Source organism: Gammaproteobacteria bacterium (genome assembly GCA_016716465.1).
Classification (GTDB): domain Bacteria; phylum Pseudomonadota; class Gammaproteobacteria; order SZUA-140; family SZUA-140; genus JADJWH01.
The window spans coordinates 1-57,263 of sequence record JADJWH010000007.1; the positions used below are offsets into that span (position 1 = coordinate 1).

The following is a 57,263-nucleotide window of genomic DNA, read 5'->3' on the forward strand; positions in this document are numbered from 1 at the left end:
TCGTACAAGACCTTTGGCTTCGTAAAAGAGCCCGGTACGGATCGCGCCGGCTACACCACCCTGATCACCACCCAGTTCAAAGAGTCGATCCAGCATCAGCTCGAGGTCCGTGGCTATGCTTACGTGGAAGAGAACCCCGACCTGCTGGTCAATTTCAATACGAATGTCAGCCAGCAGAGCGAGGTGCATGCCGTGTCTTCGCCCGTCGTCGTCCGCGGATACCACACCTATCGGGCGGGTCTTTACACCGCCTGGCCGATGTATGACACCGATGTGTTCGTGGACAATTACAAGGTCGGAACCGTGAATGTCGATGTCGTGGATGCGGCGCGTATGCAACTCGTATGGGAGGGCGTCGCCGAGGGCCGGCTCTCCGAGGAGACGCTGAATGATCCCGCGCCAGCCATCGACCGCGTCATTACGGAGCTGTTTGCCAGATATCCGGCGACCGCGGGCGCGGATGCCATGCCGGTTCCGGAGAAGTAGCCTCGTACACCCGGCCCGGACATCCATCCCGGAAGGACACGTCAGCATGATCGAGATAAAAAAGTATGCCGCGCTCACGCTGATGCTGGCCGCGCCGCTGGCGTGCGGCGCCGAGTTGGCCGAGGCCTGGGAATGCAAAAAGGAATACGGCAAGTGGGACGAGATCGTATTCGAGGCGGTTGTATACCAGGGATATTCCCGTGGCGGCGTCATCAGCGCGGGAGCCGAACATGAGTCGGCCTTCAGGACCCGGGGATTCGACCGGATCTGGGAGTATGGCGGGGCCGGAGATGATTCATTGCGCCATGTATTGCTCATCAAGCACGATGGCGCCGGTGAATACTACGAGTCAATGGCCGGCGAGAAGAGCGCCGGGCCCGCAATGTATCTGGAATGCCGCGGCCGTGATGTCCATTCACCGTCTGAAACCGATCAGACCGGCGATTAGATTTTTACCTGGGGCCTGGTTCAGACTCGGACATCATATTTCGATCAGGCGTCCGGTTGTCATTCCCGCGCCGGTCGGGAATCAATACTTCAGGTCTTTTGTCACGTAAGCCTGCGGCCACGGTCTCGGCGGGGGCGCCGTCGCCGTTTTCCTGGCCGGCCAATCTCGAGAGGAATTCCAGTTCCGCCGGATGGGGACATGCATGACGGATCCCGGATATTCGCTGGTAGCCTCGGGCCTGATCTCTCTCGGCCAGGATTTTCGGCCTCTCTGTCAGACTAACGCTCGGTGAATGAAAACCAGTTCGCGCCGCCGCGCGTCCCCACCGCGGCGAGCCGGCCCGTCTTGGGATTGACGCGGTAGGTCGAGATATTGTCCTTCGCGTTCAATGTCGCCACATAGGCAAACTTTCCATCAGGGGCCATTGAGAGCGAAATCGGAATTCCACCGGCGGTGACCGGCGCGCCGGTGGATCGGAGCGCACCGGTGGCGGGGTCGATGCGATAGACGGAAATGTTGTTGGAGCTGTAGTTGGTCACGTAGGCATAGCGGCCCGCGGGATCGATGCCGATGAATTGCGGATCGGCGCCCGCCTTCACGGGCGTGCCGGTGCTGATCAGTGCACCGGTGTCGGGATCCAGCCGATAGCTGGAGACGGTGTTCGCGCCGGAATTGGCGACATAGGCATGACGGCCCGCAGGGTCCAGCGTGATCGAGAACGGAAACGCGCCGGTTTGCGCCGGGGGCGCGGAGGAGGCGAGCATTCCGCTGGCAGCGTCAACGCGGTAACTGCTTACGGTGCTCGCGCCGTAATTTACGACGTACGCGAAGCGGCCGGCGGGGTCCAGGGTGATGAAGATCGGGAATGCCCCGGTCGCGACCGGGTTGCCCGCGGCGCTCAGGGCGCCGCTGGAAGGGTCGACGCGATAGACGCCGATGCTGCCGGAGCCGGAATTCGCCACATAGGCAAAACGTCCGGCGGGGTCGAGTGCGATGGAGATGGGGTAGTCGCCCATCGCGATGGGCGTCGCCGCCGCGGTCAGGGCGCCGGTGGCGCGGTCGATGCGATAGACCAGGATGTTGTTGGAGCCGTAGTTCGCCACATAGGCGAAGCGCCCGAGCGGGTCGATGGTGAGCGAGAGCGGATCCTTCCCGGCCGGGACCGGGTTTCCCGCGGCCGTCAGTTTCCCGCTGCCGGCATCGATGCGGAAGATCGCGATGTTCTTCGCGGCGGTGTTCAGGACATAAGCGAATCCCGAGGCGGTTGTTCGGCAGGTCACCGCCACATCGCTCACGTCACCAACACCGATACGACCAACGCCCCGGGAGACTTCACATACGGATTGGTCCGGTTGCGCCTCGATCGTAACCTCATAGGCGTGGTCCGCCGGCAGCACGCCCGGAAAGGTAAAGTCCCCGTCGGCGGCGATCGCGAGGCTCGCTCCGTCGTCGCGGCGCAGGCGCAGGCCCTGGCCGCTCAACCCAGTCACGTTGCCTCCCAGACGGTGTGCGGAGATGCAATCTACATTGATGAATATGGTATCTCCGGCTGTTGAACCATTACCCGTATTCGACGCTGTACAGTATGCCCCCTGCGGTTGTGTCAGGATGCTGACTGCGGCTAGGCCGCCTGTACGCGTGCCGAAGCGGCGGAACTCTCCGTTTGCGTCGATAGGCTGCGTTACCCCGCTCGCATACTGGATGACCAGCCCCGGACCATTGAGGCCGGAGACGGTTACAACGACGGCTTCCATCGGATTGTCAGGCTCGGTTGCGCCGAAGCCAGCATGCGAAAGGCCCAGGCCAGTCGCCGCGATCAGCGCGAATGTCATATTTCTCTGGCTCATGATTTTCCTGATCCGCTCGCGATGGTAATTCCCATCGCCGGTATGATACGACGTCCGCCGGCAGGTTTGGGTGCCATCCTGGTTCAGTACGCGGGTCGCCTGAAGTATATAGGACAGTGCTGAGTTATGGGAGCGCGCCCGGTGTGCGGAATCGGCCGCTCCCTCGCTCATCGCCTCCGGATCGTGATAACCAACACCCCGGTAAGGACAAGCGCGGCCCCCGCGGACTGCTGGCTCGAAAACGGCTCCCCCAGGAACAGGTAGGCGAGCACGAGGGTCGCGACCGGGCCGATCGACCCGATCAGCGCGGTGTGGCCGGCGCCGATCATCCGGATGCTTGCCGACAGCATGAACACCGGCAGCACTGTGGAAAAGAGCGCCATGGCGAGGGCGAGGAGATAGACGCGGCCGGGCAGCGCCAGCGCCGACCAGGGATGGGTCAGGGCGAACTGCAGCAGCACCGCCGCGCTCGCCACCAGCATCGCGTAGGCGGTGAGGCGCATCGCGCCCAGGCGCGCGACCACGGCCCCGATACCCACCAGATAGGCGGCGTAGGTGAGCGTGCTGGCGAATACCAGCGCCGCGCCCAGCACCAGGCCCTCGCCGCCCTGGCGGGCGAGATCATGCAGGAACACGAGGGCGATGCCGCCATAGCTGAGCAGCAGGGCGACGGCCTCGCGGAGTCCGACCGGACGGCGCAGGAACGCCGCCGACAGCAATACCACCAGCGTCGGATACAGAAACAGAATCAGGCGTTCGAGGCCGGCCGAGATGTATTGCAGTCCCATGAAGTCGAGCAGGCTCGAGAGATAGTAGCCGATCAGCCCGAGGAGGATGACGGCCCCGTAGTCTCGATGCCTCAGCGGCGGGGCGTCGGCGCCGTTGTGCTTCCATACGGCGGCCGCGAGGAAAAAGGGCAGTGAGAACAGCATGCGCAACGCCAGCAGGGTGACCGGGTCGACCGCGTCTGCATAGGCGAGCTTGACGAGGATCGCCTTGCCCGAGAAACCGATCGCCGCGAGCGCGGCGAGCAGGATCCCCAGCGGGACGCCGTGACGATCCGGATTGAACGTGGCATGTGTCATATAGGCCCCTTTGGTGCGTGGCGGCGGGCCCGGGTGAGGCGAGATGAGGCAATCGCGGTCACGGACCCGCGGTTGCTGCTGGATGTTCCTGCATCAGTTCAGAGATAAGGACAGTCCACCGCGGACGGCAATGTCTGACAGGGCCACAGTCGTTTGCGGAGGTCGGGCTTGGTGGGCATCGGTGCGTACATGTTCTGACTATAGCAAAGCCCGGTGGCGGACTGTCAAGTTCAGGGGCCGGGCGCGTCATGCGCCTGGATCCGCGCCAGCAGGGCGGCGAGGCGTTCGTCGTCCAGCGGGGGATCGATGCGCTCGAAGAAACGCCCCCGCCTGTCGAAGGCGAACAGCCCGGCGTCGTGATTCACCGCGTAGTCGCCCTCTGGCCGGCGTCCGACGTCATGGATCAGGCGGCCGCTGGCGGTGTCGGCATAGCTGTAGTTCGCGCCCAGCTGCAGGACGAGACGTTTCAGGTCCGCGGGGGCGCCGGTGGCGGCGAGGAAGCCGGGATTGAAATAGCTGATGTAGCCCGCCAGCACCTCCGGCGTGTCGCGGAAGGGATCGACCGATACGAGCACCACCTGGAGTCGCGCGGACAGGGCGGGATCCTCCCGTTCGAACGCCTGCAATGCCCGGTTCAGGGTCAGCAGGGTGGCCGGACAGTAGTCCGGACAGTGGGTGTAGCCGAAGATCAGCAGGGTCCAGCGGCCGAGCAGGCGGTCCGGGTCGAAGGGCCGGCCCCGCTGATCGACCAGATCCAGCGCCGGCACCGTCACCCCCGTTCGCGGCATGACCAGCGCGTCATGCGTTTCGCGATGCAGGGGCGCAGCGGCGCCCGGCTGGCCCGGCGGCGGGGCATCGATTCCGGCGCAGCCTGCGGCGAGGGCGAACAACACGGCAAGGCAGACCTGCCGAGCCGGGATCTGCCACCGGGATCCGTCCGGGCGATCCGCCGGGTCGTTGCCGGGGAGTGCTGACAGTTCCATGCCCAGACTGTAACACATGGGTATCTCCGCGTTGCCATTTACGCCCATGTGTCTTAAGGCATTGAGATTCAAAAGAACCGATTTTGTGTCCCGGTCGCCAGGAAACACTACCTGATTTTGAGGCCCTGCCAAAATGAGTTCTACAGCAAGTAAACGAGGTTTCTCTTGCGTTCGGGTCGCCTGGGTGCGACAACAGGTCGCGCAGGTGGTTCAGATTTGGCGACTTCAGGTAGAAGAACGTGGTCAGAGTGCGTCAATCAAGCAATCTGGCTTTTTGGAAGGATGAGGTAAAATCGCGTAAGCCCGTGGGTTGAAATCACGTCAATTTTCCCGAAATGTGCGTCAACAATGGATTTGGCAATGGCGAGACCCAGGCCGATTCCATCATTTTCCCGATGATGTAAAGGATCAATGCGGTAGAACCGGTCAAATATCCTGGGGATATGTTCTGGAGGAATCGCCGTGCCTGGATTCTCGACGGTGATATTTACCTCATGATCTCCCGAATCATCCAGAGATACTTGCACAGATAGCCCTGGGGGCGTATGCCGAATAGCGTTGGATAATAGATTGCTCAGTACGCGTCGCAGCATCAATCGATCTCCCCGTGCCGAGGCCACACCTTCCAGGTTTAGCGTTACGCCACGTTCCTCTGCCCAGGCCTCGTAGTAATCGAACAGTCCGCGCACTTCATCTGCAAGATTCACATTGTCCGCGGCCGGGGCGCATAAACCATTTTCAGCCTGCGCCAGAAAAAGCATATCGCCGACCATCTGTGTCATGCGTTCGTATTCTTCCATGTTGGAGTAAAGCACCTCTCGGTACTCATCGATGGAGCGTGCGCGCGTAAGCGCAACTTGCGTCTGCGTCATCAGATTGGTTATGGGGGTGCGGAGTTCATGCGCAATATCGGCAGAATAATTTTTGAGTCTGCCAAAAGCGCTTTCCATGCGCTCCATCATGTCATTAAACGACGACGCCAGCTCGATCAGCTCGCTCGGCATCGCTTCTGGAGACAGGCGCGTATTCAGTTCGTTGGCACTGATGCGTCGAATCTGGGTGATGATATCGCGCAGAGGGATGTGACCGTAATGGACCGCACGCCAGCCCATCAGTCCAGTCAGTAGAATGCTGCTTGCTATCATGAGCCAGAGCGTATAATGGAATTCCTCGAGAAATTTCAGGTGATAATCGATCAGGACGGCAGTGGCTGCCGTGTACGATGGCATGGCTTCAATGGAAGCATTTGTGATGCGGCGAGTCAGTACTCTGTAGTTGTGCTCGGCATCGTTCAGAATTTGTATTGTGTCGCCCGAGTTGCCGGGGCGAAACCTCGATACAATGCCGGAGAGATCCGGCCCGCCGCTGGTATAGATCCTTTGTCCGTTCGAATCGGCTATATAGAGCGAGGCAGAGTGATGCCCTGTCAGGACGTCGTTAAACCGGTCTTCAGCCAGGACAAGTTCCTGGGGTGAGCGGGCTTCAGATAGATAGTTCTGGATGGCCGCCATTATGATGTTGAGTTCGCTCATATCTTCCTCGATGAAATGCCTTTCTATCGAGTGCAGGATGAGCCATCCAAAGATAAAAAAGACGACAGCGGACACGCTACCGAAGAGCAATGTCAGACGTAATGCCAGGGAAAGGGGTAGGCGGCGCATCAGGGAGCAGGCGTCGAATCCATCATGTATCCCATTCCGCGTATTGTATGTATGAGCTTGTGATCGTAGTTATCGTCGATTTTTGCCCGCAACCGCCGAATGGCGACGTCAATGACGTTGGTGTCGCTGTCGAAGTTCATATCCCACACAAGCGAGGCTATCAGGGATCGCGGCAATACCTCGCCACGACGACGTAACAGGAGCTCCAGCAAGGAAAATTCTTTGGTAGTCAGGTGGATGCGCTGCCCCCCACGTGAAACCCGATGTTTTTGCAGGTCAAGTTCAAGATCGGAGATTCTGAGCGTCGTTTCAACCACGGGGGATGCGCCTCGGCGCAACAGCGTGCGTACTCGAGCCAACAGCTCGGAAAATGCGAATGGTTTGACCAGGTAATCGTCGGCTCCGAGCTCAAGCCCGGTGACGCGGTCTTCTACACTGCCGTGCGCGGTCAGAATAAGTACGGGCACTTTATTGCCGGCCTCGCGCAGGGATTTCAGGATGTGCAAGCCATCGAGATCCGGCAACATGATATCGAGGATGATCAGGTCAAATTTCTCCGTCATGGCGAGGTGATTACCGTCCATGCCGTTACGGGAGAGATTGACGATGAAACCGGCTTCGGTCATCCCTTGGCGAAGGTATTCGCCAATTTTTTTCTCGTCCTCTACGATAAGCAGTTTCATCTATGAATATTGGAGGTCTAGCGCTAGAAAGAACCAACGGTAAGTCACCACGTATTCTCGGCGCATTATCCAGGTCAAAGAACAGGGCCTATCTGGCTGCATCGAGGATTATGTCCATAATGTGAGAAATCGGCGAGACATGCCGGCTCGTACAATTATCCGATCCCGCGCCTGGATTGTATAGAAAGAAAGGAGGGACCGGGCCCATACCGGTTCCTCCTTCTCTCAATAATTCTCGGATTCAAAAGAATCGCTGGCGCCTATTTTGTGGCGCGCTCTTCCAGTACGCTTATCCGGGTTTTCAAGCTCGCGCCATGTACAGCGCCAGCACAGCCAGTATTAACCATCTGATCATGCAGTCGAATCATGGCGCGCTGCATGGACTCCAAGTGACTCTTGGCATTTCGCGCGGTAGGCCAATACCCGCGCGTCGCGTGTCTGTTCAGGCGAGCCTGCGTTTCATCGATGTGTCGCTGAAGCGCCGCTTCATTGACATTGCCCATGCCTGGCACTTCGACGGTTTGGGTGCCGCCGCAGTTGTCATGACCGATTTCCTTGGCGATTGCGTTGGGGGCTCCAAACGCCAACGCCGCAGGGATGATTGAATAGATGAGATATTTTTTCATGACATACACCTCCTTCCTTTGTGAAAATAACTGCTTTGCAGCGCCGTACATAAAAAATTCTATTTTGTGCACACTGTCCTGAGCGTGACGGCGCCATTACATTTTTGTCATGATTTGGTGCCCTGCTTTCGAGGGGTCGAGTACGAAAGTCAGAGTGATGATAGGGAAAGCGAAAATTATCCCCCAGTGAGGGCAGGCAATATTGCTTCAAGCCCCATAGGTATTCGATGGATATTGTGCGTTACAACTTTGTAATGCCCTTGTCAGGTTGGTGTCAGATTCTCTGAATCAGAATGCTATTCATGCCGGAGCTCTGTGAATGACAAGGCTCATGGCGTGGATGGTGAAGGATGGCTGATATAACACAAGAGGAGGACGAGAAATGGAAAGAAAGTACCGGTTTCCTATATTGATGTTATGTGTTTCAGCGGCATTGTCGATGGCGGCAATGGGGGATGACAAACATCATGAGGCGGAGTCGGGAAATGATGTCCCTCCCGGTATGATGATGCAGGGCGGCAATGGAATGATGGATATGGATCGGATGCAGGATCAGATGCAGGCCATGCGGGAAACGATGGACCGTGCCCGTAATGAGAATAACCCGGAAGAGCGCGCCCACTTGATGCAAGCGCATATGCGGCAGATGCACGAAATGATGGGGCGTATGCGCGGCATGATGGGGCCTGGTTCAATGGCCCGGAATGATGATGGAAGCAAGATGAAGCCAGGGCCAGAGGCTAAAATGCCTATGGAAGGACGCCAGCAGATGATGGAGAGGCGCATGGATTTAATGCAGCAGATGATGGAACAGATGATGGATCAGATGATGCTGCAGGAAGGTAGTGGTCGAGCTGGAAAAAAGAAATAGTCACGACTGTGGTCTGACAAGCACGAAATCGTTGCGTGGGATGAGAAGGTTTCTGCGCTGCCATATCCAGGACAAGCTGGGAAATGATGGAAAAAGACCCCGTTTGTGGCATGAGCGTTTCTGCGGACTCAGCATACGCTGTTGAGTTCGAAGGCAATCGCTATCGCTTCTGCAGCGCGAGCTGCATGCATAAATTCAAGGCAGATCCATTGAAGTATGCCCGGCGAGGGATGCCTGAGCTCCATCCGGCTCACGGTAACGCTGGCCATCAGCATGGCCATTCCGATCAGGCGGCGACTGAACGCAAACGGGCGGATGCATCCGTTATTTATACCTGCCCCATGCATCCCGAAATCAAGCAACAGGGTCCGGGGAGTTGCCCCAAGTGCGGCATGGCACTGGAACCGCTGGGAACGCCTGCGCCTTCCACGAGAACTGAATATACCTGCCCCATGCACCCGGAGGTGGTCCAGGACCATCCTGGCTACTGCCCGAAGTGCGGCATGGCGCTGGAGCCGCGTACCGTGGCAGCGGTGGAAGAGGAGAGCGCCGAACTGCGCGACATGAATCGCCGTTTCTGGTTCAGCGCCGCGCTGGCCCTGCCGGTATTCCTGAGTGCCATGGGCGCGGAGTTCTGGCCTGAACAGATGGCTGAACTCATCAGCCCCGGGCGGCGCCAGTGGATTGAGATGGCCTTGGCCACCCCGGTCGTGTTGTGGGGCGGCTGGATCTTCTACGTCCGCGCCGTGCAGTCGTTGGTCAACCTCAGCCTTAACATGTTCACACTCATCGGCCTCGGCGTGGCGGTGGCATGGATCTACAGTGTAGTAGCCACCGTTGCGCCGGGCATCTTCCCTCGCTCCGTGGTCAATGACATGGGCGTGGTGCCAGTCTACTTCGAGGCTGCCGCGGTGATCACTACCCTGGTGCTGCTGGGCCAGGTGCTGGAACTGCGCGCCCGCAGCCGCACCAACGCCGCCATCAAACTGCTGTTGGGTTTATCGCCCAAGACGGCGCGCATCGTGCGCGAGAGCGGACTGGAAGAGGATATCCCCCTGGAGCAGGTGCATCCCGGCGATCGGTTGCGTATCCGTCCCGGCGAAAAAGTGCCGGTGGACGGCACGGTAGCCGAGGGAACGAGCCATGTGGACGAATCCATGGTAACCGGCGAACCAATACCGGTGGAAAAGCGGGCTGGCGCCAGGGTGATCGGCGCCACCATCAATGGAACCGGCAGCTTGCTGATGACGGCCGAAAAGGTCGGCGCCGATACCCTGCTGGCCCGGATCGTCCAAATGGTCTCCGAGGCGCAGCGTTCCCGCGCGCCCATCCAGAAACTGGTGGATATCGTCTCGGGTTACTTCGTGCCGGCGGTCGTGATCGCCGCCGTGCTGACCTTTATTGTCTGGAATCTGTGGGGACCCGAGCCACGCCTGGCGCACGCGGTGATTAACGCGGTGGCTGTGCTCATCATTGCCTGTCCCTGCGCGCTGGGGCTGGCCACGCCCATGTCCATCATGGTGGGTACCGGGCGCGGCGCCATGTTGGGCGTGCTGTTCAAGAATGCCGAAGCGCTTGAGGTGCTGCGCAAGGTGGACACCCTGGTAGTGGACAAGACCGGTACTCTCACCGAGGGCCATCCCGAGTTGGTGAGCGTGACACCGGCCGTGGGCTTCGGTGAGCAGGATATCCTGCGTTTGGCTGCCAGCATCGAGCGTGCCAGCGAGCATCCTCTTGGCGCCGCCATCGTGCGCGGTGCGGAAAAACGCGGTCTTGAATTGTTCTCGGCGGAGGATTTTCACTCCATTACTGGCAAGGGCGTCGCCGGCCGAGTGGCTGGGCGCAAGGTAGCCTTGGGCAATATCAAATTGTTGCAGGACCTCGGCATCGATGCGGGAGATCTTCCCGGGCGGGCGGATACGCTGCGGGCCGAGGGTCAATCGGTGATGTTTCTTGCCATTGATCACCGGGCCGCCGGGCTGATCGGCGTGGCCGATCCCGTTAAAGCGACAACGCCAGAGGCAATCCGCTGTCTGCATGAGGAGGGTATCCAGATCGTCATGCTGACCGGCGACAGCCGCAAGACCGCCGAGGCGGTCGCGGCCAAGCTGGGCATCGACCGGATCCAGGCCGAGGTGCTGCCTGACCAAAAGGCCAAGGTCGTCAAGCAGCTTCAGGTCGAGGGCGGTATCGTTGCCATGGCCGGGGACGGCATCAACGATGCGCCTGCCCTTGCCCAGGCCCAGGTGGGCATTGCGATGGGTACCGGTACCGATGTCGCCATGGAAAGTGCCGGGGTCACCTTGATCAAGGGCGATCTGCGGGGCATAGTGCGTGCCCGCCGTCTCTCGCGCGCCACCATGCGCAATATCCGTCAGAATTTGTTCTTCGCATTCATATACAATGCGGCAGGTATGCCGGTGGCTGCCGGGGTGTTGTATCCCTCTTTTGGGCTGCTGCTGTCACCCATGATCGCCGCAGCGGCGATGAGCTTCAGCTCGGTATCCGTCATTTCTAACGCGCTCCGTTTGCGACGCATCAGCTTGTGAATAAAGTGGATGCGGGATTGAGCAGGAACCCGGCGCGAATAGGGCGAGGATTAGAACAAGGATACATTCTTCATCATTCAACGATTCCATGGTCCATTCTTCGATAACTGATTGTTTCGCATGGAATGGACGTGAGAGATTTTCTATACAGCCCCAAGACCTGCAATGGCGCACGCGACGCTGAACGCTGGTGGCTATGGATTCCTTCCTGGGCTGGTTAAGATCGGTGTGCGGTGGTGCTGAATCTGTTCAGCGGTGCATCGATTTCACCCTGAAGGTTAACCCAGATATCTACAGTTACCGGGATGCAGATCCCCTCCTCTCATGAGCATAAATGGGACCAGCCAACCCCTAAATCAGAGTTTGCTCCGTTTTAGTGATGATCTTGCCGCCGAAGAAATGACGGGGAATCTAATGCACTAAATCCAACGGAATTTTTGATCGCTGACCCGGTGTTGTCCCCATGCCTGCCAGTATTCCGTCGTTGCATTTATGAGACACAGTTTGCAAATGCGCGAGATTTTTGAATAAAACATGTTGCATTGATGCAAATCCTGCGTTATAAAAATGCCTCGTTGCCCGGCATGGGCCAACGGAATACTTAAAAACGTTCGAACGTTTGATCAGACTAGGGAGAGAAACCAATGAAGAAAACTACGATTGCTATGGCCGTGGCCGGTGCGATGTTCGCCGCGGGTTCGGCCTTCGCTGAAGGTGTGACCGTTGGTGGTTATACCGCGGTCGACTGGCTGCTGACCAACGACGCCGACGATACCCAGGAAGGCCAGTTCTCGGTTCCCGAGACCGAGGTCAATTTCGACACGGAGAACCTGTTCGTTGCCGCCCACAACTCGGGTTCCAGTGGCTTCGATGTCGGCCAGGCCTTCGTGAAGTATGCGTTCGCCAATGGCTGGGCGATGCACGCCGGTAAGTTCGACACCCACCTCACGGACGATGAGGGGAATGCCCCGGACCGCGAGTTCATTCAGCACAGCCTGCTGTTCGATGTGCTGGCCGATGTTGGTGGACACAGCATGGTCGGCGCCAGGGTCTCCGGCGACCTGGGCATGGCGAATGTGACCGTGGGCTATGGCAACGACGCCTCCGTGACGCCCGGCGGCGCCACCGACGGCGAGAACTCGGTCATGCTGCTGGTCAACGCCTCACCGATGGAAGGCCTGGACCTTGAACTCGGCGTGCTGACCCAGGACAAGGACGGCAGCGGCGTGGGTACCCTGACGGACATCAACGGCACCTACATGATCAGCGGTTTCACCGTGGGCGCGGACTTCCTGTCCGGCGCTGACGGCGACACCGGCGAGTTCGACAACGGTTACGGCCTGTGGGCCGGCTACGACTTCGGCAACGGCTTCGGTGTGAAGGCGCGCATCGAGAGCGCCAGCATCGTCGATGGTGACGATGTCGACGCGACCGAGATCCAGGCCAGCTACGCCATGAACGACAACGTCGCGGTCCGGGTTTCGCTGCACAACATCGACAACGGTACGGACGATTTCGACACCGGCGTCGTGCAGCTGATCGGCACGTTCTAAGAATCACCACGCTGTACTGCAGTAACTCGAAGCCGGGCCTTGCGCCCGGCTTTTTTTTCTTGGGCGGAGGAGTGCTGTTCCCTTGAAACGTGATGGTATCCGGTGAGCCTGCCCCGAGGTTTGCGCGGGGTCTGAGGCCGTTCCGGCGAAGGGCGATGCTGAGGTTGGGGTGGCGCGGGGCCGCGTGCTGATGACGAATGCAAAGGTCCGGACAGATTGTGCAAATAAATTGAATTAATTAGTATGAATATATTGAATTATTGATGTAAGCGATGTATAAATGCCTCTGCATAACAACCAAAGTTGTGTTTTCGAATGTGAACTCTCTGATCAGAATGGAGAAATTATTATGAATAAAAAGTTACTTGTACTGGCCCTTGCAGGACCTTTGACCGCCGCAGGTTCTGCCTTTGCCGCCGATCCGACCGTCAGCGGTTTCACCGATGTGCAGTGGCTGCTCACCAACGAGGCCGACGAGGACCAGGAAGGCCAGTTCTCCGTGCCCCAGGTCGAGGTCGATGTCGAGACCGACAACATGTATGTCGCCATCGCCGGTGGCGCGGGCACTTCTTTCGAAGTGGGTCAGGCCTACTTCATGCACAATCTGAACGATGCCTGGCAGTTCCGTGGCGGTCTGTTCGACAGCAACATCACGGCCGATGCCGGCGCTGCCGTCGACATGGAGTTCACCCAGAACAGCCTGCTATTCGGTGTCCTCGATTCTGTGGGTGGGGTGGCCCTGACGGGTGTGGCGGTGTCCGGTGCGGTTGGCCCGGCCAATGTCATGGTGGGCTATGCGAACGACAGCTCCGTGACGACCGGGGAACGCAAGAATTCGGTCGCCCTGCTGGTCAATGCGACGCCGATGGAAGGTCTGGACGTCGAGTTCGGCATGCTGACCCAGGACAAGGACGGCGACGGCGTGGGCAACCTGATGGACATCAACGGTACCTACATGATCAGCGGCTTCACCGTGGGTCTGGATTACCTGTCCGGCTCCGATGGCGATACGGGCGAGTTCGACAACGGCTACAGCTTCTGGGGCGGCTACGACTTCGGCAATGGCTTCAATGTCAAGGCCCGCATCGAGAGCGTCAGCCTCGTCGATGGTGATGATGTCGATGCGACCGAGCTGTATGCCAGCTATGCCCTGTCGGAGAACCTGGCGGTCGCGCTGTCGCTGCACAACACCGACAACGGCACCACGGATTTCGACACCAACACGGTCGAGTTCGTCGCCACGTTCTAAATCTCTGACGATCTAACCGCAGTAACTTGAAGCCGGGTCACGCGCCCGGCTTTTTTTGCCCTTTTGCAGCGATATGCAGATTGCGGTAGAGTGCGCGAAGTTTGGCGCGTGAAGTGTCAGGTGTGAGGAGTGAGGCGGAAAACCACAAGACTAAATCTGTCCGCCTCACTCCTCACCCCTCACGCCTCACTTCGTAGCAAGAGAGCCCGTTGCGCATGTACAAATCATACTGGCCGGCATTTGCGGCCATGCTGTTGCTGCTGTCCCCCGCCGCGCATGCCGCCAGCGAGATCTACGGCGTCGGCCATGTCTCGCTGGATGTCGTCGGCAACGACGATCCGGATCCGGCCAACGAGGATCGGAGTTTCTCGCTGACCAGCGGGCATTCCTACCTCGGCCTGCGCGGGCGCGAGGTGCTACAGAATCAGATGGCGGTCCTGTGGCAGGCCGAGAATACCGTCGATTTCGACGCCGGTGGCTGGGGGGCGGGCCGCGATACCTTCGCCGGCCTGGAGACGAGCTTCGGCAGCCTGCTGATCGGCAAGCACGCGACCCCCTATCGCATGACGACCGAGGACCTGGATGTCTTCGCCGACACGCGCGCCGACTACAGCGCCGTTATCGGCAGCATCGACGGCCTGAGCCTGTTCAACAATCGCGCCGACAACGCCCTGCTGTACATGACGCCGCGGGACAAACGCCTGCGCTTCATGCTCGCGTACTCGACGCGCGTCACGGGCGAGGACGATCTGCCGCTGAGCACCGATGAATCGCGTCAGGACGCGTGGAGCACCGCGCTGGAGTTCGTCAGCGGACCCTTGTATATGGGTTTCGCCTATGAATCCCTGGGGGAACTGATGGGGCCGGGCCTGGACGACGGCAAGGCGAAAAAATTCGGCCTGGGCTGGGAGACCGGGAGCGGCACGCGAATGAGTTTCATCTGGGAGGATGCGCGCACCGGCGAGACCAGCGGCGGCGAGCAAGTCGGCCGCGCGGCCTATTACCTGAGCCTGGCGCACATCCAGGGGAATCTGACCTACAAGATCGCCTATGGCCTGGCCGATGCGCTGGACAGCGCGGATGACAGCGGCGCGCATTTCGTGGCGCTCGGCGGGAACTACGCCCTGTCGGCGCACACCGAGCTGTACCTGCTCTACACCGCGGTGATGAATGAAGACGCCGGAAATTACGGGCTCCAGCCCGATCACGACGGCACCGGCGCCGTGGCGGCCGCGGGCGACACGACCGATGCATTCTCCGTCGGGATCGTGCATCGCTTCTCCTTCGAGTTCTGAGCACCGCGGGGCGGCGCGACTCGACGCTTCCGGCGCGCCAGGGGTGTCCATGTGTCTCTTGCCCGCGCCGGGCCGTGCCCATCGAAAAGTATTAATTGATATGGTAAAGTTTCGACTCGTTCACTGACCGGCATGATCGGGCGGCGGGTCCGGTCATCAGGTATAACAAGGATAAAAGAATGCGACGACATCACCCTATCCGCGTGCAGGGATGGTCGAAGTTGCTCTTGGGAGGGGCTCTGCTGTCGCTGGTGTCGCTGGCGAGCGCGGGCATATTCAACACCAAACACAATCTCGGCAGCACCGGCATCAATGCCGCGAGCAACTTCAGCGGCACCTCCGAGATCTGTGTCTTCTGCCACACGCCACACGGCGCGGACGCTTCCGCGGCGGTGCCGATCTGGAACCGCAACCTCGCCCCCGTGGCGGGCGGTTTCTCCACCTACGACCAGATGGGCACCACGACGCTGGACGCGCAGATCGAGCCGATCGGCTCGGTATCCATCGCGTGCCTGTCCTGCCACGACGGCAGCCAGGCGATGGACGCGCTGATCAACGAGCCCGGTTCGGGCGCCGACGTGTGGGCCTACAGCGCTGGCCGCTGGAGCGGCCAGGCCGCGAGCGTCAACGGTCGCATCGGCCCGCCGGCGGTGATCACCAACCTCGGCAAGGACCTGACCAACGATCACCCGATCTCGGTACAGTTCGCCGGCGGCGGCTACTCGGTATCCAATCCCTTCGGCCCCGGACGCGACAAGGACTTCAACCAGGCCAACAGCAAGATCGTCGGTTCGACGCGGGTCTGGTGGGTGAATACCGGCACCGAAGGCGCCACCTCGGACTTCGAGAAGACCGACATGAAGCTCTACACCCGCACGGCGACCAAGGGAGCCTTTGTCGGGGAACAGCAGCCGTATGTGGAATGCGCCTCCTGCCACGATCCCCATGTGGACTATAACCCGACGTTCCTGCGCATCGATCCCGCCGGCAGCGCGGTGTGCCTGACCTGTCATAACAAGTAGCGTCACCCGCGGAGCGGACGCGGTGGCCGGAATGGGTTATACGATGACATGGCGTAGTGTTGCGGGCGCGGTCCTGATCGCGGCGGCGTCCGCCGCGGGCGCGGACCCGGCGTCCGAGGTGGAGACGGCGCCTCCCGCCGTGCTCGCGACCGTCGGCGGGACGGTGATAACGGAGGAGGAATATCTGGCCCACCTGCAGGCCGGGATACGCCAGCGTTATTTTCACGGCCAGGTGCCCGACGAGGCACTCGCCGCGTTGCGGCGCGAGGTCGCGCAGTCGCTGATCGACCGTGTCCTGCTGGCGCAGGAGGGCCGCCGCCGCGGCATCAAGCCCGATGGGGAATGGGTCGACGCGCAGCTCAAGGAGCTGGACGAGCGCTTCGGGACCGATACGCGCTGGCAGTCCGTGCGCGCGGAGACACTGCGAGAGGGACGCAGGCAACTGGAGGAGGACAGCGTGATCCGGCAGTTCCGGCGGCAGGTGGAGGCGGTGCCGGCGGGGGATTCCACGGCACTGCGGGAGTACTACCGCTCCCACCCCGACAAGTTCACCACGCCGGAGCGGGTGCGCGTCTCGATGATCCTGCTCAAGGTCGAACCCTGGGCGCCGGGCGCGAGCTGGGAGGCGGCGCGGGAGGAGGCGGCCCGTCTGGTGGAGCGGTTGCGGGACGGGGCGGATTTCTCCGATCTCGCCCGCCTGCATTCGGCCGATCCTTCGGCGGGGCGCGGCGGCGATCTGGGTTATGTGCATCGTGGCATGTTCTCGGAAGAGACGCAGGGCGTGATCGACGCGCTGACGCCCGGCGGCCTGTCCGCTCCGGTACGCTTGTTGCAAGGTTTCGCCATATTTCGTCTCGATGAGCGGGTACCGCCGCAGTTGAACGATTTCGCCCAGGCGGAGGCGCGCGTGCGGGATCTGTTGCAGCGGGAACGGCAGGAAGCCGCATGGGAAGGTATGCTGGCGGACCTGCGCGGACACGCCGGCGTCGAGATCAATGAGGCGGTATTGAATGCGGGGGATTGACCGGCGATGAAACTGCAGCGTCAACGCGCAACCGCCGGACGCCCCGGCTCGCCGCGCACCGCGGCGGTCGGCACACAAGAAGACTCGATGCATGCTGGTGGCGACGCCTGAATTGAAACGCATGGTGACGGGTGTGGCGGCGGCGCTGTGGGCCTTGCCGTCCCTGGCCGCCGTGGAACTGGTCGATGTCTCCGGCAGCGTGGGTTATGCCCTGCGCAGCCTGAGCGGCAGTTCCAATCTCGATACCACCAGCAATCAGTTGCGCGGCGTCGTGAACGCGCGCAGCTATATCTGGCAGCCGTGGTTCGCCACCGCCGACGCCAGCCTGCGCTTCACCCAGGACAGCAGCGATTACGAAGGGAGCGGCGCCTCGACCGATACGTCCATCGTGAGCGGCGATCTCGATCTCAATGTCCTGGCGCAGAGCCGTACCCCGTTTTCCCTCAGCTACAGCGCCAGCGACAGCCGCGTCGATACGATCTCCCCGCCCAGCCCGCTCACGACACTGGGCAGCCAGGAGTTCCAGACGCGGCGCCTCGCGCTGAAACAGAGTTATTTCACCGAGCAGGGCGACCGATTCCAGGCCCGCTACGACCGCAACAAATGGTCGGCGCGCGACGGCGACTCCTATCAGGACGATCTCTTCGGCCTCGAGATGGACATGCGCCGCCAGCAACACACGCTGACCGCCAAGACCAGCTATCAGGAGACCGACCGCAACGTGCTCGATCAGCACACCGAGACCACGGTGCTCAACGTCGACCACTTCTATCACCCGGGACGGGCGCTGCGCGTCGATTCGATGGCGAGTTACTACAATGCCGACACCACCTCGGAACAGCCGCTCAACAGCACCAACCAGGGCGACAGTTCGACCGACCTGGGGCAGATTTCCAGCTTCGTGTTCTGGCGGCCGGTCGACAGCCCGCTGTCCATGAGCGGCGGCGTGCGCATATTCGATCTGGATGCGTCCACCACGGGCAATGCGACCGAACTGTCCAGCATCAGCGCGACCGGCGGACTGTATTACCAGATGACCAAGAATCTCCGCCTCGACGCCAATGTCGAGGTCGGGACGAATGACAACGGCGAGGATTCGGTGACGGCCTCCAAACAGCGCGCGGGGGCGTTGTTCCAGTCGGATATCCACGAGATATTCTCCCACTACACCTATCAGTGGAATACCTCGGGTTCGTTGCAGAATCAGGACACCGGCGCGGAGACCGTGCAGTCCGCGCAGGTCCGCCTCGGCCATGACGCCCAGCGGCTGTGGCTGACGGAAGGGCGCGGCACGTTTCGGCTCAGCCTGACCCAGGCCGTGAGCGCCAACCAGCTGGCGGGGGACGCGGACGCGACGACCGAGCGCCTGGACCATTCCGGCAGCCTGTCCTGGGACAAGTACGACGCCTTCAGCACGACCATGGTCCAGTTCACCCTGGCCGACTCGCGCGCCTTCGGGGATCAGGAGGACAGCCAGCAGTTCGCAAACATGCAGCTCCTGCGCAGCCAGACCCTGACCGAACGCAGCACGCTGTCCGGGAATCTTACGGTCCAGGCGGTGCGCCGGGACTTCAACGATCTGGGCGTTGATGATACAGTAACGGCCACCGGACAATTGAACTATCAACAGACGGGGCTGTTCAGCCTGCCCCGTCTGCGGTTCCTATCCGATCTGCGGCTCTCTCAGGCGGCCACCGATGAAGGGGTCGACCGCACAGAGTGGGAAAACCGCCTGGACTACGCAATAGGATTGCTGGATACGAGCCTCAGCTGGCGCTGGATTGACCTGAACGGCGATGAGGACTTCAATATTATCTATTTTCAGGTGAACCGGCGTTTCTGAGGTTGCGTCGCGCGGACCGGCCTACAACAACAAGACTGGGTACGAAACACACGTGAGGAGAGGGTTATGTCACCAAAGATCGAGCGGAAACACACCGTGAACGCGCTCATCCTCGGGCTGCTGGTCAGCCTGGGGTTGTGGGTCGCGCCGCAGGAGTCCCAGGCCGAGTACGCCGACGTCGTCATCAACAACTACGCCGACGCGGCCGGCATGCGGCCGGCGGTCTTCCCGCACTGGTTCCACCGCATCCGCTTCCGCTGCAAGGTCTGCCACGCCGATCTCGGGTTCCAGTTCAAGGCCGGCGGCAACCAGATCACCATGGCGAAGATCATCAACGGCCAGTTCTGCGGCGCCTGCCACAACGGCGAGATCGCCTGGTCGGTGGAAAACTGCGCCATGTGCCACTCCGGCATCCCCGGCACCCCGACGCACTTCCATGGCAGCACGCTCCAGCGCCTGATCGCACCTGCGTACAAGCCGCTGGATCCGAAAGAAACCGCCGGCGTGAAGTACGACGAGAATAACCAGAAAAAATAGAGTGAGTGGGGGGAAGCCATGAATATCACCGCAAGATTCACCGCACTGGCGCTGCCGGCTCTCCTGATCGGCACCGCGCTGCTGGCGAGCGCGCCGGCGCTGGCGGGGGGCGCTGCCGCCGCGGCGCCGGCCGTCTCCGACGCCAATATCTTCAACCGTAATCTGAAGAAGACGGCCGATCCGAATCCTCCCCCGTGGGAAGACGGCATCCACGATCCGGAGAACGAGGCGACCCACGCCCTGCAGCCGCCCAAGGAGGCCTATGCGGGCCTGCCCACGACGACCTTCGGCAACCACGTCGACTGGGTCAAGGCGCTGGATGACGGCCTGCTGCGGCCGCGCTGGGACCGCGTAAACTCCAATGAGGAACCCTTCGTGATGGATCTCGACATCGTGCGGCCGGTCAAGGCCTCGATGCCGGACGTGGTGTTCCCGCACCGCCAGCACACTGAATGGCTGTTCTGCTCCAACTGCCACCCGGCCATCTTCGTGCCGCAGAAGGGCGCCAACCAGATCAGCATGTCGGCGATCCTGCTCGGGCAGAAGTGCGGCGTATGCCACGGCAAGGTCTCGTTCCCGATCACCACGGCCTCGTGCAAGAAGTGTCATTCCAAGCCGAAGCCGGATGGATGGACGCCGCCGCTCAGCGACGCCACCCTGAAGAATCCCTGGAAGTGATGCAAGGTAGGGTCTGATTGCCGGCACATCGGATGCGTATAGGAACTGTGCGTTCCCGTCTGGCGGGGTGGAGCGCAGCGGCCGTGGTCTTGATGTTGTCCGGCTGCGCCGGCGCGCCGCTGCAGCCGGCGGCCACCGGTAGCCAGGACGTCGCGCCCGAGGCAACGGCCGTGACCCAACCGGCGGCCGCCGCGCCGGCCGGGATTCCGGAGCGCGCAGCCCCGGTACAGGATGAAGGCGTGGCCGCGCGAGCGCCGGCCGCGACCGAGAGTGGGGAGGGAGGGACCGGTGCGCCTGCACGGGCACCGGTATCTTCCGCGCCGGCGCCCTCCGCGCATGCCGGTCACGTCGCCCCGGCGTCCGCCCCCGCGCCGGAGATTCCGTCCTCGCCCTTTGTCTTCCTGGTCACGGCGGGGGAGAAGGATACGACGCACCCCTTTTACGGTGTCGGCAGCAAACACGGCTTCCTCGTCAACGGCGTGCAGGGCAAGCCGCTGGTCGTGGTGCGGGGCAAGACCTATACCTTCAAGGTGGACACCGGGGTCCAGCACGATTTTTATTTCTCGCTGTCCGGCGCGGGCTGGGGCAGCGCGGCCTATACCGACGGCGTGGAAGGGCAGTTCATCTACAAGGGCGTGGCGACCCTGACCCCGGGCGCGGATACGCCCGATGTGCTCTATTACGCCTGTCGCAACCACAAGAACATGGGCGGCGTGATCTACGTCGTCAATCCGGGCGAAGAGAATACCCCGCTTGCGCAACTGCAGGCGCGCGTGCAGGCGGCCGCGTCCGGCGGGTCGGCCGCGCCGGCGCGGACACAGGCCGCGGTCGGCAAGCAGCAGGTCGAGCAGAAGATCCAGTTCGCCGACATGTTCATCAATACCTCGGACTCCGCCAAGCGCATCAAGGACAGCGGCAATGCCGAGGCGATCGCGTTGTATGAGTCCGCGCGCGGGCAGTTCACCGCGGCCAAGCAGGCTTACGGTCGTGCCTCCTACGGCGAGGCGCTCGGGCTGGTGGATGACGCCCTGCGCATGATGAGCGATGCCGCGCGCACGATACCGAACGAGGCCCAGATGGAAGGCCAGCGTGCGCGGTTCGAGGAATTGGTGCGCGGCACCCGGGATTACGAGGCCTCCTACCGGCGCAACTATGACCACATCGTCGCGAAGAAGGGCAAGGGTGATATCCCCGCCGTGGATCTGAACCAGATCAAGCAGACGATGGAGCAGGCGCAGACCCTGGCGGACGATGGCCAGTACCCGCAGGCGATCAGCATCCTGTCCGAGGCCCAGAACACGCTCACCACGGCCTTGACGCACCTGCTTGACGAGGAATCGATCACCTATGAACTCGCCTTCGAGTCCCCCAAGGAAGAATACGAACACGAACTTTCGCGCTATCTCAGTTACGAGGAGCTGGTGCCGCTCGCCATCGAGCAGAAGCAGCCGCCCAAGGAGACCGTGGCGATGATGGACCAGTTTGTGAACCGCGCGAAGGAAATCAAGAAACTGGCCGAGCCCGAGGCGGCCAAGGGGAACTACCAGGAGGCGGTCCTGATGCTGCAGGGCGCGACGGATCATATCCAGCGCGCGCTGCGGGTGGTCGGGGTCAGGTAGCGGGTTCCTTCTGGAGCAGCGCAGATGAAGATGACCGCATGCACACGTCTGTGGATCCCGTTCGCGCTCTGCGCGGCGTTCCTGCTCGCCCCGCAGGCCGCGCCGGCGCAGGACACCGCGTCCGCCGCGTTCCCTGCCGGCCAGGATGCGCCGTACTGGATCCGCGGCAATCATTTCCAGCTCACCGGCGAGGTAGTGCCGATCGCGGAGGACGGCATCCATGACCCGTCCGTGGCGACGGCGCAGGTCCTGCAGCCGCCCTATGAGGCGATGGCCAATTTCCCGCGTGACAGCCAGGGGATCATCGATTGGGTCAAGACGCTGGAGACCGGGCTGATCGAACCGCGCAAGTCGCTCGACGGCACGGGCGAGATGTTCCCGGTCGATTTCGACATCATCTTCAAGAACACGCAGTCGATGCCCTATGTGCGTTTCCCGCATCGCCAGCATACGGAATGGTTGACCTGCGCCAACTGTCATCCGCTGATCTTCATTCCCCAGAAGGGCGCCAACCCGGTTTCGATGTCGGCGATCATCCAGGGGGAATACTGCGGCGTCTGCCACGGCAAGGTGGCATTCCCTCCCACGATGAACTGCGGCCGATGCCATTCCGTAGCGAAAGAAGTCACCTTGCTGCGCTGATCCTCGCCGGCGCTGCGTTCGGGTTGACCGCCTGCTCGCTGCTGCCCGGACGCGGCGCGGCGCCGGAGCCCGCGCCCGAGTCCGCCGCGGCGCCCGCGCCGGAGGTGCCGACGCCCGCCGTCGGGGCGGCCTCCGGGCGCGTCCTCGTCTGGCGCGAGATCGATGGCGGCATCCTCAGCGAGAACATGCTGACCGGGCCCGACAGCGTGCGCTTCATGCGACCGGTGGCGGTGGCGGCGCGCGGACCCCTGGTCTACATCGCGGACGCCGGTCTCGGACGCCTGTTCAGCTATGACACCGCCATCGATCGCCTGCGCGTCGTGATGGAGCTGAAGGGCGTCGTGCGCGGCGAGGTGTCCGACATCTATGTCGCCCCCGATCTTTCGTTCTATCTCGCCGACACCGACGGCGGACGCGTGCTGCATTTCGACCGCGACGGCGGCCTGATCAAGACGCTGCAGGATCCGGTGAATATCGGCCGGCCGGTGACGGTCACGGTCAACGATCAGACCGGCTACATCTTCGTCGCCGACGGGTTCAACGACGACGTCCTGGTGTACAACCCCGCCGGAAACCTCACCGGCGCGATCGGCATCCGTGGCAATGGCGCCGGCCAGTTTCGCGGCATCACGGCGCTCGCGCAGGGACCGCAGGGGTATTACGTCGCCACCCGCTATGGCGTCACACGCGTCCAGGTCATGGGCTTCGACGGCAGTTATCTGTCCTCGTTTCAGCCCGACACCGTTGTGTTCCCGACCGCGATCGCCGTGCGCGCCGACAATCGCGCCTACGTCAGCGATTACCTCAGCGACGACATCAAGGTGTTCGCGGATGGCCGGCTGATCCAGACCCTGGGCGGTCACGGCAGCGCCCCCGGCCGTTTTCGCCGCATCACCGATTTGTGGCTGGACGGGGATTTCCTCTATGTGGCCGACAGCCTGAACGGCCGCGTGCAGATCTTGTCTCTGTCGTCGGAGGGACTGGCGCCGGCCGGGAACCCCTGATGGGACGCCGGCTCCTGCGCGTATTTCCGCTCATCGCCCTGCTCGCCGTGTGCGCCGGCTGCGCCTCGACGCCTGCGGTCATGCGTTTCGAGAACACCGCGTCTCCACAGGACGAGGTGTGGCCGCCCGCCCCGGATGTGCCGCGTTACCGCCTGGTCGGTCAGCTTACCGGCGAGGGCAATTTCACCCGCAAGACCGAGGCGCAGGGTGTCGGCAGGCGCGTGCTCGGCTGGTTGGTCGGGCTGGTCACCGGCCCCGAGGTTCCACGCGTACTGCAGCGTCCGCAGAGCGGGTTCACCGACGCCCAGGGCCGCGTCTATGTGACCGACGTGAGCCGCGCCGCGGTGTACGTCTTCGACGCGCCGGCGGGCCGCATGCGGGTGTGGGAACAGGCCGACCAGCGCGCCCGCTTCGATACCCCGGTCGGCATCGCCCCGGGGCGTGACGGCGAGATCCTGGTGGCGGACGCAGAACTCAAACGTATCGTCCGCCTCGATGCAAACGGGCATCCGCTCGGCGCCTTCGGCCAGGGCGAGCTCGCGCGGCCGGTGGGACTGGCGCGCGATGCCGCGGGCGGACGCGTCTTCGTGGCCGATGCGCAGGCAGACACGGTGGTGATCTTCAACGACGCCGGCGAGCGCATCGGCGCGATCGGGCGCCGCGGCGAGGGTCCGGGGGAATTCAACTCGCCGACGTACGTCAGCTACTCCGGAGGCCGGCTGCTGGTGGCCGACACGCTCAACGCGCGCATCCAGATCTTCGATTCCGCCGGCGAGTACCTGGGACAGTTCGGTCGCCGCGGACTTTATGTAGGGGATTTCACGCGTCCGAAAGGGGTTGCCGCGGACAGCGAAGGCAACATCTATGTGGTGGAATCGTATTACGATTATCTGCTAGTATTCAGCCAGCAAGGAGAGCTGCTTCTGCCCATCGGAGGGACGGGGAGCGGGAACGGGGAATTCTTTCTGCCTGCCGGCGTCTGGACCGATGACCGCAACCAGGTCTATGTCGCCGATGCATACAACGGCCGCGTCATGGTATTTCAATTCTTGGGTGGGACATGAGGCGTCAGTGGCCTAGGTTTTCAGCGGCGGTCATTGCGGGTTTGTGCCTGCTCTCGGGGCCGCTCGAGGCGGCCAAGATCTCCGACGTCAGCAACACCAAGCACAATTTCTCGGCCACCGTGACGCCCGCAGGCGTCACGCGCACCGCGTCCGCCACCAGTGAATCGCAGATCTGCGCCTTCTGCCATACTCCGCACGGCGCCCTCGATGCTGACCAGGCGCCGAAGGCGCCGCTGTGGAACCGCCAGTTGTCGCAGGCGACCTACATCCCCTACGACTCCACCTCGCTGGACGCCGCCGACCTCGATCAACCGGGCGGCAAGTCGAAGCTGTGCCTGTCCTGTCACGACGGCACCATCGCGCTCGGCACCGTCAACGTGCTCAACCGCACCGATCACCTGAGCCAGCCGATCGCCTTCCAGGGCACCAGCAATTCACCGGCCGGCACCATACCGGAAGGCCTGGGATCCACCACCGGCTTCACGCGCCGGATTGGCGTCGACCTGACCAACGACCATCCGATCTCCTTCACCTACGACAGCGCGCAGGCCGCGCGCGACGGCGAACTCTACAATCCCACCATTCCGCACCAGCGCGTCTACGAGCGCACGCGCATCAGCGCGCCGGAACCGCCCCAGCCGGCGATGCCGCAGGGCAACTATCTGCCGCTGGAGCGCGACGCGCTCGGCGCCGGGCCCAAGGTCGAGTGCATCAGCTGCCACGATCCGCACATCCGCTCGGACGTGCCCGGCGAGAACATCAAGTTCCTGCGCGCCAACCGCTTCCAGAGCGCGACCCCGGTCGAGAGCCAGTTCGACGGCAACCGCGACATCATCTGCCTCGCCTGCCACGAGAAGGCGGGCTGGGTCGGTTCGGCGCATGCCAATCCCGCCGTCGCGGACGAGCGCTATTTCGATGCGGCCGCCGACCTGCGCGAGTTTCCGCGCGACACCCGCGTGTGGCAGGCCGCCTGCCTCAACTGCCATGATCCACACACCGTGCAGGGCGCCCGCCGCATCCTGCGCGAGGGCACCGACTCGGCGCTGCAGACCGACCCCGCGACCGGCGGTCAGTTCAAGCAGGGCGGCAATCCGGGTGTCGAATACGTGTGTTACGCCTGTCACGGTGATCCCGCCAACGGCCTGCCGTCGGCACAGACCCTGCAGGGCCAGATCAACCCGAGCAACAATACCGCCTTTGAAGTACCGGACATCGAGACCGATTTCACGACGATGCTGCGCCACATGCCGATCTCCAGCGCGGATCAGCTTGCAGGCCAGGAACTGCACAGCATAGGTACCGGCAACCCGGCCACGCAGGGGGGTGACCGACTCGGCCAGGACTTCATCGAATCGCGCGAGCTCCTCGGCTTTGGCACCACCCCCTTCAACCGCCACGCCGAGTGCACCGACTGTCACAACCCGCATCGCGTGGCCAAGACGCGGCTGTTCAACGACGACAACACGGTGCCCGCCGCGGCCGGCACGCACAGCCACGAGGGCGTTGCAGCCCACAGCAACCTTGCCTCCGGTGTACTGCGCGGGATCTGGGGCGTGGAGCCGACGGCCTGGAGCTCGACCGCCTTCGGTTCCGAACCGCTGGAATCCGCCTTCGAGGTCAAGCGCGGCGATCCCGGCACCGGCGGCAGCACGGACGTCAGCGCGTCGTATCTGACGCGCGAATACCAGTTGTGCCTGAAGTGCCACAGCAATTACGCCTACGGCAGCACCCCGCCGCCGCTGGGCTATACCTCGGGACTGACGCCGGCCGGCACCAACGCGCTGTTCACCTATACCAACCAGGCGATGGAATACCAGTCGCCGGTGGATCACATGGGCGAGGGCACGCCCGCGACGCCGACCGGCGCATACGCCGCCGGTGCGGCCTGCACGACCAGCACGGTGGACGGCAACGGGACCCCGCTCGTCATCAACGGCCGGCTTGACCCGCAGGGCAACTGCAGCGATTACGTCAACGACAATCACCGCTCCTGGCACCCGGTGATGCGCGAGACCGGTCGCACCCCGGTGGTGCGCAACGCCGACGCCAACGACTGGCGCGCGCCGTTCAACGCGGCGGTCGGCACCCAGACCATGTACTGCACCGACTGTCACGGCTCGCGCACCGAGGGCAATACCGTGGTGCCGGTCAACGGCGAGAACGGCTTCCCGTGGGGCCCGCACGGTTCCAACGAGAACTTCCTGCTCAAGGGACGCTGGGACGATCAGACCGGCGAGAACACCACGAACTTCGCCAATGAGGCCGATCCGAGCAACGGCCTGTGCTTCCGCTGCCACGACCCCAAGCAGTACGCGCGCACGGCGATATCGCCCGATCCGCAGGTGTTGCCGAGCGGTTTCCGCCGCCAGGTCGGTGGTGGCGGCTGCCTGCAGTTCATGGGCCTGAACCTGCATGTCGGCCACGCCTCGGTGGTGAGCAACTTCCGCTGCACCTACTGTCATGTCGCCATTCCGCACGGCTGGAAGAACAAGGTCTTCCTGGCCAACCTGAACGACGTCGGGCTCGAGGCCGCGCTGCCCGCCGGCACCCAGGTGCGCTATTCCGGATTCCCGCAGTCGGGCACCGGGCGTTATTACCAGGGGCCGTATTACAACGGCGCCGCGCTCAAGGTGCGCAAGTTCGCGCGCAGCGGCGAATGGCTGGACGTCAACTGCGGCTCGGCCGGCGCCCCCGGCAACGCCATCGCCGGGGTGAACTGGATGAACAACAGCGGCGAGGCCTGCGTGAACATGCCATGATGAAGCGCCTGCGCCAGCTCGCCTCGCTGCGCCTGACACTGGCAGGTATGGGACTGCTCGGTGTCGGGGCCGCGCTGTCCTACGACAACCCGGTCGGCACGCCGGTATGGGTCCTGGTCATCCCGCTCGCACTGCTCTCCGTCAATCTGTTCGCCGCCATCCTCAGCAACCCCCATATCAACCGCCGCGGCGGCCTGCTGCTGTTCCATGTCGGTCTGCTGCTCATCGTCGTGCTCGCCGCCGTCGGCCGCCTCACGCGCATGGAGGGCCGCATCGAGCTGACCGAAGGCACCGCCTTCGCGGCCGAGGACCTGACCGAGATCCGGCAGGGGCCGTGGCACGCCGGGGCGCTGGAGCGCGTGCAATTCGTGCAGGGTCCCTATACGGTGGACTACACCACCGGCATGGCGCGCGGGCCCACGCGCAGCCAGGTCCTGATCCCCGACGGCGGGGGCGGCTGGGAGCGGCGCATCGTCGGAGACGACACCCCGCTGGTGCTCGAGAGCTATCGTTTCTACACCACCTTCAACAAGGGATTCGCCCCGATCCTGAGCTGGATTCCCGATCAGGGCGCGCCGGTGACCGGATCGGTGCACATGCCGCCCTATCCATTGTTCGAACATCGCCAGGCCAATCGCTGGACGCCGCCGGGGACCGGGGAAATCCGTTTCTGGCTGCAGCTCGAGACCGGCATGGATCCGGCGGCCGACTGGAGACTCGATCCGGTGAACAGCTCCGGCGTGCTGGTCGTGCGCAGCGCCGACGAGCGCCGGGTGGAGCTCAAGCCCGGTGAATCGCTGCGCCTCGACGGCGGCGTGTTGCGTTACGAGCGGCTGTCGAGCTGGATGGGCTACAAGCTGTACTACGATCCGACCCTGCACTGGCTGTTCATCGCGGCCATGGTCACCGTATTCGGTCTCGCCGCCCACTTCTGGCGCAAGTTCGGCGCGGTACAGGCTTATGCCGCGGCCCAGGAGGCGGCGAAGAGCCAGTCGCCGGGTGACATGGGGGGCAAGGCCGCATGAACGACGGGACCTTCATCACGGAACTGCCCTGGCTCTATGCCGGCCTCGGCGCCTATGCGCTCGCGACCCTGCTCAGCTTCCGGGCGCTGGCGCGCAGCGGCCCCGCCGGCGCGGCCCTGACCCGCACCCACGAACCCTTCGTGCTCAGTCTGTCCACCGCCGGCGTGCTCCTGCTCGCCATTGCGCTGGCCGAGCGCTGGGTGCGCATCGGCCACGGACCCTTCGTGAATCTGTTCGAACTGCTGATCAGCCAGCTGTTCAGCCTGGGCCTGGTCTACACCATTGTGTACTGGCGTCTGCCGCTGCTGCGTCCCACCGCGGTCGTGGTGTTCCCGGCGATCTGGGTCCTCGGGGTATGGGTGCTGCTGCTGGATCCGGCGGGCGCGCCCTATCCGCCGACCTATCACAACAAGTGGCTGTGGGCCCACGTCGGTTTCGGCAAATTCTTCCTCGCCTTCTGCCTGGTCGGCAGTGGTCTCGCCGGCATCATCCTGCTGCGCGGGGTGCGCCGGCTCGCGCCGCTGTTCCGCCACATGCCGGCCGATAGCATCCTCGATACCGTGGCGTGGCGCTTTATGTTGCTGGCGCTGGTGTTCGACAGCCTGATGCTGATCGCGGGCGCCGTGTGGGCGCAGGACGCCTGGGGGCGTTACTGGGCCTGGGACGCGCTGGAGACCTCGGCCTTTCTCAACTGGCTGCTGCTCGGCGCCTCGATTCATGCACGGGCGACGTACCGTATCCCGATGCGCGTCACCTCGATGCTGATCCTTGTGATCTTCGTGTTCGCCTTCCTGACCTACTTCGGCACGCCCTTCTACAGCGAGGCGGCGCACAAGGGCGTGATATGAGCCGCCACAGCCACGAATCCGCGGTCTCGTCGCTGTCGCTGGTGCTGGTCGGCGTGCTGGCCTCCGCGCTCGTCATGATGGCGACGCAACCGGATCTGGCCCGTCTCAGCGCCTCGGCCTCCGCCGCGAGCGGCTGGATCGAATTCGGCGCGCGGGCCCGGCAGGCGGCGCTGCGCGATCCGCGCCTCGCCACGATCGACCTGCGCTTCCAGCAGGGTGTCGTGATGCTGCACGCCCGGCGCTACGACGAGGCGGTGACCGCCTTCCACGAGGTGCTCAAGCTCTCGCCCCGCTTGGTGGACGCGCAGGTCAACATGGGTTACGCGCTGCTTGGCCTGCAGCGTAACGAGGCGGCTCGCGACTTCTTTCTGACCGCGATCGACCTGCGGCCCTACCAGGGCAACGCCTACTGGGGCCTTGCAACCGCGCTGGAGAATCTCGGCGACATTCCGGGCGCGCTCGGCGCGATGCGCACCTATATTCATCTCGCCCCGGCGGACGATCCCTATGTGCGGCGCGCGCGTGCGGCCTTGTGGGAATGGGACGCACAGATCGCGCGCGGGCCCTTGCCCGAGGCGGAGGCCGAGTGGATGCGCCGGCGCGGGGAGGAATGGGACGCGCGCAATCGTCCCGATGTCGACGCCCCGGCCGCGCCCGCGCGTCAGGGCATCCCGGTCCGGGACCTCGAGTAAATCTCCCGCCGGCAGGCGCGCCCGGCGTCATGTTCGTATCGCGAGACTGATTCGGTGGTGAGGAGTGACGGAAGCGGCCCGTCGGCGTGCCGTGGGCCTTGGGCGAGTCGGCGGAGGAGAGGGAAAGTCATGGGTGTGATCGGACGATGGGGCGTCGGGATCCTGTTCCTGCTGGCGGCATGCGCCGCGGGTCATGCCGACGATGACAGCCATGGCATCCGTGCCGGGACCAACTACAAGGAAATCACCACGCCGCAGCCGACGGCGGCGCCGGCCGGCAAGGTCGAGGTGATCGAGTTCCTGTGGTACGACTGCCAGACCTGTTACGTGATGCAGCCTCTGCTCGAGCGCTGGCTGGCGGAGAACCGTGATCGCGTGGCATACAGCCGCGTGCCCGCGGTGACCGGGGACAACATGATCTATTTCGCGCGCGTGTTCTACGCCGCCAACACCCTAGGCGTGCTGGACCAGGCCACCCCGGCGCTGTTCGCCGCCATCCACCGCTATGCCCGCCCGCTCGATACTGACGAAAAGCTGGTCGAGTTCTTCGGCGACCTCGGCATCGAGCGCGCCCGCTTCCTCAGCGTGTTCCGCAACAGCGGCACGATGGCCAAGGTGCGCGAGGCGCAGGTGATGAACCGGCGCTACGATGTGCAGGGCGCGCCGACACTGGTCATCGGCGGCAGGTACCGCATCGATCCCACCATGGTGGCGAGTCCGGAGGCGATGATCGAGGAACTCGACTTCCTCGTTCAGCGGCAACTGAAGGGCGATAAATAAAGCCGGGGACTGGGGACGGACTTAACGTCCGTCCCCGGTCTTGACGTCGGCGAGGTACAGCTCCGGGAACTGCCGGCTCAGATTGCGGACCTTGGGCGCGTCGTTGATCACGATGTACGGTTCGTCGGGATGGCGCTCGGCGTAATCCTGGTGATGCGGTTCCGCGATGTAATAGGCCTGCAGCGGCACCACCTGCGTGACGATCGGGTCCGGAAAGGCGTCGGCCTGTTCCAGTTGGGCGATGTAGGCCTGGGCCACGCGTCTCTGCGCCTCGCTGGTGTAGAAGATGGCGGAGCGGTACTGCGTGCCACGGTCCGGGCCCTGCCGGTTGAGCTGCGTGGGATCGTGGGCGACCGAGAAGTAGATCTGCAGCAGCGTGCCGTAGCTCACCTGTGCCGGGTCGAAGGTGATCTCGACCGATTCCGCGTGCCCCGTCCGCCCCGAGCTGACCATGCGGTAGCGGGCGGTCTCCGCCGAGCCGCCCGCATAGCCCGCGCTGACGTCGATGACGCCCCTGACATGCCGGTACACCGACTGCATGCCCCAGAAACAGCCGCCGGCGAGGACGGCGGTCTCGTGCCCGGGGGCCGTCGCGGGGGAGTCGACGAGCGGTGCCGGCAGCGGTGTCGCGGCCTGCGCGCAGGCGAGCAGGGCGACCAGCGGAAGCGCGGTCAACAAGGGAAACAACCTGTTCTGAGCGGAATGTGTCATGGCGATGGCTCCTTTCTATCTTTCGGGGACGGACTTCAAGTCCGTCCCCTCAGGCCACAGGTACAAACTTCAACGCGACCGAATTGATGCAGTAACGCAGCCCGGTCGGTCGCGGGCCGTCGTCGAATACATGGCCCAGGTGGGCATCGCAGCGCCGGCACGACACCGCGGTGCGGATCATGCCGAAGCTGCGGTCCGCCGTTTCGACGATGTTCTGCGCGGCCAGCGGTTCCCAGAAGCTCGGCCAGCCGGTGCGCGAATCGAACTTGGTCGCCGTGGAGAACAGCGCGGTATCGCAGCAGATGCAGCGGTACAACCCGTCATCGTGCAGGTTCCAGTAGGCGCCGCTGTAGGCGCGTTCGGTGCCCTCGTGGCGCGTTACCTGGTAGGCCAGCGACGACAACTGCGCGCGCCATTCCTGATCGGACTTCACGATCTTTTCGACGCGTTGTGCTTCCAGCGGCTGGCCGGCGGCGGAGACCGGGACAATCCATACCCAGTGGTCACCGGGGACTACGTCCGGCGCGGGCGCATCCGCGGCGAGCAGGCCGCGCCCGCGGTAGGCGGCGAACGCGACGAGGGCGCCGGCGGCCGCGACAAGAACGCGGCGGCGTGTCAGTCGGGGGGAGGTCGGGTCCGATTCAATGGGTGCGTGCGGCATGATGATCCTCCTGCGGTTCAGCCGAAGGTGAAGGCGTAGGCGCGTACGCCCGGATCGAGAAACTCGATCTCGAAGGTGCGGTCGCCGATGCGGCTTTCCGCCTGGCGGACGAGCTGGTACAGGCGATGCTCACGGACGACGCCATCGCCGTCCGCGCCGACGTCGACCCCGTGATCGGCGCCGGGCGGCTGTCCGTCCAGCGTCACGCGGAAGCGCACCGGCTGCTGCGGATCGGTCGGACCCAGCACCAGATGCAGGTCGCGCGCATGGAAACGGTAGACGATGCGGCCGGGCGGCGCGATCAGCCGCGCGGCCTGGGCGCCCACCTTCCATTCGCCGGCGAGGCCCCAGTCGTTGCGCTCCAGCCCGGAGGGGATGGCGTAGGTCTTCGGTTCGTCCCTGGCGATGCCGTCCGCCGAGGCGAACTGCTTCGCGCGCGCGAACCCGATATAGGTCTCGGGCGAGCGCCCGGCGCGCTGGCCCGCGGCGGCCTCGGCGCCCGTGCCCTCGGGCTGTACGAACGGTGCCGGTGTCGCCTGGCCGTCGCGTTCCGCGAGCAGGGTCTGGATCACGGCCTCGGATTCCATGTATTCGCCTTCGCCGAAGTGCTGATGGCGGAGGTGGCCGGACGCGTCGAAGAAATAATGCGCCGGCCAGTAGCGGTTGCTGAACGAGCGCCAGATGGCGTAATCGTTGTCCAGCGCGACCGGGTAGGTAATGCCGAGGTCGCGCACCGCCTTCTTTACGTTGCCAAGGTCTTTTTCGAAGGCGAATTCCGGCGTGTGCACGCCGACCACGATGAAGCCGCGGTCCCGATACTTGTCCGCCCAGGCGCGCACATAGGGCAGCGTGCGCAGGCAGTTGATGCACGAGTAGGTCCAGAAATCGACCAGCACGACCTTGCCGCGGAGCGCAGCCGAGTCCAGCGGGGCGGAATTGAGCCAGGTCGTCGCGCCGGTGAAATTGAGCAGGGGGTTGAGTTCATTTTCAGACAGGGCGGCGGGCACGGCGCCGGCCGTTGCGGCCACCGGTGCGGCGCCCTGCCCGCGGGAGAATGGAACCGGTCGAGCAGCCACTGCTCCAGTCGCGTGGTGCTGCCGAGCGACACCTCGGTGAGAACGCCGCGGTCTGCACCCACCGCGATCGCGGCCACCCCGGCGAGGACGGCGACGCCGAGAGCGCGCCGCACCCACGTCTCGGCGCCGAGTCCGCGTTTCATGGCCTGGAACACGCGTCCGCCCGCGAGCAGGGCGAGCGCGAGCGAGGTGGCGGCGCCGGCGGCGTAGGCGAGCAGCAGCAGACTGGTCTGCACGCTGGCGCCCTGCAGGGCGGCGCCGGTCAGCACCAGGCCGAGGATCGGGCCGGCGCAGGGCGCCCACAGCAGGCCGGTCGCGATGCCGAGCCCAAAGGAACTCGCCGCGCCGGATCCGGCGCCCGCAGTCTCCGACAGGCGGTTGCCCAGACGGACCAGCGGGCGCGTCAGGCGCTCCGCGAAACCGCTCCACAACAGGCTTACGCCCAGCACGGCCAGCACCACGAGCGCGATGATGCGTCCGTACTGGTTCGCCTGCACGGCCCAATGGCCGCCGACCGTCGCGAGGGTGGCGACCCCGGCGAAGGTCAGGCCCATGCCCGCCAGCAGGGGCAGCCCGCTGCGGCGGAAGGATCCACCCGCGCGCGAAAACACGAAAGGCAGCACCGGCAGGATACAGGGGCTCGCGATGGTGATGACTCCGCCGAGATAGGAAAGGATCAGAAAGGTCATTCGGGTGTGCTCCTGTAACGCCGCGCCATTCGAGGGACTATTGATTGGTCGTCGCGGTGCGGCATTCCTTACACTTCGAGCGCGATCCGGAGTCCCGGGTTCCGCCTGCGGGAAGCGTGCGCGCGGGCCGTCAGGGGCCCTGGCGGACGGGACCGCCGGTTTTCGCCGGCTGAAACGCCGCCGGCGACCAGGGATCAGGCGTCGTCTCAGCGTTTTCTTTCGCCGCTGTACCGATGCGCGTGATGGCGCGTTCCACCATCGCGGCGACACGTGTTTCATCAGCGGCGTCGGATGGCTGGTAGCACAGGCGCTGCACCGCGAGCACCGCGGCGCGCAGCTCGGGTTCCACGCCCAGCCGGCGTTCCCGGTCGCGCAGGCCCTGTTGCAGGGTGCGCGCATCGCCGAGGGCGGCGAGGAGGCGTTGTTTCAGCGGGTGGCTTCGTGCGTCCCGGTGCTGACGGGTGCGGGCGCGCCTGTGCCGTGCGCTGGCCGATCGGGTCGCCCGGTGCCGCCACACGGCCAGGGTGACGAGCCAGGCGAGGAGGAACACGATGGCCGCGGCCCGCCAGCGCGCCGGGGCGGGGTCTTCGGCCACGGAGGCGGTGTCTGAAGTTGCGGCGGTCGGCAGCGGCGGTTCTTCCGCGGGCACTTCGCCCGGTGCGATCCGCAGCGACTCCGCCGGGAGTGCGGCGCGACCGATGGTGCCGCGCTCCGCATCGAAATATGGCAGCTCGAGCACCGGCGCAGCGAATGAACCGGCGGCGAGAGGCATCAGGTAACCGGCGTATTCGGCGATGCTGTCCACGCCGCCGTCCGCCCGGACCTCGAGCCGTCGTTGCGGCGGATCGAAGTAGATCTTGAAGGCGGGGGTGGCGGACGGAAGCGGCAGTCGCTCCGGCAGGGTGTTGAGGCCGACGGCGGCCCGCAGCGTGATCCGCCAGGGGAGGATGCGCCCGACGGCCGCGGGTTCGAACGGAGATTGCGCGAGCTGAGGCGTCGCGGCCAGCGTGCCGAGGGGGAGGTCGCCCGGCACGGGGCGTACCGCGAGGCGTTGTTCCTGCGCCGGCAGCCGCCAGCGCCGGCCGGCGCGGGTCTCGATCCACAACGAGGGCAGGAAGAACGTGACCGGCGCGGCGCTCTGCGGGCTCACGGCCCAGGCGGTGCGCGTCACACGGTATTCGATCCCGTCGATGCGTTCGCTGCGCTCCGCGCTCGGCAGGGCGTGTGCCTCGATCTGCAGGGGGTCGGTCTCCAGTGTTCCGCCGAGCTCCGCCGTTTTGATGTCGGTGCGGTAGTACAGGTCGAGATAGAGCAGGGTCTGCGCGCCGACAGGCAGCGTGGCGCGGGAGAGACCGCTGCGGGCGAACACCTCGGGTCGCGCGTCGGCGGGCAGGGGCAGCACCCGCAGCACGATGGGCCGGGTGCGCAGGCCGTCGACGGCGAAGGCCGGGATGGTCAGGCGTCCGCTCCGGCGCGGGAACAACTCGACGGTGATCTCCGAGGTCGCGCGCCGCTCGGCGCGGGCGAGATTGAAGCGGAAATCGGCGCGCGGCACGCCCAGCTCGAATTGATCCGCCAGCAACGTGAGGTCGACGTTGGGCGCGACGCCTTCCGCGCGCAGGCGGGTATCGCTGTCGGTGAGCGACAGTGTCAGCACGACATGCTCGTTCTGGTACAGCTCCTTGCGGTCGACCGTGGCCGTGAGGCTCGCGCCGGCCGCGTGGGCCTGTCCCGCGGCGACCAGGAGGGCGCACAGCAACGGCAGTAGCAGGTTCCTCACCATGACTGGCGCTCCGTGCTCAGCGGGTGTTCGGTATCCTGCACCAGGAAACGATGGCGCAGGATCTCGTCCGGTCGGTCGAGTCGGGCTGCCATCTCGCCGAGCTCCCGCGCGCCGCCGGCGTCCTGCGCCGGGGTTTCCCGCACTGGCGAGCCTGACGGTTGGGGGCCGCCCGCAGCGGTGTTCCAGTCGCTTGCTTGCGGGGCGCTGACCGCGCCCGGCGGGGTGTCATCGCGGTGTCCCGGCGCCGCTTCCGGTATCACCGGCGGCAGCGCGGCACGTCGGACCAGGTTGAGATTGAGCTGCGTGCGCGCATGGTTCGGCCGCAGCAACAGCGATTGTTGCAGCGCGCGTTCCGCCTCGGCGACGCGTCCCAGGCGCGCGAGCGTCGTCCCCTGGTTATAGAGCGCGCTCGCGCGCTCATCCGCGCTGCCGGCGTGCTCGGCCGCCGCGGTGAAGGCGGTCAGCGCCTGTTCCCAGCGCTGCTCCCGGTAATAGGCCGCGCCGCGTCCGAGCCAGCCGGCGAAGCTGTCGAGTTCCCCGTACTGTCTCGCGGCCGCGGCGTTGTCACCGGTCTTGAGGGCGTCGTAGGCGGACTGTTCCCGCCACGGCGCGGCCTGGCCGGTCTGGGGCAGCAGGCCGGCGCCGGCGACGATGCACAGAGCCAGCGGGACGGCCGCCTGGCGGCGCACGCCGCTCCACAGCAGCAGTGCGAATGCGGCGGCGAGCAGCCAGGGATAGACGGGATACCCCGCGCCACCGGCGCCGGTGGTCGTCATGCCGCGGCGCAGGCCGTCCAGTCCTCCGGCAAGGCGGTTCCAGTCGCCGTCATCGGGGCGGGCATCGGCATACTCGCCGCCGCTGCGCCGCGCGAGCTCGGCGAGCAGCGCGCGGTCCGGGCGCGAGATCGCGATGCCGTCCGCCGTGCGCAGAAAGCCGCCGGCGTCGGGGACGGGCGCACCGGCGGGACTGCCGATGCCGAGCGCGAAGACCGGGATGCCGCGCCGTGTCAGCCGCTCGGCCGCGGCAAGCGCGCCGGCGCGATCCTCCGTCTCCCCGTCGCTGACCACTACCACCGCGCGCCCGCGCGCGCGGTCGTCACCCAGCGCCTGGCCCGCGTATTCCAGCGCCTGCGCCAGATTGCTGCCGTGGCGCCGGGTCAGGTCGGGGCTCAGCGCATCGGCGTAGTACGCGAGCAGCTCGAGGTCGTGGGTCAACGGCAGGACGCGGTAGGCATAGGCCGAGTAGGCGACGAGCGCGACGCGGTCATTCTCCAGGCGGCGGACGAGATCACGCAGTTCGAGCACCGCGCGCTTGAGGCGCGTGGGCTCGACATCGTTCGCGCCCATCGAGGGCGAGATGTCGATGACGACGGCGATATCGGCGCCGGCGCGGCGCGCCGTGTCGTCCACCTGCGGCAGGTAGGGTCCGCTCGCGGCGATCACGACCAGCAACCACGCGAGGTGCGCCGCCCGCGCGCCGCGGGTGTCCGTCGCGCCGATCACCAGCCATTTCAGCAGGTGCCTGTCGGCGAATCCCGGCGGCTGTCCTGCGCCCGCCGATGCGGCGCCGCGGCGGCGGAACAGCAGCCACGGCAGCGGCAGGAGCAGCAGCCAGGCCGGGGCGTGCAATGCGACGGGCAGCCAGTCATTCATGCGGGTACCCCGGCGCGCCGCCGGCGCGCCTCGGCGAACAACAGCACGCCGAGCGCGGCCGCGACCGGCAGCCAGTACCATTCCTCCGCGTCGCCGCGGGGCGGCGCGGGGATGCGCGCCAGTTCCAGGCGCTCGATCTCGGCCAGCACCGCCGACAGGGACTCGCCGTCGGCCGCCTTGAAGTAGACGCCGCCGGTGGCGGCGGCGAGATGCCGTAACTGGTCTTCATCGGGCGGCAACTCGGTACTGATCGGCGCCTCGACCGGACTGCCCGGGAAGGCGACCTTGCCGGCGCGGCCGAAACCGACCGTGTACAGGCGCACGCCCGCAGCGCGTGCGATCACCGCCGCGGCCTCGGGCGTGATGAGGCCGCCGGTGGCGCTCCCGTCGGTGAGCAGAACCAGGACGCGCGCGGGATCATCCACGGCCTGCAGGCGCTTCACGCCCAGCGCGATGGCGTCGCCGAGCGCGGTCTTCTCGCCGGCGAGGCCGTTGTCGATCTCGGCGACCAGCTGACGCGCCAGTGTGAGATCCGAGGTAAGCGGGAGCAGGGTCAGGGCGTCGTCGGCGAACACGACGGCGCCGACGCGCACGCCGCGCGCCTGTTCAAGAAAACGCCGCAGTGCATCCTTGAGCGCGTCGAGACGACTGGCGGGCCGGCCGTCGATGCTGTAGTCCAGCGCGCGCATGGATCCCGAAACGTCGACGGCGAACATAATGTTGTGCCCCGGTTCGAGTTCTGGGGCGTGCGTGTCGATCGCCTGCGGGCGCGCCAGCGCGAGCAGCAGCAGCGTGCATGCCAGCAGCCATGGCCAGGGCGCCCGCCGCAGGCTCCCGTTATTGCCTTGCAGTTCGGCGAGCAGCTCCGCCTGCGGATGCAGCAGCGCACCGGCACGATCCCCGGCGCGGCGGCGGGCGAGCCACCACGCGAGCGGCGCCAGCGGCAGCAGCCACAGCCACAGCGGCGCGCCGAACTCAAACATCGCGCGCCCCTTCCGTGGCCGCGACACGCTGGCCGAGCCAGTGATCCGCACGGCTGAAGATTTCCGGCGTCAGGGCTGCCCTTGGGGCGGGGGTATAGCGGAGACTCTGCAGCACGGCCAGTGTTTCACGCCATTCCGCCGCGTCCATCCCACGGGGCGGCGTCGCAGGCCGGAGCTGCGGCAGGCCGAGGCCGAGCCGCAGCAGCACGGCCAGCCGGTAAGCGGCCGTGCGCGCATCGATCGCGCCCGCGTCCCATTCCTCCCGCAGATGCGCAAGCCGCGTCTGTGCCTCGTGCGTGAGCCGCGTCGGCGGGGCGGGCGGCGCGGCGTCCCGGCGGAGGCGGTGCCGGATCAGCAGGGCACGGATCGACACGGCGGCAATGAGCACCAGCGCCAGCACGGTGAATGCGATCACCGGCCGCCAGTCGGGCGGCGCGGGCAGTTCGATGTCGGCGAGCGCGGCGAGAGGGTCCGTCGGGCTCACAGCAGCGCCTCCAGTTGCGGCAACAGTTCGAACCGGTTGCTGACGGTGTACAGCGGGATGCGGTGGCGCGCGCAGGCGGCGCGCAGGGCCTCCTCGCGCGCCGCCATCCGTTCGCGATAGCGCTGGCGCAGCACGGCGTCGGAGGTGTCGATCAGCACCGACGGGCCGCCCGCCGGCGCGGCGAGACGCACCGGTCCGGCGGCCGGCAGTTCCTGTTCCGCCGCGTCGACGATGCGGAGCGCGACGGCCTGGGCCCGGTTGACGGGCGGGAGATAGTCGGCGAGGCTGGCGCGGCCGTCCGCGACATCGGCGAAGTCGCTGATCAGATAGATCAGCGCGCCGGAGGCGGACTGGCGCGCGGCGGCGGCCCGCAGCGCCTCGCGCAGCGGCTGCTGCGCAGGGCCCGCCCCGGCGACGACGGGCGCCGGCGCGGCGGCGGCCTGCAGCAGCAGGGGCAGCGCGCCTTCCGGCGTATGCACCGGCGCGTGATGGTGGACCTCTGCCCCGAGCACGAGGCCGGCCACCGGCTCGCGGTCCGCCAGCGCGGTGAAGGCGAGCAGGGCGGCGACGCGTACGGCGGTGGCCGCCTTGAGCTCGCGCCGGGTGCCGAACATCATGCCGGGGCGGCGGTCGATGAACAGGAACAGACGCCGTGCGTTTTCTTCCACGAAGACCTTGGTGATCGGCCGACCGCTGCGCGCGGTGGCGCGCCAGTCCATATGGCGGACGTCATCGCCCGGCCGGTAGGGGCGAACATCGTGCAGCTCCATGCCCTGACCGCGCAGGGCGCCGTGGTGCCGGCCGGGGCCGGGCGACTGGCGCGCGCGCCCGCTGCGGCTGCGGTATTGCAGCGCAAGCTGCTGCAGGCATCCGAGTTCCGCCGCGTCCAGCAGCGGCGTGGTCGGGACGGCGGCTTTCAGGGGACCGGCACGCATGCGACGATGCGCTCGATCGCCCGGTCCGGCGTCACGCCGGCGGCGCGCGCGGCGAAGCTGAGGCCGATGCGGTGATTGAGCGCGTCCGGCGCGAGCTGGAGGATGTCGTCGGGCTCGACGAAGTCGCGCCCGGAGAGCAGGGCCTGCGCGCGTGCGGTGTGCGCCAGCGCGAGCGACGCGCGCGGCGAGGCCCCGCGCGCCAGCCAGTCGGCCAGTTCCGCGTCCCAGCGTCCGGGTTCCCGCGTCGCCCCGACCAGCGCGACGATATAACGCTCGAGCATCTCGTCGAGATAGATCGCATTGACGGCGCGGCGCAGTTCCAGCAGCCCGCCCGCCGTCAGCGCGGGATCGGTGGCGGCCGCCGGTGCGCCCAGCACCCGGTCGTGATCGAGTCGCAGGATCTTCAGCTCATCCTCGGCGGAGGGATAGTCGAGACGCACCTTCAGCTGAAAGCGGTCGAGCTGCGCCTCCGGGAGCGGATAGGTGCCTTCCTGCTCGATCGGGTTCTGCGTCGCGATCACCATGAAGATCTCCGGCAGCGCCCGCGTCGTTCCGCCCACGGTCACCTGCTGTTCCTGCATCGCCTCGAGCAGGGCCGACTGCACCTTGGGAGGCGCGCGGTTGATCTCGTCCGCGAGGATGATCTCGTTGAAGACCGGTCCCGGGGTGAACTGGAACTGGCCGTCCTGCGGCAGGAAGATGTCGCCGCCGGTGATGTCGCCCGGGATCATGTCGGGGGTGAATTGGATGCGCTGGAAGCCGAGCGCCAGCCCGCCGGCGAGCGCGCGCACGACCGTGGTCTTCGCGAGGCCGGGCAGTCCCTCCAGCAACACATGGCCGCCGGTCAGGACGGCGACGAGCAGGCGGTCGATGACGCGGTCCTGCCCGATGACGGCGTGCTGCAGGTGAGCGCGGAGATGTGCGATGCCGTTCATGATTCGATTTCCGGATCGGTGGATTGCATGGTCGTGGAAGGACGCGGCCGTGAAATCACAATACTATATCAGGGTGCCGCGCCACACCCGGCGGGCGCCGGGAAGGGCGCGGCCGGTTCGATTGAGCAGGCCCTCGTTCTGTGACACACTTAACGGCCCCCGAAGTCCCGCGCATAGGAAAGTTTAGGCATGCGCGGTGGCGCGGGATTGTTCATGCTCGCCTTATCCCAGGGTTCAGAAGACGTTATGTTAATATACCGGGGCATCAGCGGCCGGGACGGAGGCTGACGCATGCTGCGCGGCAACGCCTTGGCGGCGGTGCGCGGCGACCGTCGCCTGTTCGCCGGCCTGGACTTCGCCCTGGATGCGGGCGAGCTGCTTTACGTGAACGGACCCAACGGCAGCGGCAAGACCACGCTGTTGCGCATGATCTGCGGGCTGGTGGCCCCGGCCGAGGGTTCGATCCACTGGAATGGCGAGGATATCCGCTCCGTGGGCGACGCCTACCGCGTGGAAATGATGTACCTCGGTCATCTGGCCGGCGTGAAGGATGAACTCAACGGCCTGGAGAATCTGCGCATCAACTGCCGGCTCGCCGGCCTGGATCCGATCGCGGCCGAGCTGGCGCGGGCGCTGGGCGAGATCGGGCTGGGTGGCCTGGAGGCCTTGCCGGCGAAGGTGCTCTCGCAGGGGCAGAGGCGGCGTGTGAGCCTCGCCCGACTGTTGCTGTCGCGCGCGCATCTGTGGGTGCTGGATGAACCCTACACCGCCCTGGACCGCGCGGCGGTGGAACTGCTGCAGGGGATGATCCGGAATCATCTGGCGCGGGGCGGCCTGGCGGTGCTCACCACGCATCAGCAGGTGGATATCGACACCGGCATCACGAAAGAGTTGAGACTGGGCGGCTGAGATTGGAAGCGAAGAGGCGGAGCCGATCCCGCCCCGGACCGGATGGATATGGGCGCAACCGGATTACTGAGCGGGACCCGGCACATACTCGCGCGCGACCTGACGCTCGCGGGCCGGCGCATTACCGATGTGCTGACCACGCTGTTCTTTTTCGTGATCGTGGTGAGCCTGTTTCCGCTCGGGGTCGGCCCCGAGATGGAGACGCTGCGCCAGATCGCGCCCGGCATCCTGTGGGTGGCGGCGCTGCTCGCGACGATGCTGTCGCTGGGGCGGCTGTTCACGGCGGACTATATCGACGGCACCCTGGAGCAGATGTTGCTGAGCCCGCATCCGCTGTCGCTGATCGTGTTCGGCAAGGTGGCCGCGCACTGGCTGGTGACGGGCGCGCCGCTGGTGCTGATGTCGCCGCTGCTCGGCCTGCAGTTCGGCCTCGGCGGGGCGCCGCTCGGCGTGCTGATGCTGACGCTGCTGCTCGGCACGCCGGTGCTGAGCCTGGTCGGCGCCATGGGCGCCGCCCTGACACTGGGATTACGCGGCGGCGGCGCGCTGATATCATTGCTGGTTCTGCCCCTGTACATCCCGGTGCTGATCTTCGGCGCGGGGGCGGTGGAGGCCGTCGCGAGCGGACTGGAGGCGGGGGCGCATCTGTCCCTGCTGGGTGCGCTGCTGGTGTTGGCCCTGTGTTTCGGTCCGTGGGTGACCGCCACGGCCTTGCGGATCTCCCTGGAATGAGACAAGCGCCGCGAGCGGCGGTATTTTGACGGCGAGCGGCGATTCAACGCGATCGAGCGAGGCTCATGGCTCTCAACTGGTTCAAATATTCTTCCCCGGCCAGCTTCTATCCGCTGGCGGGACGGATCGCGCCCTGGTTCGGGGTGGCGGCCGCCCTGTTGACCGTGGCCGGGCTGTATCTCGGATTTTTCGTCGCGCCCACCGACTACAAGCAGGGCGAGGCCTACCGCATCATCTTCATCCATGTGCCGGCGGCCTGGATGTCGATGTTCATCTATCTGGTCATGGCGTTCTATGCCGGGCTCGGCCTGGTCTTCAATACCCGTCTGTCGTCCTTCATGGCGCGCGCGCTGGCGCCGACCGGCGCGCTGTTCACCTTCATCGCGCTGTGGACGGGCGCGCTGTGGGGCAAGCCGATGTGGGGCGCCTGGTGGGTGTGGGACGCGCGCCTGACCTCGGAACTCATCCTCCTGTTTCTCTATCTCGGTTTCATGTCGCTGCAGGCGGCGATCGAGGATCCGCGGCGCGCGGCGCGCGCCAGCGGCCTGCTGGCGCTGATCGGCGCGGTCAACGTGCCCATCATCTATTTTTCGGTACAGTGGTGGAATACGCTGCACCAGGGCGCCTCGATCAGCATGGACAAGGGTTCAACCATGGCGGCGACCATGCTGGTCGCGATGCTGGTGATGACGCTGGCCTTCTGGATGTATACCATCGCCGTGGTGCTGACACGTGTGCGCTGTGAGATCCTCGAGCGCGAGCGCCACAGTGAATGGGTGGCCGAGGTCGCCGCGCGGGAGGCCCGGTGAATCTGGCCGAATTCTTCAGCATGGGCGGCTACGCCTTCTATGTATGGGGTTCCTACGCGGTGACGGCGGTGCTGATGCTGATCGAGGTGGTGCTGGTGGTGCGGCGGCGGCGAACTCTTCTGGGCCGCCTGGGTCGAATTCATGGGGCCGCGCACGGGGCGTGGCGGGGTGAGACAGGCAATGAAACCCAGACATAAGCGCTTGGCCTTCATCGTGGTCGGTCTTGCGGGCATCGCCGTGGCCGCGGGCCTGGTGCTCAATTCGTTTCGCGGCAACCTGGTGTTCTTCTTCAGTCCGTCGCAGGTGGCGGCGAAGGAGGCGCCCGTCGGCAAGACCTTCCGGCTCGGGGGTATGGTGGTGGACGGCAGCGTACAGCGCGAGTCCGACGGCCTGACCGTGCACTTCAAGGTGACCGACACCGCGCAGGAGATCCCGGTGGTGTTTTCCGGAATCCTGCCCGACCTCTTCAGCGAAGGCCAGGGCGCGGTCGCGCAGGGCCGCCTCGGCGACGACGGCGTGTTCTACGCCGATGAGGTGCTCGCCAAGCACGACGAGACCTACATGCCGCCGGAGGTTGCGGACGCATTGCAGCAGGCCAAGTCCGGCCAGCAGGGGGCCGCCATGCCGGGGGCCGCGAGCCTCATCGAATAGGGAGTGAATCCATGATTCCGGAGATCGGACATTTTGCCCTCATACTGGCCCTGATCATGGCGACGATCCAGGCCACCCTGCCATTGGCCGGCGCGGCCCGCGGCAAGACGGCGTGGATCCAGGTGGCGCGGCCGTCGGCCCAGGCGCAGTTCGTGTTCATCGCGGTTGCCTACCTGTGCCTGACCTACACCTTCATCACCAGCGATTTCTCGGTACTTTACGCGGCGGAGCATTCCAATTCGCTGTTGCCGCTGGCCTACCGCATCGCCGCGGTATGGGGCGGCCATGAGGGTTCCATGCTGCTGTGGGTATTGATCCTGAGCGGCTGGACCTGCGCGGTCAGCCTGTTCAGCCGCAACCTGCCCGAAGACATGGTCGCGCGCGTGCTCGGCGTGCTCGGCCTGGTGACGATCGGCTTCCTGCTGTTCATCCTGTTCACCTCCAATCCGTTTGAGCGGCTGGTGCCGGCGGCGCCCGAGGGCAACGACCTCAACCCGCTGCTGCAGGACCCCGGACTGGTGCTGCACCCGCCCATGCTGTACATGGGCTACGTGGGTTTCTCGGTGGCCTTCGCCTTCGCCATCTCGGCGCTGCTCAGCGGTCGGCTGGATGCGGCATGGGCGCGCTGGTCGCGGCCGTGGACCACGGTGGCGTGGATGTTCCTCACCTGCGGCATCGCGCTCGGCAGCTGGTGGGCCTATTACGAGCTGGGCTGGGGCGGCTGGTGGTTCTGGGATCCGGTCGAGAACGCCTCCTTCATGCCGTGGCTGGTCGGCACCGCGCTGATCCACTCGCTTGCCGTGACCGAGAAGCGCGGCGCGTTCAAGAACTGGACCGTGCTGCTCGCCATCATCGCCTTCTCGCTCAGCCTGCTCGGGACCTTCCTGGTGCGTTCCGGCGTGCTGACCTCGGTACATTCCTTCGCCAATGACCCGCGCCGCGGCGTGTTCATCCTGATCCTGCTCGCGCTGGTGGTGGGCGGCTCGCTGCTGGTGTACGCCCTGCGCGCGCCGCGCGTCAGCACCAGCGGCGGATTCTCCGCCGTCTCGCGCGAGTCCCTGCTGCTGATGAATAACGTGATGCTGGTGACGGCGGCCGGCACGGTGTTGCTCGGCACGCTCTATCCGCTGATCCTGGACGCGCTGAATCTCGGCAAGATCTCGGTCGGGCCGCCCTATTTCGAATCGGTATTTTTACCGCTGATGGCGCCGATGGTGTTCCTGATGGGTATCGGTCCCATCGCGCGCTGGAAGAAGGCCGAGCTGCCCGAACTCTCCGTGCGCCTGCGCTGGGCCTTCGCCAGCGCCGTCGTGGTGGCGCTGGCGCTGCCCTTCGTGCTCGGCAAGTGGACCCCGATGATCAGTCTCGGCCTGTTGCTGGCGGCGTGGCTGCTCATCACCATCGGCGCCAACATCGCGCGCCGCGTGCGCCGCGCCCGTGCCCTGGGCGGCGCGCCCTTCACTGGCATGACGCGCAGCTACTGGGGCATGCAGCTCGCGCACTTCGGCGTCGCCGTCTTCATCATCGGCGTCACGCTGGTGCGCGGCTTCGAGGTGGAGAAGGATCTGCGCATGGATATCGGGGATACCACGGAGATCGCCGGATACACCTTCCGCTTCGACGGCGTGGTCGAGAGCCAGGGGCCGAATTACACCGCGACCCGGGGCTACGTGCAGGTGAGCAAGGACGGGCGTGACATCGAGCTGATGCATCCCGAGAAACGCGTCTATACCGTGCAGACCATGCCGATGACCGAAGCGGCGATCGATACCGGACTGCTGCGCGATCTGTACGTCTCGCTGGGCGAGCCCATCGACGGCGGCGCGTGGAGCGTGCGCATCTACTACAAGCCCTTCGTCGACTGGATCTGGGGCGGCTGCCTGTTGATGGCGCTGGGCGGCCTGCTCGCGGTCAGTGACCGGCGTTACCGTCTCGCGCCCGTGCGCGATCGCGAGACGTCGTTCGCCGTGGCCGGGACGGGCAAGGACGGCCCCGCGCCCGCATTGCCGATGGAGGCGAAAACTTGAGGTTGCGATTGCTGTTGCCGCTGGCGGTCTTCGGCCTGCTGGTGGCGTTCCTGTACAAGGGCCTGATGCTGAACCCCAGCGAGGTGCCCTCGCCACTGATCGACAAGCCGGCGCCGGATTTCAGCCTGCCGCGCCTGCACGATCCGATCGCCGCCATCTCGAACAAGGACATGGCCGGCAAGGTGTGGATGCTGAATGTGTGGGCGTCGTGGTGCGTCTCCTGCCGCCAGGAGCATCCGTTGCTGGTGGATCTGTCGCGGCGCGGCATCGTGCCGATCTACGGGCTCAATTACAAGGACACGCGCGACGAGGCCATTACCTGGCTGCGGCAGCTCGGCAATCCCTATCTCGAGAGCGCCTTCGATGAGGACGGCCGTGTCGGCCTGGATTACGGCGTGTACGGCGTGCCCGAGACCTACGTCATCGACGCGCAGGGCGTGATCCGCTACAAGCAGATCGGGCCGATCAGCGTGGATGCGCTGCAGAACCGGATCCTGCCGCTGATCCGTCAACTGCAGGGGCAGGCCTGATGCTGGCCCGGGTCGCGGTGGTGTTGCTGCTGGCCGCCCTGGCCGGCGCGTGGTCCGCGCCGCCCGCGCTGGCGGCCGGTGGCGAGGCGGAGTCGCTGATCGATCCCGCGCTGGAGACGCGCATCCGTCATCTCGAGGAGGAACTGCGCTGCCTGGTGTGCCAGGGACAGTCGATCGCGGAGTCCGATTCCGGTTTTGCGCACGACATCCGCGCCGAGATTCTCACCAAGATGCGGGAAGGCAGGAGCGATCAGGAGATCATCGATTTCCTGGTGGAGCGGTACGGCGATTTCATCCTGTTCCGCCCGCCGGTCAAATCCACCACGGCGCTGCTGTGGGCCGGGCCGCTGATCCTGCTGGCGGTGGGCGCGGTGTTCATGGTGGTGATCATCCTGCGCCAGCGCCGCACACCGCGGCCGGAGCTCAGCGCGGAAGAGGTCCGGCGGGCGGAGTCCCTGCTGGGTGTCGAAGAGGCGAAGGATAAAGGCGGTTCATGACCCTGTTCATCATCGTGGCCGCGCTGCTGCTGGGCGCGGCGCTGCTGTTCATTGTCCCCCCCCTGATCAGGCGCGAGCCGGCGGATGTCGCCGTCGAGCGCAGGACGCTCAATATCACGGTCTATCGCGATCAACTCGCGGAGATGGAGCGCGATCTGCAGAATGACGTGCTGACGCCGGAGCAGTACCGGCAGGGTCGGGAAGAACTCGAGCGGCGCCTGCTCGAGGACGTGGCCGAGACCCCGGGTTCCACCGCGCCGCCCCCGCTGCGTTCGGCGCGCGCGAGCGCGCTGGTGTTGATCGTGCTGATCCCGCTGCTGGCGGTGAGCGGCTATCTGCTGCTGGGGGCTCCCGGGATCCTGCTGTCGCCGCAATCCGCGCCCATGCCGGCCGCGGGCCAGGGTGACATGGCGCATCAGATCAACCAGATGGTCGCGCGTCTCGAGCAGCGCCTGGCCAGCGAACCGGACAACGCCGAAGGCTGGGCCATGCTGGGACGTTCCTATCTGGTGCTGGAGCGCTTCGACGACGCGCGCGGCGCGCTCGAGAAGGCGGTGTCCCTGAACCTGAAGACCCCGGACCTGCTGGTGGACTACGCCGACACGCTGGCGATGACCGGCGGCCAGTCGCTGGAAGGGCGCCCGCTGGAACTGATCAATGAGGCCCTGGCGCTCGATCCCAACAACCACAAGGGTCTGTGGCTGGCCGGCACCGCGGCGTACGAGCGCGCCGACTACCGGGCCGCGCTCGACTACTGGCGCCGGCTCTACGCCATGGTGCCCAAGGATTCGGATGCCGCGCGGGCGATGGAGGGCAATATCGCCGAGGCGGAAAACCTGCTCGGCGAGTCCGGCGGCGGTGCGCCGTCCAGCCCCCCGCCGCCACCGGCGGCCGCGGCCGCTGTCAAGGGGACGGTGACCCTCGATCCTTCACTGCGCGGCCGCGTGCAGGATACCGACACGGTGTTCGTCTTTGCCCAGGCGCCGAGCGGTCCGCGCATGCCGCTCGCGGTGGTGCGCGCCCAGGTCAAGGATCTGCCGCTGCAGTTCACCCTGGACGATTCGCTGGCGATGGATCCCGCGCTGAGTCTGTCGCGCTTCTCCGAGGTGGTGGTGGTCGCGCGCGTCTCCCGGGGCGGCAGCGCCATGCCGCAGAGCGGCGACCTGCAGGGCAGGAGCGCCCTCGTGCAGACCGCCGGCGCGGCCCCGATCGACGTGCGGATCGGGGAGGTCCTGCCCTGAGCGGCCCGGCGCCCGGCGTGTAAGCAGGCCGCCGCGACCGTGCGTGCGCCGATCCTGTTGTGTGTGGCCGCGCTCCTGGTCTCCTGCGGGCAGGCCCCGCCGCCCGATGCCCTGGTCGAGGGCCAGCGTTTTCCCGCGCTGACGCTCAGCAATTTCGATGGCAGCCACGAATCCCTGGAGCGATACCGCGGAAAGCTGGTGGTGTTGAACGTATGGGCGACCTGGTGCGCCCCCTGTCGTCAGGAGCTCCCCGGTCTCGATCGTCTGAGTCGCACGCTGGACCCCGCGCGCTTCTCCGTCATCGGACTGTCCGTCGACGCGGAGCGCGATATCGCGCAGGAGTTCCTGCGCGAGCGCGGCATCTCCTTCAAGAGTTATCTGGATGCGGACGCCGCGCTCGCGCAGCGCGTGCTCGAGATCCGCGTCTATCCCGATACCTTCATCATCTCGCCCGAGGGCGTCCTGCTGAAGCGTATCGTCGGCGAGCGTGACTGGGACCGGTCCGAGCTTCCCGCCATTCTGGAGGAGGCCGCCGGCGGACACCTGGAGCGCCTGCAGGATGTATAATGGCGGCCACACCCGGCGCAGTAGGCCGGCGGCCGGATCTCGCGAGGCAGAGGGGGAATGATGGGGCAGGAAATCCACACGCGCGCGCGCGCAGGGCGCCGCATATTCGGGCTGCGCCGCTGGCATGCGCTGGCGCTGACGGCGGGACTGTTCGGCCTCTGGCAGCCCGCCATGGCGGCGGACCCGCTCCAGGGCCGCAAGATCTATCAGACGCACTGCGAGAACTGTCATGGCGCCAACGGCGCCGGCCAGATCCCGGGCGCGCCCGATTTCATGCGCAGTGACACCCTGATGCGGCCGGATATCGAACTGATGCGCACGCTCAAGTCCGGGCGCGGAATGATGCCGGCGTATCAGGGCATGTTCACCGAGACCGAACTGCTCGATGTCATCGCCTATCTGAGAACCCTGCGTCTGCAGCAATGAGGCATGTGTTCCGCGGCGCGGCGATCCTGCTGGCGGCGGCAGCGCTGACGGCCTGTTCCCGCGACGGGCAGGAACCGCCGCAGGCGAGCGGGCCATCGCCGAAGATCCTGGAGACCTTTGAGGTCGGACCGGAGGTCTACGTGCGCGCACTCGCCGTCGACCGGATGGCCGACGCGCTGTGGGTCGGGACCTCGCTCGGCGTCCATGAGATCGACCTCAAGACACGCGAGGTGAAAAAGACGTATACGCGCGGTGATGGCCTGGCGAACGAATACGTATTCGCCATCCTCGTCGACGACGCCGGAGACAAGTGGTTCGGCACCAACGGCGGCGGCGTCACGCGACTCCACGGCACGGAGTGGAAGACCTGGTTTCCGCTGCACGGGCTGGCCGACTACTGGGTCTACGCCCTGGCGGAAGACCCCGGCGCCGGCCTCTGGATCGGCACCTGGGCCGGCGTCAACCGGCTGCCGGCCGGGGGCGGGGCGTTCGAGACCTATCATGACGAGTTGGTCAACGAATGGGTGTACGGCATTGGCGTGGATTCCCGCCACCGGGCCTGGTTCGGCACCGAGGGCGGCATCTCGATGTTCGACGGCGCGCGCTGGCGCGAATGGACCCACGAGGACGGCCTCGGGGCGCCGAACCGGGACAATCTTCCGCTCAGCAGCAACACCGGCCTGGGGACGCGGGCGCGCCATGATCTGAGCGTGCTCGTGGACGGCCAGGCCAGTTACAACCCCAACTACGTGTTCTGCGTCCACGTCGACCGGCGCGACCGCGTGTGGGCCGGTACCTGGGGCGGCGGCGTGAGTCGCTTCGACGGTACGCGCTGGAACAATCTGACGACGGCGGACGGGCTGGCCGGCAACATCGTGTTCGCGCTCGCCGAGGCTGCGGACGGCGCCCTGTGGTTCGGCACCGACCAGGGCCTGTCGCGCTACGACGGCAAGCACTGGCAGACCTTCCGGCGCGCCGACGGCCTGCCGGGCGATGCGGTCTATGCGGTGGCGGCGACACCCGCGGGCGAGGTGTGGGCCGGGACGCGCGGCGGCGTGGTGCGGATCGGGTACTGAGGCGGTACATAAAAAATGGGGACAGATTTAAAATCTGTCCCCGGTCCGTAAAAAATAAATCTGTCCCCAATTGTTGTGTGTCCCCATTTGTTGCGCTTGTCACGGAAATGGACGGCTGAGATGAAATTCAATCATAAATACTGGGCCCTGCTCATCGTGCTGGCAGGGGGATTCGTGGTGGGCGGCTACCTGCTCGGCGTCAGTCAGGGCAAAAACGGCGCTGCGCCGGTGGCGCGCGCCCCGCTCGACGAAGTGGACCCCGCCGCCCCGCTGCCGGCGGGTCATCCCGCGCTGCCGCCCGCCGGCGCCGATGCCGCGCCGGCCGCGCTGCCAGGCGCGAGCGCGGGGATGGGAAACCGGCGCTTCACCCATTTCCGCGTCGGCAACCGCAACGTCAAGGGACTGATGGTGGAAGGGAACCTGGCCTGGATCGGCACCTCGGGCGGGGTGATCCGCTACGACGCCGCCACCGACAGCCACCGCATCTTCGACAACCAGGTCCCGGGCATCCTGTCGAACGGCGTCTTCCACGTCAGCCGCCTCGACGACAAGATCGCCGTCGGCACCTATGGCGGCGGGCTCTCGCTGTACGACCCGGCGACGGATCAATGGAAAAACTACAACATTCCGCAGGGGCTCGCCGATCAGTTCGTCTACGACGTCCAGAAAGTCAGCAATGGCGACGTGTGGATCGCGACCTGGTCCGGGGTGAACCGGATCCGCGGCGGCGCCCTGGACGATCCCGGCAGCTGGCAGACCTTCACGGTGGAGAGCACCGCCGGCGGCCTGCCGAATCCGTGGGTGTACGGTCTTGCCGAAGGTCTCGACGGTGACATGTGGTTCGCGACCGAGGAGGGGCTGGCGCGTTATCGCAAGGGCGCCTGGAAAAACTGGAAGCACAGCGATGGTCTCGGGGCCCCGTATGAGCTGGTGCGTGACGCCATCCAGTTCACCAGCGACCCGGCCGCCGCCTCCCAGCATCACGCGCAACAGAAGGCGGAGCAGGGTATCGAAGACCTCAAGGTCGCCTACAATCCGAACTACATCATCTCCCTCGACGTCGATCGTGACGGCACCGTCTGGTGCGGCACCTGGGGCGCCGGCCTCGCCCGCTTCGACGGCAAGACCTGGAAGAATTTCACCACCGCCGACGGCCTGCCCGCCAACCATATCTTCATGCTGTACCGTGACCGGAGCGGACGGCTCTGGATCGGCACCAGCCAGGGGCTCGCCCGGCTCAACGACGACGGCGTCTCCTTCACGGTGATGACGACGGCGGATGGCCTGTTCGCGAACAATGTCTTTTCGATGGCGCAGTCCGAGGACGGCACCCTGTGGGTCGGCAGCTTCGGCGGTGTCGCGCGTATCGCGGGTGGCGGCTGAGCATGCCCGCCCGGCGCCGGACGGCATGACATGAGACGGCCGGGTACCCGCACGGCGGCCGTGAGCGCGGGCATCGCGCTGGGACTGATCACGGCGGGCGCCGCCGCGGAACTGTTGCCGCCGGGGATGCTGCATGCCGGGGCGGCGTGGTCATGGTGGCTGCTGCCGGTGTTGATCGCCGGCGCCGCCTTCGGCCTCTGGCGTTTCACACGGTCCGGGATCAATCGCCCGCGCGACCGCATGGAGCTGCAGATCGCGGTGTCCGAGCACCGGCTTCGCGCCGTGCTGGATCATATCGTCGACGCCGTTCTCTATGTGGACGAGCGCGGCGCGGTCGAATCCTCCAATCCCGCCGCCGAGCGCCTGTTCGGTTTCGGCGCGGAGGAGCTGCGCGGGCGCGCGGTCGCCCAGCTGTTGCCGCCGCCGGTCACGGCGGGGGAGGCGGCGGCCGGTCTCCCCGCCCACCTCGCCGACATGGCGGGCGGGACGCGCGAGGCGAGCGGGCGGCACAAGAGCGGCGCCCTGTTCCCGCTCGAGCTGACCGTGAGCCGCATGGCGATCCACGGCCGGCTGCATTACGTCGTCATCCTGCGCGACATCACCCAGCGCCGCGCGCAGCTCGCGGCGCTGCGCCACCAGGCGCTGCATGATTCGCTCACCGGCCTGCCGAACCGCGCCTTGCTGCTGGATCGCATCGAGCACGCCATTCATGGTGCGCGCCGCAACCACCGGCCGCTCGCGCTGATGATCGCCGATCTCGACCACTTCAAGGAGATCAACGATACGCTGGGCCATCCCTGCGGCGACCTCATCCTGCGCGAGACCGCGCGCCGCATGAGCGCGCTGATGCGCAGTTCCGACACCGTGGCCCGGCTCGGCGGCGACGAGTTCGCGCTGCTGTTGCCGGCCACCGATCCCGCCGACGCCGCGCGCATCGCCGACAAGGTCGCGCGCGAGATCGAGCGGCCGTTCGCGCTGGAAGGGCACAGCTTCATGCTCGGCGCCAGCATCGGCATCGCGATGTTTCCCGAGCACGGCGAGGACTCCAGCACACTGATGCGTCACGCCGACGTGGCGATGTACGCGGCCAAGCGCGAGCACCGCGGCCATGCCGTGTACGAGCCCGAGCAGGACCGGCACGGTCTGCGTCACCTCGCCCTCAAATCCGAACTCCACACCGCCCTGGAGAGTGACCAGCTGAAGCTGTGTTACCAGCCGGTGGTCGATCTGCACAGCGGCCGTGTCACCGGTGTCGAGGCGCTGGTACGCTGGAATCATCCGTCCCGCGGCCTCCTCGGTCCGGACGAATTCATCCCGCTGGCCGAGCGCACCGGCCTGATACGGCCGCTGACGCTGTGGGTGCTGAAGACGGCGGCGCGCCACAGCCGCGCATGGGTGGCGCACGGGCTGGAATTGCGCGTCGCGGTCAATCTTTCGGCCCACAATCTGCACGACGGCGGCCTGCCGGACATCGTCAGCGGGCTCCTCGGCCATGAGGGGAGACCCGTGCAGCTACGGCTGGAAATCACCGAGACCGTGATCATGCCCGGTTCCGCGCACGCCCTCGAGGTGCTGAACCGCTTGAGCGCGCAGGGCGTGCGGATTTCGATCGACGATTTCGGCACCGGATATTCGTCGCTGGCCTACCTGAAGCGCTTGCCGATCGACGAGGTGAAGATCGACAAATCCTTCGTGTCCGCGATGGCGTTCGACAACGACGATGCGGTGATCGTCCGCTCGACCATCGACCTGGCGCACAATATCGGCCTCCGCGTGGTGGCCGAAGGCGTCGAGGACCGGGCCACCTATGATCTGCTCGCCGGCATGCGCTGCGATTCGGTGCAGGGGTTCTACATCAGCCGGCCGTTGGAGGCGGACGACCTGCTCACCTGGCTGCGGAAATCCGGCTGGTACCCCGCGACGGGCGCGGCCTGAAGGCGGCGCAGGGGGACGGGAATGGATGGATTTTTTACGGGCGGGGACAGATGGGTACGTCTGTCCCCGGCGGTTTCGTCAGGGGGGTTCCGCGGCCATCGCCGCGCCCTGGCCCGGTGAGACCGGGCGATAGATGTCGACCTTGCGGAAGAACTGGTCGACGATGTAGACGCGCCCGTCGCTGTCCACGTCGATCCCCGCCGGCAGCATGTATTTGCCGGGAAAGCCCGACTGACCGCGTTCGCCGATGAACATCAGCAGTTGCCCCGCGCGGTCGAAGATCTGGACGTTGCCGAAGGCGGTGTCGACCACATAGACATTACCGGCGGCGTCGATCGCGATCCCCTTGGGACGGGCGAACTGGCCGGGGAAGCGCCCGACCGAGCCGAAGCTGAAGCGATACCGGCCGTCGCCGTCGAAGGCCTCGACGCGGAAATTGCCGCTGTCGACCACATAGAGGGTGCCATCCGGCGCCACGGCCGCCTGCAGCGGCAGATTGAGCTCTCCCTCACCCATGCCGCGCGCACCGATCCGGCCCCGGGGTTCGCCGCTGCGGGCGTCGAAGACGTGCACCACGTGCTCCGCCGACTCCACCCCGCCGGTGTCCACCACATAGAGGCGCGCGCCGTCGGGGCTGAGCGCGACGTCGGACGGACGCTGCAGCAACTCCCGGTCGCCGATGGCGCGCAGGAAGGTCCCGTCGGCGTCGTAGACCATGACGCGGCGCTCCGTGATGTCGGCGACGTAGAGCGTGCCGTCGCCGGCGATGTCGATGCCCATCGGCTTGGACAGCCGGCCGGGTTTCTCGGCACCGATCTGGAAGAACCGCTTGCCGGGGATGTCGAACACCATGACGGCGCGCTGCACCGTGTCGCTGACGTAGACGCGGCCGGCATGCGCCGCAACGTCGAACGGTTTGACCAGTCCCATGAGTTTGCGCGCCTCGCCCAGGGCGAACTGCTTGAAGCGCATGCCGGAGGTCACTTCCTCGACATCCTCGTTATACAGCAGCGTGCGTTCGTAGACGAAGCGCGGCTCCGCGGGCGGGGGCGGATAGACCGGCGGTGTGAAATCACTCTCGACCTCGGGTGTGCCGGCGCAGGCGGCGAGCAGCCCGAGGGCGACAACGAGGGTGAGGCGTGCGGCGTGAGGCCTGAGGCGTGAAAGCGCCGCGCTAACGAACATTGCCTGCCGGTTCAGGGTCAGCTTACACCTCACTCCTATCCCCTCACGCTACGCCGTCACTTGATATGGCAGGTTTCGCACAGGCGGTCGGCGCGGTCGCGCAGGAGCAGGGTGACATCCGGATTGTGCACGTTGTGGCAGGTGGCGCACTCGACGCGGTTGTCGTAGAGCTTGACGCCGTTGTCGAAGCCGTAAGGGCTGTCCGGCAGCCGAAAGTCGGGGTCCTTGTGGTTGAGACCGGCGTAGGTCATCGAGATCGGATGATCGTTGCTGATGTCGGTGTCGAGATGTTTGATGGCGATATTGTGCGCGACCTTGCCGTTGTGGCATTTGCCGCAGCTCCACAGGTCGTCCGCCTTGTTGATGCGCAGGTGCAGGGCGGCATCCTCGCTGCTGCGGAAGCCGTTCGGTTTGAATACCGTCATGTCGACTGCCATGGTGCCATCATGGCAGGAGAGGCAGAGCAGGCTGATCGGGCTCGGGGTGCGTACCTTGTTGTCGAGTGTGCGGCTGTCGTAGAGGGTGTAGGCTCCGGTGGCCGGCGTGAACCGGTTCCAGCCCTCGATGCCGCCCGCCGCGACGCTGTCGCCGCCCTGCTGCTCCGGCGGCACATGGCAATAGACGCAGGGCGATCCGTAATCCGAAAAGGCGACGCCCGACATCGCCTGTACGCCCGCGCGCTTGTTGAGGCCGGTGAAGTCGTGTTTGGTTCCCAGGATAGTGCCGCCGGCGGCGGTGAGCGCCCACAGCGCGCTTCCCAGCAGCAGGATCGCCTGCAGGATGGGGCTGCCGATGATCCGTCTCATTGTTATTTTCCTCGGATGCCTGTCAGGGAGCGCGTCGGCCGCGGTGGCTGACATTATAATGCAAATGCGGCTATCATTGTCAGGACGCCGTACCATCGCCGGAATCGCCAGTAACCCATGCCGTTGCCTTCCAGTCTTGCACGCTGCGCAGGCGTGATCGCCGCCTGCCTGCCCTTGCTCGCCGCGGCCGTCCCCGCCGCGGAGTCGCAGCGACTCTATCAGCACAACTGCGCCGCCTGCCACGGTGAGCAGGGCGACGGGAAAAGCCGTGCCCAGTTCGGCCTGAACCCGCCGCCGCGGGATTTCACCACCGCCGAGGCATGGCAGGAGCTGAGCCGGGAGCGCATGATCCTGTCGGTGACGTATGGCCGGCCGGGTACTGCCATGGTCGGCTGGGGGAACCGCCTCGGCGCGGACGAGATTGCCGCCATCGTGGACTATATCCGCACGAGTTTCATGCGTCCCCCGGCGCAACCGCAGCAGGCTTCCGGCCAGCAGTTGTACAAGCGTCACTGCTCCGCCTGCCACGGCGACCGTGGCAACGGCGCCAGCTGGGCGCACAACAGCCTCAATCCCCCGCCGCGCGACTTCACCGCGGCGGATGCCGGTCGGGAACTCACGCGTGAACGCATGTTGCTGTCGGTGACGCACGGCCGGCCGGGGACCGCCATGATGCCCTTCAGCCGCGAACTGAGCGCGGCGGAGATCGAGTCGGTGGTCGACTACGTGCGCGCGACCTTTATGGCCGGCGCCACCACGCCCGCCCCGGGCGCGCTGCAAGATCAGGAGCCCGCGCGTCCCGTCGCGGACATGCGCGCGGCCTTGCCACGCGGGTTGCGGGGCGATGCGGACAAGGGGCGCCGGTTCTATCTCGCCAACTGTTACGTCTGTCACGGCGAGCACGGTGACGGCCAGGGGCCGCGGGCGTCGTTCATCAAGCCGCCGCCGCGCAATTTCCTCGCGCCGGAATCGCGTCTCGTGCTGAATCGCCCGGCGCTGTTCGCGGCGATCTCCGCCGGCAAGCGCGGCACCGTCATGCCGGCCTGGTCCAGCGTGCTGAGCGAGCAGGAGATCGCGGACGTCGCCGAGTTCGTCTTCACGACCTTCATCACTCCCGCCCCGGAGTCGCAGAAAAAAAAAGTCATGAAGTGACCCGCGGCCCGCGCGCGGGCCGGGATATCTATAACAATCACTGTTATTTCTGTCATGGCTACGACGGCGATGCCAGGACCGTGGCGAGCCGTTTCCTGCAGCCGCCGCCGCGCGATTTCACCGCGCTCGAGCCCGGCGCCTTGAGCCGAGACGACATGATCCGCGCCGTGACCGACGGGCGCCCGGGCAGCGCCATGATGGGTTTCGCGCAGACCCTGGGCCGGGACGAGATCGAGGCCGTGGTGGATTTCATCCGCGCAACCTTCATCGAGGCGCGGCGGGAGAACACCCGTTACCACACCGCGGAGAACGGCTGGCCGGATCACCAGCGCTACGCCGCGGCCTTTCCCTTCGCGCTGGGCGAACTGGCGCTGGATACCGCGGACGAGGAACTGACGCCGGCGCAGCGCCAGGGCAAGCGGCTGTTCCTGTCTTCCTGCGTGGTCTGTCACGACCGCGCCCGCCTGATCGATGACCGTACTCTGTGGGACCGCAGGACGGTGTCGTATCCGCGCGGCGGCTATTCGCACCGGGACGGCGAGAGCGCCGACGCGG

At 65.7% G+C, this 57,263-nt stretch carries 53 protein-coding genes and 1 pseudogene (1 of these 54 running past the window's edge); 37 read left to right on the forward strand and 17 right to left on the reverse strand.

What is annotated here, in order from left to right; translation table 11 throughout:
- The coding region (locus IPM20_13365) for a DUF4136 domain-containing protein (protein ID MBK9132604.1) at window positions 1-486 on the forward strand (486 nt) is incomplete at its 5' end.
- Window positions 487-532: 46 nt separating this feature from the next.
- On the forward strand, window positions 533-934 hold the full coding sequence (locus IPM20_13370; GenBank protein MBK9132605.1) for a hypothetical protein: 402 nt from the start codon (window positions 533-535) through the stop codon (window positions 932-934).
- Between the two features lie 278 nt (window positions 935-1,212).
- On the opposite strand, the gene IPM20_13375 is transcribed toward IPM20_13370, so the two are convergent.
- The 6 genes from IPM20_13375 to IPM20_13400 form a co-directional block, all read right to left on the reverse strand.
- Window positions 1,213-2,781 (reverse strand): beta-propeller fold lactonase family protein, encoded by a 1,569-nt coding sequence (locus IPM20_13375; protein MBK9132606.1) that lies wholly within the window; start codon window positions 2,779-2,781, stop codon window positions 1,213-1,215.
- A gap of 167 nt (window positions 2,782-2,948) precedes the next feature.
- Window positions 2,949-3,866: a DMT family transporter gene (locus IPM20_13380; protein MBK9132607.1), complete on the reverse strand. Its 918-nt coding sequence runs from the start codon at window positions 3,864-3,866 to the stop codon at window positions 2,949-2,951.
- Window positions 3,867-4,096: 230 nt separating this feature from the next.
- A complete protein-coding gene (locus tag IPM20_13385) occupies window positions 4,097-4,867 on the reverse strand; it encodes an SCO family protein (GenBank protein MBK9132608.1) in 771 nt (256 codons plus the stop codon).
- A 239-nt stretch (window positions 4,868-5,106) separates the two neighbouring features.
- Window positions 5,107-6,510 (reverse strand): heavy metal sensor histidine kinase, encoded by a 1,404-nt coding sequence (locus IPM20_13390; GenBank protein MBK9132609.1) that lies wholly within the window; start codon window positions 6,508-6,510, stop codon window positions 5,107-5,109.
- Entirely contained in the window at window positions 6,510-7,193 is a 684-nt protein-coding gene (locus IPM20_13395; protein ID MBK9132610.1) for a heavy metal response regulator transcription factor, read from the reverse strand. Before IPM20_13395 ends, IPM20_13390 begins: the two co-directional genes overlap by 1 nt.
- Window positions 7,194-7,453: 260 nt before the next feature.
- Window positions 7,454-7,819: a hypothetical protein gene (locus IPM20_13400; GenBank protein MBK9132611.1), complete on the reverse strand. Its 366-nt coding sequence runs from the start codon at window positions 7,817-7,819 to the stop codon at window positions 7,454-7,456.
- A gap of 382 nt (window positions 7,820-8,201) precedes the next feature.
- Here IPM20_13400 and IPM20_13405 point away from each other — a divergent pair, with 382 nt between their 5' ends.
- The 19 genes from IPM20_13405 to IPM20_13495 all read left to right on the forward strand — a co-directional run bounded on the left by IPM20_13405 (window position 8,202) and on the right by IPM20_13495 (window position 30,873).
- Window positions 8,202-8,690 (forward strand): hypothetical protein, encoded by a 489-nt coding sequence (locus tag IPM20_13405; GenBank protein MBK9132612.1) that lies wholly within the window; start codon window positions 8,202-8,204, stop codon window positions 8,688-8,690.
- A gap of 86 nt (window positions 8,691-8,776) precedes the next feature.
- Entirely contained in the window at window positions 8,777-11,239 is a 2,463-nt protein-coding gene (locus IPM20_13410; GenBank protein ID MBK9132613.1) for a heavy metal translocating P-type ATPase, read from the forward strand.
- 644 nt (window positions 11,240-11,883) lie between these two features.
- Window positions 11,884-12,792 (forward strand): hypothetical protein, encoded by a 909-nt coding sequence (locus IPM20_13415; protein ID MBK9132614.1) that lies wholly within the window; start codon window positions 11,884-11,886, stop codon window positions 12,790-12,792.
- Window positions 12,793-13,141: 349 nt separating this feature from the next.
- The gene (locus tag IPM20_13420; GenBank protein ID MBK9132615.1) at window positions 13,142-14,041 is read left to right on the forward strand and encodes a hypothetical protein; all 900 of its coding nucleotides are present in this window, start codon (window positions 13,142-13,144) and stop codon (window positions 14,039-14,041) included.
- Between the two features lie 215 nt (window positions 14,042-14,256).
- On the forward strand, window positions 14,257-15,336 hold the full coding sequence (locus IPM20_13425; protein ID MBK9132616.1) for a porin: 1,080 nt from the start codon (window positions 14,257-14,259) through the stop codon (window positions 15,334-15,336).
- A gap of 452 nt (window positions 15,337-15,788) precedes the next feature.
- Window positions 15,789-16,358, forward strand: coding sequence for a cytochrome c3 family protein (locus IPM20_13430; protein MBK9132617.1), 570 nt, complete (start codon window positions 15,789-15,791; stop codon window positions 16,356-16,358).
- Window positions 16,359-16,401: 43 nt separating this feature from the next.
- Complete coding sequence (locus IPM20_13435; GenBank protein ID MBK9132618.1) at window positions 16,402-17,382, forward strand: peptidylprolyl isomerase; 981 nt, start codon at window positions 16,402-16,404, stop codon at window positions 17,380-17,382.
- Window positions 17,383-17,473: 91 nt separating this feature from the next.
- Window positions 17,474-19,225 (forward strand): hypothetical protein, encoded by a 1,752-nt coding sequence (locus IPM20_13440; protein ID MBK9132619.1) that lies wholly within the window; start codon window positions 17,474-17,476, stop codon window positions 19,223-19,225.
- A 66-nt stretch (window positions 19,226-19,291) separates the two neighbouring features.
- Window positions 19,292-19,762 (forward strand): hypothetical protein, encoded by a 471-nt coding sequence (locus IPM20_13445; GenBank protein MBK9132620.1) that lies wholly within the window; start codon window positions 19,292-19,294, stop codon window positions 19,760-19,762.
- Window positions 19,763-19,780: 18 nt separating this feature from the next.
- Window positions 19,781-20,440: a cytochrome c, class I gene (locus tag IPM20_13450; protein MBK9132621.1), complete on the forward strand. Its 660-nt coding sequence runs from the start codon at window positions 19,781-19,783 to the stop codon at window positions 20,438-20,440.
- Between the two features lie 32 nt (window positions 20,441-20,472).
- Complete coding sequence (locus IPM20_13455; GenBank protein ID MBK9132622.1) at window positions 20,473-22,059, forward strand: hypothetical protein; 1,587 nt, start codon at window positions 20,473-20,475, stop codon at window positions 22,057-22,059.
- 24 nt (window positions 22,060-22,083) lie between these two features.
- Window positions 22,084-22,701 carry a cytochrome c3 family protein gene (locus IPM20_13460; protein ID MBK9132623.1) on the forward strand — a complete coding sequence of 206 codons (618 nt, stop codon included), beginning with the start codon at window positions 22,084-22,086 and terminating at the stop codon, window positions 22,699-22,701.
- On the forward strand, window positions 22,662-23,705 hold the full coding sequence (locus tag IPM20_13465; GenBank protein ID MBK9132624.1) for a hypothetical protein: 1,044 nt from the start codon (window positions 22,662-22,664) through the stop codon (window positions 23,703-23,705). Before IPM20_13460 ends, IPM20_13465 begins: the two co-directional genes overlap by 40 nt.
- Entirely contained in the window at window positions 23,705-24,769 is a 1,065-nt protein-coding gene (locus IPM20_13470; protein MBK9132625.1) for a 6-bladed beta-propeller, read from the forward strand. The genes IPM20_13465 and IPM20_13470 overlap by 1 nt, the downstream gene beginning before the upstream one ends.
- Window positions 24,766-27,528 carry a hypothetical protein gene (locus IPM20_13475; GenBank protein MBK9132626.1) on the forward strand — a complete coding sequence of 921 codons (2,763 nt, stop codon included), beginning with the start codon at window positions 24,766-24,768 and terminating at the stop codon, window positions 27,526-27,528. Before IPM20_13470 ends, IPM20_13475 begins: the two co-directional genes overlap by 4 nt.
- Window positions 27,525-28,553, forward strand: a complete 1,029-nt coding sequence (locus tag IPM20_13480) for a hypothetical protein (protein ID MBK9132627.1) — start codon at window positions 27,525-27,527, stop codon at window positions 28,551-28,553. Before IPM20_13475 ends, IPM20_13480 begins: the two co-directional genes overlap by 4 nt.
- Window positions 28,550-29,401 carry a cytochrome c biogenesis protein CcsA gene (gene ccsA / locus IPM20_13485; protein MBK9132628.1) on the forward strand — a complete coding sequence of 284 codons (852 nt, stop codon included), beginning with the start codon at window positions 28,550-28,552 and terminating at the stop codon, window positions 29,399-29,401. The genes IPM20_13480 and ccsA overlap by 4 nt, the downstream gene beginning before the upstream one ends.
- Window positions 29,398-30,093 carry a tetratricopeptide repeat protein gene (locus IPM20_13490; GenBank protein ID MBK9132629.1) on the forward strand — a complete coding sequence of 232 codons (696 nt, stop codon included), beginning with the start codon at window positions 29,398-29,400 and terminating at the stop codon, window positions 30,091-30,093. The genes ccsA and IPM20_13490 overlap by 4 nt, the downstream gene beginning before the upstream one ends.
- Before the next feature lie 129 nt (window positions 30,094-30,222).
- Complete coding sequence (locus tag IPM20_13495; protein MBK9132630.1) at window positions 30,223-30,873, forward strand: thiol:disulfide interchange protein DsbA/DsbL; 651 nt, start codon at window positions 30,223-30,225, stop codon at window positions 30,871-30,873.
- A 21-nt stretch (window positions 30,874-30,894) separates the two neighbouring features.
- Here the strand turns inward: IPM20_13495 and msrA are convergent, their stop codons facing one another.
- The 9 genes and pseudogenes from msrA to IPM20_13540 form a co-directional block, all read right to left on the reverse strand.
- Window positions 30,895-31,584 carry a peptide-methionine (S)-S-oxide reductase MsrA gene (gene msrA / locus IPM20_13500; protein ID MBK9132631.1) on the reverse strand — a complete coding sequence of 230 codons (690 nt, stop codon included), beginning with the start codon at window positions 31,582-31,584 and terminating at the stop codon, window positions 30,895-30,897.
- 49 nt (window positions 31,585-31,633) lie between these two features.
- Window positions 31,634-32,245 (reverse strand): peptide-methionine (R)-S-oxide reductase MsrB, encoded by a 612-nt coding sequence (gene msrB / locus IPM20_13505; GenBank protein MBK9132632.1) that lies wholly within the window; start codon window positions 32,243-32,245, stop codon window positions 31,634-31,636.
- Between the two features lie 17 nt (window positions 32,246-32,262).
- Window positions 32,263-34,010 (reverse strand): annotated as a pseudogene (locus IPM20_13510) (cytochrome c biogenesis protein DipZ).
- 130 nt (window positions 34,011-34,140) lie between these two features.
- Window positions 34,141-35,793, reverse strand: a complete 1,653-nt coding sequence (locus tag IPM20_13515) for a BatD family protein (protein ID MBK9132633.1) — start codon at window positions 35,791-35,793, stop codon at window positions 34,141-34,143.
- Window positions 35,787-37,445 (reverse strand): VWA domain-containing protein, encoded by a 1,659-nt coding sequence (locus IPM20_13520; GenBank protein MBK9132634.1) that lies wholly within the window; start codon window positions 37,443-37,445, stop codon window positions 35,787-35,789. Before IPM20_13520 ends, IPM20_13515 begins: the two co-directional genes overlap by 7 nt.
- The gene (locus IPM20_13525; GenBank protein MBK9132635.1) at window positions 37,442-38,428 is read right to left on the reverse strand and encodes a VWA domain-containing protein; all 987 of its coding nucleotides are present in this window, start codon (window positions 38,426-38,428) and stop codon (window positions 37,442-37,444) included. Before IPM20_13525 ends, IPM20_13520 begins: the two co-directional genes overlap by 4 nt.
- On the reverse strand, window positions 38,421-38,912 hold the full coding sequence (locus IPM20_13530) for a hypothetical protein (protein ID MBK9132636.1): 492 nt from the start codon (window positions 38,910-38,912) through the stop codon (window positions 38,421-38,423). The genes IPM20_13525 and IPM20_13530 overlap by 8 nt, the downstream gene beginning before the upstream one ends.
- Entirely contained in the window at window positions 38,909-39,847 is a 939-nt protein-coding gene (locus IPM20_13535; protein MBK9132637.1) for a DUF58 domain-containing protein, read from the reverse strand. Before IPM20_13535 ends, IPM20_13530 begins: the two co-directional genes overlap by 4 nt.
- Window positions 39,829-40,782, reverse strand: a complete 954-nt coding sequence (locus IPM20_13540) for a MoxR family ATPase (GenBank protein ID MBK9132638.1) — start codon at window positions 40,780-40,782, stop codon at window positions 39,829-39,831. The genes IPM20_13535 and IPM20_13540 overlap by 19 nt, the downstream gene beginning before the upstream one ends.
- A gap of 291 nt (window positions 40,783-41,073) precedes the next feature.
- Between IPM20_13540 and ccmA the strand changes: the two genes are divergently transcribed.
- The 14 genes from ccmA (at window position 41,074) to IPM20_13610 (ending at window position 53,565) form a co-directional block, all read left to right on the forward strand.
- Window positions 41,074-41,691, forward strand: a complete 618-nt coding sequence (gene ccmA / locus IPM20_13545) for a cytochrome c biogenesis heme-transporting ATPase CcmA (protein MBK9132639.1) — start codon at window positions 41,074-41,076, stop codon at window positions 41,689-41,691.
- Window positions 41,692-41,739: 48 nt separating this feature from the next.
- Window positions 41,740-42,423 (forward strand): heme exporter protein CcmB, encoded by a 684-nt coding sequence (ccmB, locus tag IPM20_13550; protein ID MBK9132640.1) that lies wholly within the window; start codon window positions 41,740-41,742, stop codon window positions 42,421-42,423.
- 65 nt (window positions 42,424-42,488) lie between these two features.
- Window positions 42,489-43,232: a heme ABC transporter permease gene (locus IPM20_13555; protein ID MBK9132641.1), complete on the forward strand. Its 744-nt coding sequence runs from the start codon at window positions 42,489-42,491 to the stop codon at window positions 43,230-43,232.
- Entirely contained in the window at window positions 43,196-43,429 is a 234-nt protein-coding gene (gene ccmD / locus IPM20_13560; GenBank protein MBK9132642.1) for a heme exporter protein CcmD, read from the forward strand. Before IPM20_13555 ends, ccmD begins: the two co-directional genes overlap by 37 nt.
- Complete coding sequence (gene ccmE, locus IPM20_13565) at window positions 43,413-43,883, forward strand: cytochrome c maturation protein CcmE (protein MBK9132643.1); 471 nt, start codon at window positions 43,413-43,415, stop codon at window positions 43,881-43,883. The genes ccmD and ccmE overlap by 17 nt, the downstream gene beginning before the upstream one ends.
- Before the next feature lie 11 nt (window positions 43,884-43,894).
- Complete coding sequence (locus tag IPM20_13570) at window positions 43,895-45,910, forward strand: heme lyase CcmF/NrfE family subunit (protein ID MBK9132644.1); 2,016 nt, start codon at window positions 43,895-43,897, stop codon at window positions 45,908-45,910.
- Window positions 45,907-46,440, forward strand: a complete 534-nt coding sequence (locus IPM20_13575; protein ID MBK9132645.1) for a DsbE family thiol:disulfide interchange protein — start codon at window positions 45,907-45,909, stop codon at window positions 46,438-46,440. The genes IPM20_13570 and IPM20_13575 overlap by 4 nt, the downstream gene beginning before the upstream one ends.
- Window positions 46,440-46,937: a cytochrome c-type biogenesis protein CcmH gene (locus IPM20_13580; protein MBK9132646.1), complete on the forward strand. Its 498-nt coding sequence runs from the start codon at window positions 46,440-46,442 to the stop codon at window positions 46,935-46,937. The genes IPM20_13575 and IPM20_13580 overlap by 1 nt, the downstream gene beginning before the upstream one ends.
- Entirely contained in the window at window positions 46,934-48,178 is a 1,245-nt protein-coding gene (ccmI, locus tag IPM20_13585; protein MBK9132647.1) for a c-type cytochrome biogenesis protein CcmI, read from the forward strand. Before IPM20_13580 ends, ccmI begins: the two co-directional genes overlap by 4 nt.
- A gap of 39 nt (window positions 48,179-48,217) precedes the next feature.
- Window positions 48,218-48,745 (forward strand): TlpA family protein disulfide reductase, encoded by a 528-nt coding sequence (locus IPM20_13590; GenBank protein MBK9132648.1) that lies wholly within the window; start codon window positions 48,218-48,220, stop codon window positions 48,743-48,745.
- 60 nt (window positions 48,746-48,805) lie between these two features.
- Window positions 48,806-49,171 (forward strand): cytochrome c, encoded by a 366-nt coding sequence (locus IPM20_13595; GenBank protein ID MBK9132649.1) that lies wholly within the window; start codon window positions 48,806-48,808, stop codon window positions 49,169-49,171.
- The gene (locus IPM20_13600; protein MBK9132650.1) at window positions 49,168-50,247 is read left to right on the forward strand and encodes a regulator; all 1,080 of its coding nucleotides are present in this window, start codon (window positions 49,168-49,170) and stop codon (window positions 50,245-50,247) included. Before IPM20_13595 ends, IPM20_13600 begins: the two co-directional genes overlap by 4 nt.
- Window positions 50,248-50,367: 120 nt before the next feature.
- Window positions 50,368-51,630: a regulator gene (locus tag IPM20_13605; protein ID MBK9132651.1), complete on the forward strand. Its 1,263-nt coding sequence runs from the start codon at window positions 50,368-50,370 to the stop codon at window positions 51,628-51,630.
- Between the two features lie 30 nt (window positions 51,631-51,660).
- Window positions 51,661-53,565, forward strand: coding sequence for an EAL domain-containing protein (locus IPM20_13610; GenBank protein MBK9132652.1), 1,905 nt, complete (start codon window positions 51,661-51,663; stop codon window positions 53,563-53,565).
- 78 nt (window positions 53,566-53,643) lie between these two features.
- Here the strand turns inward: IPM20_13610 and IPM20_13615 are convergent, their stop codons facing one another.
- Both IPM20_13615 and IPM20_13620 read right to left on the reverse strand, forming a co-directional pair.
- Window positions 53,644-54,750, reverse strand: coding sequence for a 6-bladed beta-propeller (locus tag IPM20_13615; protein MBK9132653.1), 1,107 nt, complete (start codon window positions 54,748-54,750; stop codon window positions 53,644-53,646).
- 56 nt (window positions 54,751-54,806) lie between these two features.
- Window positions 54,807-55,556, reverse strand: a complete 750-nt coding sequence (locus IPM20_13620) for a hypothetical protein (GenBank protein MBK9132654.1) — start codon at window positions 55,554-55,556, stop codon at window positions 54,807-54,809.
- Between the two features lie 117 nt (window positions 55,557-55,673).
- Between IPM20_13620 and IPM20_13625 the strand changes: the two genes are divergently transcribed.
- Complete coding sequence (locus IPM20_13625; protein MBK9132655.1) at window positions 55,674-56,708, forward strand: c-type cytochrome; 1,035 nt, start codon at window positions 55,674-55,676, stop codon at window positions 56,706-56,708.
- On the forward strand, window positions 56,705-57,263 hold the 5' portion of the coding sequence (locus IPM20_13630) for a cytochrome c (GenBank protein ID MBK9132656.1). 365 nt of this gene lie beyond the right edge of the window; the window shows 559 of its 924 coding nt (coding positions 1-559); it begins with the start codon at window positions 56,705-56,707; the stop codon falls past the right edge of the window. Before IPM20_13625 ends, IPM20_13630 begins: the two co-directional genes overlap by 4 nt.

Excerpts from the sequence above, each read along its gene's own strand:
- IPM20_13370 (MBK9132605.1), top strand. The coding sequence starts at position 533 with ATGATCGAGATAAAAAAGTATGCCGCGCTCACGCTGATGCTGGCCGCG.
- IPM20_13375 (MBK9132606.1), bottom strand. The coding sequence starts at position 2,781 with ATGAGCCAGAGAAATATGACATTCGCGCTGATCGCGGCGACTGGCCTG.
- IPM20_13380 (MBK9132607.1), bottom strand. The coding sequence starts at position 3,866 with ATGACACATGCCACGTTCAATCCGGATCGTCACGGCGTCCCGCTGGGG.
- IPM20_13385 (MBK9132608.1), bottom strand. The coding sequence starts at position 4,867 with ATGTGTTACAGTCTGGGCATGGAACTGTCAGCACTCCCCGGCAACGAC.
- IPM20_13390 (MBK9132609.1), bottom strand. The coding sequence starts at position 6,510 with ATGCGCCGCCTACCCCTTTCCCTGGCATTACGTCTGACATTGCTCTTC.
- IPM20_13395 (MBK9132610.1), bottom strand. The coding sequence starts at position 7,193 with ATGAAACTGCTTATCGTAGAGGACGAGAAAAAAATTGGCGAATACCTT.
- IPM20_13400 (MBK9132611.1), bottom strand. The coding sequence starts at position 7,819 with ATGAAAAAATATCTCATCTATTCAATCATCCCTGCGGCGTTGGCGTTT.
- IPM20_13405 (MBK9132612.1), top strand. The coding sequence starts at position 8,202 with ATGGAAAGAAAGTACCGGTTTCCTATATTGATGTTATGTGTTTCAGCG.
- IPM20_13410 (MBK9132613.1), top strand. The coding sequence starts at position 8,777 with ATGGAAAAAGACCCCGTTTGTGGCATGAGCGTTTCTGCGGACTCAGCA.
- IPM20_13415 (MBK9132614.1), top strand. The coding sequence starts at position 11,884 with ATGAAGAAAACTACGATTGCTATGGCCGTGGCCGGTGCGATGTTCGCC.
- IPM20_13420 (MBK9132615.1), top strand. The coding sequence starts at position 13,142 with ATGAATAAAAAGTTACTTGTACTGGCCCTTGCAGGACCTTTGACCGCC.
- IPM20_13425 (MBK9132616.1), top strand. The coding sequence starts at position 14,257 with ATGTACAAATCATACTGGCCGGCATTTGCGGCCATGCTGTTGCTGCTG.
- IPM20_13430 (MBK9132617.1), top strand. The coding sequence starts at position 15,789 with ATGGGCACCACGACGCTGGACGCGCAGATCGAGCCGATCGGCTCGGTA.
- IPM20_13435 (MBK9132618.1), top strand. The coding sequence starts at position 16,402 with ATGACATGGCGTAGTGTTGCGGGCGCGGTCCTGATCGCGGCGGCGTCC.
- IPM20_13440 (MBK9132619.1), top strand. The coding sequence starts at position 17,474 with ATGCTGGTGGCGACGCCTGAATTGAAACGCATGGTGACGGGTGTGGCG.
- IPM20_13445 (MBK9132620.1), top strand. The coding sequence starts at position 19,292 with ATGTCACCAAAGATCGAGCGGAAACACACCGTGAACGCGCTCATCCTC.
- IPM20_13450 (MBK9132621.1), top strand. The coding sequence starts at position 19,781 with ATGAATATCACCGCAAGATTCACCGCACTGGCGCTGCCGGCTCTCCTG.
- IPM20_13455 (MBK9132622.1), top strand. The coding sequence starts at position 20,473 with ATGCGTATAGGAACTGTGCGTTCCCGTCTGGCGGGGTGGAGCGCAGCG.
- IPM20_13460 (MBK9132623.1), top strand. The coding sequence starts at position 22,084 with ATGAAGATGACCGCATGCACACGTCTGTGGATCCCGTTCGCGCTCTGC.
- IPM20_13465 (MBK9132624.1), top strand. The coding sequence starts at position 22,662 with ATGCCATTCCGTAGCGAAAGAAGTCACCTTGCTGCGCTGATCCTCGCC.
- IPM20_13470 (MBK9132625.1), top strand. The coding sequence starts at position 23,705 with ATGGGACGCCGGCTCCTGCGCGTATTTCCGCTCATCGCCCTGCTCGCC.
- IPM20_13475 (MBK9132626.1), top strand. The coding sequence starts at position 24,766 with ATGAGGCGTCAGTGGCCTAGGTTTTCAGCGGCGGTCATTGCGGGTTTG.
- IPM20_13480 (MBK9132627.1), top strand. The coding sequence starts at position 27,525 with ATGATGAAGCGCCTGCGCCAGCTCGCCTCGCTGCGCCTGACACTGGCA.
- ccsA (MBK9132628.1), top strand. The coding sequence starts at position 28,550 with ATGAACGACGGGACCTTCATCACGGAACTGCCCTGGCTCTATGCCGGC.
- IPM20_13490 (MBK9132629.1), top strand. The coding sequence starts at position 29,398 with ATGAGCCGCCACAGCCACGAATCCGCGGTCTCGTCGCTGTCGCTGGTG.
- IPM20_13495 (MBK9132630.1), top strand. The coding sequence starts at position 30,223 with ATGGGTGTGATCGGACGATGGGGCGTCGGGATCCTGTTCCTGCTGGCG.
- msrA (MBK9132631.1), bottom strand. The coding sequence starts at position 31,584 with ATGACACATTCCGCTCAGAACAGGTTGTTTCCCTTGTTGACCGCGCTT.
- msrB (MBK9132632.1), bottom strand. The coding sequence starts at position 32,245 with ATGCCGCACGCACCCATTGAATCGGACCCGACCTCCCCCCGACTGACA.
- IPM20_13515 (MBK9132633.1), bottom strand. The coding sequence starts at position 35,793 with ATGGTGAGGAACCTGCTACTGCCGTTGCTGTGCGCCCTCCTGGTCGCC.
- IPM20_13520 (MBK9132634.1), bottom strand. The coding sequence starts at position 37,445 with ATGAATGACTGGCTGCCCGTCGCATTGCACGCCCCGGCCTGGCTGCTG.
- IPM20_13525 (MBK9132635.1), bottom strand. The coding sequence starts at position 38,428 with ATGTTTGAGTTCGGCGCGCCGCTGTGGCTGTGGCTGCTGCCGCTGGCG.
- IPM20_13535 (MBK9132637.1), bottom strand. The coding sequence starts at position 39,847 with ATGCGTGCCGGTCCCCTGAAAGCCGCCGTCCCGACCACGCCGCTGCTG.
- IPM20_13540 (MBK9132638.1), bottom strand. The coding sequence starts at position 40,782 with ATGAACGGCATCGCACATCTCCGCGCTCACCTGCAGCACGCCGTCATC.
- ccmA (MBK9132639.1), top strand. The coding sequence starts at position 41,074 with ATGCTGCGCGGCAACGCCTTGGCGGCGGTGCGCGGCGACCGTCGCCTG.
- ccmB (MBK9132640.1), top strand. The coding sequence starts at position 41,740 with ATGGGCGCAACCGGATTACTGAGCGGGACCCGGCACATACTCGCGCGC.
- IPM20_13555 (MBK9132641.1), top strand. The coding sequence starts at position 42,489 with ATGGCTCTCAACTGGTTCAAATATTCTTCCCCGGCCAGCTTCTATCCG.
- ccmD (MBK9132642.1), top strand. The coding sequence starts at position 43,196 with ATGGGTGGCCGAGGTCGCCGCGCGGGAGGCCCGGTGAATCTGGCCGAA.
- ccmE (MBK9132643.1), top strand. The coding sequence starts at position 43,413 with ATGAAACCCAGACATAAGCGCTTGGCCTTCATCGTGGTCGGTCTTGCG.
- IPM20_13570 (MBK9132644.1), top strand. The coding sequence starts at position 43,895 with ATGATTCCGGAGATCGGACATTTTGCCCTCATACTGGCCCTGATCATG.
- IPM20_13580 (MBK9132646.1), top strand. The coding sequence starts at position 46,440 with ATGCTGGCCCGGGTCGCGGTGGTGTTGCTGCTGGCCGCCCTGGCCGGC.
- ccmI (MBK9132647.1), top strand. The coding sequence starts at position 46,934 with ATGACCCTGTTCATCATCGTGGCCGCGCTGCTGCTGGGCGCGGCGCTG.
- IPM20_13595 (MBK9132649.1), top strand. The coding sequence starts at position 48,806 with ATGGGGCAGGAAATCCACACGCGCGCGCGCGCAGGGCGCCGCATATTC.
- IPM20_13600 (MBK9132650.1), top strand. The coding sequence starts at position 49,168 with ATGAGGCATGTGTTCCGCGGCGCGGCGATCCTGCTGGCGGCGGCAGCG.
- IPM20_13605 (MBK9132651.1), top strand. The coding sequence starts at position 50,368 with ATGAAATTCAATCATAAATACTGGGCCCTGCTCATCGTGCTGGCAGGG.
- IPM20_13610 (MBK9132652.1), top strand. The coding sequence starts at position 51,661 with ATGAGACGGCCGGGTACCCGCACGGCGGCCGTGAGCGCGGGCATCGCG.
- IPM20_13615 (MBK9132653.1), bottom strand. The coding sequence starts at position 54,750 with ATGTTCGTTAGCGCGGCGCTTTCACGCCTCAGGCCTCACGCCGCACGC.
- IPM20_13620 (MBK9132654.1), bottom strand. The coding sequence starts at position 55,556 with ATGAGACGGATCATCGGCAGCCCCATCCTGCAGGCGATCCTGCTGCTG.
- IPM20_13625 (MBK9132655.1), top strand. The coding sequence starts at position 55,674 with ATGCCGTTGCCTTCCAGTCTTGCACGCTGCGCAGGCGTGATCGCCGCC.